This is a genomic window from Stutzerimonas tianxiuensis, from assembly GCF_053470365.1.
The window spans coordinates 1-55,292 of the sequence record NZ_JBPVWS010000022.1; the positions used below are offsets into that span (position 1 = coordinate 1).

General features: G+C 60.2%; 57 protein-coding genes (1 of these 57 running past the window's edge). 16 read left to right on the forward strand and 41 right to left on the reverse strand.

The annotated features are described in order from the left end of the window. Window positions 1-103 precede the first annotated feature (103 nt). Complete coding sequence (locus tag ACSSNI_RS20625; RefSeq protein ID WP_102837096.1) at window positions 104-1,045, forward strand: sodium-dependent bicarbonate transport family permease; 942 nt, start codon at window positions 104-106, stop codon at window positions 1,043-1,045. A 1-nt stretch (window position 1,046) separates the two neighbouring features. Beyond that, window positions 1,047-1,349, forward strand: a complete 303-nt coding sequence (locus tag ACSSNI_RS20630; RefSeq protein WP_102837095.1) for a P-II family nitrogen regulator — start codon at window positions 1,047-1,049, stop codon at window positions 1,347-1,349. Between the two features lie 82 nt (window positions 1,350-1,431). On the opposite strand, the gene ACSSNI_RS20635 is transcribed toward ACSSNI_RS20630, so the two are convergent. From ACSSNI_RS20635 to ACSSNI_RS20645, 3 genes are all read right to left on the reverse strand, one after another. Continuing rightward, window positions 1,432-1,827 (reverse strand): hypothetical protein, encoded by a 396-nt coding sequence (locus tag ACSSNI_RS20635; RefSeq protein WP_159969319.1) that lies wholly within the window; start codon window positions 1,825-1,827, stop codon window positions 1,432-1,434. 161 nt (window positions 1,828-1,988) lie between these two features. Next, window positions 1,989-2,435, reverse strand: coding sequence for a GNAT family N-acetyltransferase (locus tag ACSSNI_RS20640; RefSeq protein WP_200640551.1), 447 nt, complete (start codon window positions 2,433-2,435; stop codon window positions 1,989-1,991). 23 nt (window positions 2,436-2,458) lie between these two features. Then, window positions 2,459-3,091, reverse strand: a complete 633-nt coding sequence (locus tag ACSSNI_RS20645) for an FMN-binding negative transcriptional regulator (RefSeq protein ID WP_102837092.1) — start codon at window positions 3,089-3,091, stop codon at window positions 2,459-2,461. Between the two features lie 124 nt (window positions 3,092-3,215). Between ACSSNI_RS20645 and pdxR the strand changes: the two genes are divergently transcribed. From pdxR to ACSSNI_RS20660, 3 genes are all read left to right on the forward strand, one after another. Further along, window positions 3,216-4,673 carry a MocR-like pyridoxine biosynthesis transcription factor PdxR gene (pdxR, locus tag ACSSNI_RS20650; protein ID WP_200640552.1) on the forward strand — a complete coding sequence of 486 codons (1,458 nt, stop codon included), beginning with the start codon at window positions 3,216-3,218 and terminating at the stop codon, window positions 4,671-4,673. A gap of 125 nt (window positions 4,674-4,798) precedes the next feature. Next, on the forward strand, window positions 4,799-5,707 hold the full coding sequence (gene glsB / locus ACSSNI_RS20655) for a glutaminase B (RefSeq protein ID WP_200640553.1): 909 nt from the start codon (window positions 4,799-4,801) through the stop codon (window positions 5,705-5,707). Window positions 5,708-5,819: 112 nt separating this feature from the next. Continuing rightward, window positions 5,820-6,515 (forward strand): carbonic anhydrase, encoded by a 696-nt coding sequence (locus ACSSNI_RS20660; protein WP_102837089.1) that lies wholly within the window; start codon window positions 5,820-5,822, stop codon window positions 6,513-6,515. Window positions 6,516-6,536: 21 nt separating this feature from the next. Here the strand turns inward: ACSSNI_RS20660 and ACSSNI_RS20665 are convergent, their stop codons facing one another. The 3 genes from ACSSNI_RS20665 to ACSSNI_RS20675 form a co-directional block, all read right to left on the reverse strand. After that, on the reverse strand, window positions 6,537-7,325 hold the full coding sequence (locus tag ACSSNI_RS20665) for a substrate-binding periplasmic protein (RefSeq protein WP_200640555.1): 789 nt from the start codon (window positions 7,323-7,325) through the stop codon (window positions 6,537-6,539). Between the two features lie 247 nt (window positions 7,326-7,572). Beyond that, a complete protein-coding gene (locus ACSSNI_RS20670) occupies window positions 7,573-8,025 on the reverse strand; it encodes a thioesterase domain-containing protein (protein WP_200640557.1) in 453 nt (150 codons plus the stop codon). Window positions 8,026-8,156: 131 nt separating this feature from the next. Next, a complete protein-coding gene (locus ACSSNI_RS20675) occupies window positions 8,157-8,561 on the reverse strand; it encodes a YkgJ family cysteine cluster protein (RefSeq protein WP_102837086.1) in 405 nt (134 codons plus the stop codon). A 203-nt stretch (window positions 8,562-8,764) separates the two neighbouring features. Between ACSSNI_RS20675 and ACSSNI_RS20680 the strand changes: the two genes are divergently transcribed. From ACSSNI_RS20680 to ACSSNI_RS20700, 5 genes are all read left to right on the forward strand, one after another. Continuing rightward, window positions 8,765-11,224: a glycogen/starch/alpha-glucan phosphorylase gene (locus tag ACSSNI_RS20680; protein ID WP_200640559.1), complete on the forward strand. Its 2,460-nt coding sequence runs from the start codon at window positions 8,765-8,767 to the stop codon at window positions 11,222-11,224. A 208-nt stretch (window positions 11,225-11,432) separates the two neighbouring features. Continuing rightward, a complete protein-coding gene (locus ACSSNI_RS20685) occupies window positions 11,433-12,443 on the forward strand; it encodes a class 1 fructose-bisphosphatase (protein ID WP_200640560.1) in 1,011 nt (336 codons plus the stop codon). Between the two features lie 3 nt (window positions 12,444-12,446). Further along, window positions 12,447-13,049 carry a DUF924 family protein gene (locus ACSSNI_RS20690; protein ID WP_200640561.1) on the forward strand — a complete coding sequence of 201 codons (603 nt, stop codon included), beginning with the start codon at window positions 12,447-12,449 and terminating at the stop codon, window positions 13,047-13,049. A 99-nt stretch (window positions 13,050-13,148) separates the two neighbouring features. Further along, entirely contained in the window at window positions 13,149-13,403 is a 255-nt protein-coding gene (gene bamE / locus ACSSNI_RS20695) for an outer membrane protein assembly factor BamE domain-containing protein (protein ID WP_102837083.1), read from the forward strand. Window positions 13,404-13,412: 9 nt separating this feature from the next. Next, on the forward strand, window positions 13,413-13,958 hold the full coding sequence (locus ACSSNI_RS20700) for a lipocalin family protein (protein WP_200640562.1): 546 nt from the start codon (window positions 13,413-13,415) through the stop codon (window positions 13,956-13,958). 50 nt (window positions 13,959-14,008) lie between these two features. Here the strand turns inward: ACSSNI_RS20700 and ACSSNI_RS20705 are convergent, their stop codons facing one another. After that, entirely contained in the window at window positions 14,009-14,440 is a 432-nt protein-coding gene (locus ACSSNI_RS20705) for a hypothetical protein (RefSeq protein ID WP_200640563.1), read from the reverse strand. 79 nt (window positions 14,441-14,519) lie between these two features. Here ACSSNI_RS20705 and pip point away from each other — a divergent pair, with 79 nt between their 5' ends. Next, a complete protein-coding gene (gene pip, locus ACSSNI_RS20710; RefSeq protein WP_200640564.1) occupies window positions 14,520-15,491 on the forward strand; it encodes a prolyl aminopeptidase in 972 nt (323 codons plus the stop codon). Beyond that, the gene (gene dtd / locus ACSSNI_RS20715) at window positions 15,491-15,928 is read left to right on the forward strand and encodes a D-aminoacyl-tRNA deacylase (protein WP_200640565.1); all 438 of its coding nucleotides are present in this window, start codon (window positions 15,491-15,493) and stop codon (window positions 15,926-15,928) included. Before pip ends, dtd begins: the two co-directional genes overlap by 1 nt. Window positions 15,929-15,948: 20 nt before the next feature. Here the strand turns inward: dtd and ACSSNI_RS20720 are convergent, their stop codons facing one another. From ACSSNI_RS20720 to ubiE, 10 genes are all read right to left on the reverse strand, one after another. Beyond that, on the reverse strand, window positions 15,949-16,368 hold the full coding sequence (locus ACSSNI_RS20720) for a UPF0158 family protein (RefSeq protein WP_102837078.1): 420 nt from the start codon (window positions 16,366-16,368) through the stop codon (window positions 15,949-15,951). 101 nt (window positions 16,369-16,469) lie between these two features. Then, window positions 16,470-17,177 (reverse strand): 16S rRNA (uracil(1498)-N(3))-methyltransferase, encoded by a 708-nt coding sequence (locus tag ACSSNI_RS20725; protein ID WP_200640566.1) that lies wholly within the window; start codon window positions 17,175-17,177, stop codon window positions 16,470-16,472. Continuing rightward, a complete protein-coding gene (gene tatC, locus ACSSNI_RS20730; RefSeq protein WP_200640575.1) occupies window positions 17,174-17,977 on the reverse strand; it encodes a twin-arginine translocase subunit TatC in 804 nt (267 codons plus the stop codon). Before tatC ends, ACSSNI_RS20725 begins: the two co-directional genes overlap by 4 nt. Continuing rightward, window positions 17,974-18,363, reverse strand: a complete 390-nt coding sequence (gene tatB, locus ACSSNI_RS20735) for a Sec-independent protein translocase protein TatB (protein ID WP_200640576.1) — start codon at window positions 18,361-18,363, stop codon at window positions 17,974-17,976. The genes tatC and tatB overlap by 4 nt, the downstream gene beginning before the upstream one ends. Before the next feature lie 6 nt (window positions 18,364-18,369). Further along, window positions 18,370-18,600, reverse strand: coding sequence for a twin-arginine translocase TatA/TatE family subunit (gene tatA, locus ACSSNI_RS20740; protein WP_200640577.1), 231 nt, complete (start codon window positions 18,598-18,600; stop codon window positions 18,370-18,372). Between the two features lie 24 nt (window positions 18,601-18,624). Continuing rightward, entirely contained in the window at window positions 18,625-18,957 is a 333-nt protein-coding gene (locus ACSSNI_RS20745; RefSeq protein WP_019340500.1) for a phosphoribosyl-ATP diphosphatase, read from the reverse strand. After that, on the reverse strand, window positions 18,950-19,345 hold the full coding sequence (gene hisI, locus ACSSNI_RS20750) for a phosphoribosyl-AMP cyclohydrolase (protein ID WP_200640581.1): 396 nt from the start codon (window positions 19,343-19,345) through the stop codon (window positions 18,950-18,952). The genes ACSSNI_RS20745 and hisI overlap by 8 nt, the downstream gene beginning before the upstream one ends. A gap of 49 nt (window positions 19,346-19,394) precedes the next feature. Further along, window positions 19,395-21,005 carry a ubiquinone biosynthesis regulatory protein kinase UbiB gene (gene ubiB, locus ACSSNI_RS20755; RefSeq protein ID WP_200640585.1) on the reverse strand — a complete coding sequence of 537 codons (1,611 nt, stop codon included), beginning with the start codon at window positions 21,003-21,005 and terminating at the stop codon, window positions 19,395-19,397. Next, on the reverse strand, window positions 21,002-21,625 hold the full coding sequence (locus ACSSNI_RS20760; RefSeq protein WP_200640593.1) for a ubiquinone biosynthesis accessory factor UbiJ: 624 nt from the start codon (window positions 21,623-21,625) through the stop codon (window positions 21,002-21,004). The genes ubiB and ACSSNI_RS20760 overlap by 4 nt, the downstream gene beginning before the upstream one ends. After that, a complete protein-coding gene (ubiE, locus tag ACSSNI_RS20765; protein WP_045422518.1) occupies window positions 21,625-22,395 on the reverse strand; it encodes a bifunctional demethylmenaquinone methyltransferase/2-methoxy-6-polyprenyl-1,4-benzoquinol methylase UbiE in 771 nt (256 codons plus the stop codon). The genes ACSSNI_RS20760 and ubiE overlap by 1 nt, the downstream gene beginning before the upstream one ends. A gap of 165 nt (window positions 22,396-22,560) precedes the next feature. Here ubiE and ACSSNI_RS20770 point away from each other — a divergent pair, with 165 nt between their 5' ends. Beyond that, the gene (locus ACSSNI_RS20770; RefSeq protein WP_102837069.1) at window positions 22,561-22,839 is read left to right on the forward strand and encodes a polyhydroxyalkanoic acid system family protein; all 279 of its coding nucleotides are present in this window, start codon (window positions 22,561-22,563) and stop codon (window positions 22,837-22,839) included. Between the two features lie 101 nt (window positions 22,840-22,940). Here ACSSNI_RS20770 and ACSSNI_RS20775 read toward each other — a convergent pair whose 3' ends face one another. From ACSSNI_RS20775 to trmL, 4 genes are all read right to left on the reverse strand, one after another. Beyond that, a complete protein-coding gene (locus ACSSNI_RS20775) occupies window positions 22,941-23,315 on the reverse strand; it encodes a gamma-butyrobetaine hydroxylase family protein (RefSeq protein WP_200640595.1) in 375 nt (124 codons plus the stop codon). 60 nt (window positions 23,316-23,375) lie between these two features. After that, complete coding sequence (gene hslU, locus ACSSNI_RS20780) at window positions 23,376-24,722, reverse strand: ATP-dependent protease ATPase subunit HslU (protein WP_102838238.1); 1,347 nt, start codon at window positions 24,720-24,722, stop codon at window positions 23,376-23,378. Window positions 24,723-24,750: 28 nt separating this feature from the next. Continuing rightward, window positions 24,751-25,287 carry an ATP-dependent protease subunit HslV gene (gene hslV / locus ACSSNI_RS20785; RefSeq protein ID WP_045431382.1) on the reverse strand — a complete coding sequence of 179 codons (537 nt, stop codon included), beginning with the start codon at window positions 25,285-25,287 and terminating at the stop codon, window positions 24,751-24,753. Window positions 25,288-25,483: 196 nt separating this feature from the next. After that, window positions 25,484-25,945 (reverse strand): tRNA (uridine(34)/cytosine(34)/5-carboxymethylaminomethyluridine(34)-2'-O)-methyltransferase TrmL, encoded by a 462-nt coding sequence (gene trmL, locus ACSSNI_RS20790; RefSeq protein WP_102838239.1) that lies wholly within the window; start codon window positions 25,943-25,945, stop codon window positions 25,484-25,486. Between trmL and ACSSNI_RS20795 the strand changes: the two genes are divergently transcribed. After that, window positions 25,944-26,399, forward strand: coding sequence for a hypothetical protein (locus ACSSNI_RS20795; protein WP_159969112.1), 456 nt, complete (start codon window positions 25,944-25,946; stop codon window positions 26,397-26,399). The genes trmL and ACSSNI_RS20795 overlap by 2 nt on opposite strands. A gap of 29 nt (window positions 26,400-26,428) precedes the next feature. On the opposite strand, the gene ntrC is transcribed toward ACSSNI_RS20795, so the two are convergent. From ntrC to glnA, 5 genes are all read right to left on the reverse strand, one after another. Further along, entirely contained in the window at window positions 26,429-27,865 is a 1,437-nt protein-coding gene (gene ntrC / locus ACSSNI_RS20800) for a nitrogen regulation protein NR(I) (protein ID WP_200640597.1), read from the reverse strand. Next, window positions 27,862-28,944, reverse strand: coding sequence for a nitrogen regulation protein NR(II) (glnL, locus tag ACSSNI_RS20805; protein WP_102838242.1), 1,083 nt, complete (start codon window positions 28,942-28,944; stop codon window positions 27,862-27,864). The genes ntrC and glnL overlap by 4 nt, the downstream gene beginning before the upstream one ends. Window positions 28,945-29,111: 167 nt before the next feature. Next, window positions 29,112-29,744, reverse strand: coding sequence for a DUF4124 domain-containing protein (locus tag ACSSNI_RS20810; protein ID WP_200640604.1), 633 nt, complete (start codon window positions 29,742-29,744; stop codon window positions 29,112-29,114). Further along, entirely contained in the window at window positions 29,741-30,268 is a 528-nt protein-coding gene (locus ACSSNI_RS20815; RefSeq protein WP_200640605.1) for a DUF4124 domain-containing protein, read from the reverse strand. Before ACSSNI_RS20815 ends, ACSSNI_RS20810 begins: the two co-directional genes overlap by 4 nt. A gap of 185 nt (window positions 30,269-30,453) precedes the next feature. Then, a complete protein-coding gene (gene glnA / locus ACSSNI_RS20820; RefSeq protein WP_102838245.1) occupies window positions 30,454-31,860 on the reverse strand; it encodes a glutamate--ammonia ligase in 1,407 nt (468 codons plus the stop codon). A 347-nt stretch (window positions 31,861-32,207) separates the two neighbouring features. Between glnA and thiI the strand changes: the two genes are divergently transcribed. Together thiI and typA are read left to right on the forward strand one after the other, a co-directional pair. Then, window positions 32,208-33,662, forward strand: a complete 1,455-nt coding sequence (thiI, locus tag ACSSNI_RS20825) for a tRNA uracil 4-sulfurtransferase ThiI (RefSeq protein ID WP_200640606.1) — start codon at window positions 32,208-32,210, stop codon at window positions 33,660-33,662. A 166-nt stretch (window positions 33,663-33,828) separates the two neighbouring features. Beyond that, a complete protein-coding gene (typA, locus tag ACSSNI_RS20830) occupies window positions 33,829-35,649 on the forward strand; it encodes a translational GTPase TypA (RefSeq protein WP_102838247.1) in 1,821 nt (606 codons plus the stop codon). Between the two features lie 281 nt (window positions 35,650-35,930). On the opposite strand, the gene ACSSNI_RS20835 is transcribed toward typA, so the two are convergent. From ACSSNI_RS20835 to ACSSNI_RS20905, 15 genes are all read right to left on the reverse strand, one after another. Beyond that, a complete protein-coding gene (locus ACSSNI_RS20835) occupies window positions 35,931-36,347 on the reverse strand; it encodes a lysozyme inhibitor LprI family protein (RefSeq protein WP_448260169.1) in 417 nt (138 codons plus the stop codon). 10 nt (window positions 36,348-36,357) lie between these two features. Continuing rightward, window positions 36,358-38,661 carry a hypothetical protein gene (locus ACSSNI_RS20840; RefSeq protein WP_234484698.1) on the reverse strand — a complete coding sequence of 768 codons (2,304 nt, stop codon included), beginning with the start codon at window positions 38,659-38,661 and terminating at the stop codon, window positions 36,358-36,360. A 52-nt stretch (window positions 38,662-38,713) separates the two neighbouring features. After that, the gene (locus tag ACSSNI_RS20845; RefSeq protein WP_200640608.1) at window positions 38,714-40,765 is read right to left on the reverse strand and encodes a type VI secretion system Vgr family protein; all 2,052 of its coding nucleotides are present in this window, start codon (window positions 40,763-40,765) and stop codon (window positions 38,714-38,716) included. 20 nt (window positions 40,766-40,785) lie between these two features. Then, window positions 40,786-41,775, reverse strand: coding sequence for a serine/threonine-protein kinase (locus ACSSNI_RS20850; RefSeq protein WP_200640609.1), 990 nt, complete (start codon window positions 41,773-41,775; stop codon window positions 40,786-40,788). After that, entirely contained in the window at window positions 41,772-42,509 is a 738-nt protein-coding gene (locus tag ACSSNI_RS20855) for a PP2C family protein-serine/threonine phosphatase (RefSeq protein WP_200640611.1), read from the reverse strand. The genes ACSSNI_RS20850 and ACSSNI_RS20855 overlap by 4 nt, the downstream gene beginning before the upstream one ends. After that, window positions 42,509-46,048, reverse strand: a complete 3,540-nt coding sequence (tssM, locus tag ACSSNI_RS20860; RefSeq protein WP_200640619.1) for a type VI secretion system membrane subunit TssM — start codon at window positions 46,046-46,048, stop codon at window positions 42,509-42,511. Before tssM ends, ACSSNI_RS20855 begins: the two co-directional genes overlap by 1 nt. A gap of 15 nt (window positions 46,049-46,063) precedes the next feature. After that, window positions 46,064-46,936: a type IVB secretion system protein IcmH/DotU gene (gene icmH / locus ACSSNI_RS20865; protein WP_200640627.1), complete on the reverse strand. Its 873-nt coding sequence runs from the start codon at window positions 46,934-46,936 to the stop codon at window positions 46,064-46,066. A 5-nt stretch (window positions 46,937-46,941) separates the two neighbouring features. Continuing rightward, window positions 46,942-48,273, reverse strand: coding sequence for a type VI secretion system baseplate subunit TssK (tssK, locus tag ACSSNI_RS20870; protein WP_200640630.1), 1,332 nt, complete (start codon window positions 48,271-48,273; stop codon window positions 46,942-46,944). A 3-nt stretch (window positions 48,274-48,276) separates the two neighbouring features. Further along, window positions 48,277-48,756: a type VI secretion system lipoprotein TssJ gene (tssJ, locus tag ACSSNI_RS20875; protein WP_200640639.1), complete on the reverse strand. Its 480-nt coding sequence runs from the start codon at window positions 48,754-48,756 to the stop codon at window positions 48,277-48,279. Window positions 48,757-48,761: 5 nt separating this feature from the next. Next, entirely contained in the window at window positions 48,762-49,955 is a 1,194-nt protein-coding gene (gene tagH, locus ACSSNI_RS20880; protein WP_200640649.1) for a type VI secretion system-associated FHA domain protein TagH, read from the reverse strand. 20 nt (window positions 49,956-49,975) lie between these two features. Continuing rightward, entirely contained in the window at window positions 49,976-50,110 is a 135-nt protein-coding gene (locus ACSSNI_RS20885) for a type VI secretion protein (protein ID WP_148925929.1), read from the reverse strand. Window positions 50,111-50,301: 191 nt separating this feature from the next. Continuing rightward, the gene (locus ACSSNI_RS20890; protein WP_234484699.1) at window positions 50,302-52,443 is read right to left on the reverse strand and encodes a lipase family protein; all 2,142 of its coding nucleotides are present in this window, start codon (window positions 52,441-52,443) and stop codon (window positions 50,302-50,304) included. Between the two features lie 6 nt (window positions 52,444-52,449). Continuing rightward, entirely contained in the window at window positions 52,450-53,202 is a 753-nt protein-coding gene (locus ACSSNI_RS20895; protein ID WP_234484700.1) for a hypothetical protein, read from the reverse strand. Between the two features lie 4 nt (window positions 53,203-53,206). Further along, window positions 53,207-54,052 carry a DUF4123 domain-containing protein gene (locus ACSSNI_RS20900; RefSeq protein WP_200640651.1) on the reverse strand — a complete coding sequence of 282 codons (846 nt, stop codon included), beginning with the start codon at window positions 54,050-54,052 and terminating at the stop codon, window positions 53,207-53,209. Beyond that, window positions 54,049-55,292: the 3' portion of a type VI secretion system Vgr family protein gene (locus tag ACSSNI_RS20905; RefSeq protein ID WP_200640653.1), read on the reverse strand. The gene runs 832 nt beyond the window's last position; the window shows 1,244 of its 2,076 coding nt (coding positions 833-2,076); the start codon falls outside the window, past its right edge; it ends in the stop codon at window positions 54,049-54,051. Before ACSSNI_RS20905 ends, ACSSNI_RS20900 begins: the two co-directional genes overlap by 4 nt.

Here is a 55,292-nt window from a genome sequence, read left to right on the forward strand (position 1 = left end):
CCTGAACCGCCGTATACGGAACCGTACGTACGGTGGTGTGAGAGGACGGCGGATGTGAATCCGCCTCCTACTCGATCCTGTTTAACGCATCCGGGAGGTATCGATGGGGCTCGACCCAGTAGTGCTGTTCTTCCTGTTCGGCCTGTTCGCCGGGTTGGTGAAGAGTGAGTTGAAACTGCCACCGGCGTTGTACGAAACGCTGTCCATCCTGCTGCTGCTGGCCATCGGTCTGCACGGCGGCGTCGAGCTGGCCGAGCAGGCCAGTGCGGCACTGCTGGGCCAATCGGCGTTGGTCCTGCTGCTTGGCTGTATGCTGCCGCTGCTGGCGTTTCCGTTGCTGCGCCTGCTGGGCTTTTCTCGCGTCGACTCAGCCAGCGTCGCGGCGCACTACGGGTCGGTCAGTGCCGGTACCTTCGCCGTGGTGGTCGCCTTTCTGCTGGCCAACAAGATTGCCTTTGAGAGCTACATGCCATTGTTCGTAGCGATCCTTGAGATCCCGGCGATCCTGATCGGCATCATCCTCGCCAAGGGCATCAGCCGCGATACCCATTGGAAGGAACTGGGGCGCGAGATCTTCCTGGGCAAGAGCATCATGCTGCTATTGGGCGGTTTGATCATTGGCGCCATCGCGGGCAAGGAAGGCATCAAGCCGCTTGAACCGTTCTACACCAGCATGTTCAAGCCGGTGCTGGCGCTTTTTCTGTTGGAGATGGGGCTTATCGCCTCCGGCCAGATGGGCTCATTGAAGCGCTATGGCCTGCGTCTGGCGGTGTTCGGTCTGGGCATGCCGCTGATTGGCGCGGTGATCGGTGCATTGCTGGCGCGGCTGATGGGCCTGTCGCTCGGTGGCACTGCGATGCTCGCTACGCTGGCGGCAAGTGCGTCCTACATCGCCGTGCCCGCGGCCATGCGCTTGGCATTGCCGGAAGCCAATCCCTCGCTCTCGCTAACGGCGTCGCTGGGGATTACCTTTCCGTTCAACATCCTGATTGGTATTCCGCTGTATCTCGCGCTGGCTGAAACCTTGATCGCCTGGGGACTTTGACATGACGACCGCGACCCGAACGCTGCTTACCGTGATCTGCGAAGCAGCACTGGAAAAGAAACTGGTGGCCGATCTCGACCACCTCGGCGCACCGGGCTGGACCCTGTCCGAAGCGCGCGGCCGCGGCAGTCGCGGCGTGCGCAGTGCCGAGTGGGACACCGAGAGCAATATCCGGTTGGAGATCATCTGCAACCGCGAACTCGCCGAGCGCATCGCCGAGCACCTGCAGGTTCGCTACTACGATAACTTCGCCATGGTCTGCTACCTGGCTGAGGTCGAAGTGCTGCGGCCGGAAAAGTTTTAGACGATTTGATGCGCGTGTTCGCGGGTCGACGGCTGGATCGAGCACCGCCCCGGTGTGTGTCGGGGCGATGCGTCGCCGAAGCCTAGCGGTCGAGACGGCGCTGACTTCGAAGATCTTTCAGGTCGCCCTGAGTGCAGCTGAGCGGCGCGGCGCCGGTCAGGTCATAGCAGCGCTGACCGAAGCCCATCGGCCAATAGATGATGCCGCCCGGTGGCCAGAAAATGGAGGCGACACGGAAGCGCGCACGCAGTTTGCCTTGCTGCAGTAGCTCTCCATTTTCGCTGCTGAGTTTGTAGGGAATGCCGCCAGCGGCGGTCCAGAAGAACGGACGCGTCTTGACCAGTCCTTGAGGGTACTGCTGAGGCCGCTCATAGACAGAGACTTTGCTGTTCTCGGGCAGCTTGAAGTAAGTCGCGGTAGAGCAGCCGCTGACTGCGATCGCGAGCGCCAGCAGGCCCGCCGAACGTTTCAGTTTCATCTGTTTTCTTTCCTTGTCGTGATGCCCGAGGCACAGGCCGTGCCCCGTGAAGCGGGCGGCAATATACCTGAGCCCATCGCAAGGGGGCGAATAGCCGTCGTCCGATTACCGATCGTAATGATGTCTGACGCCTGTGCCAGGAAGACGTCTGGCAATGTCGGCTAGAGCATGCGGCGGTACTGAACGAAGCCCGACCGCTCAGCGACCCGCTCGTAAAGCTGCATGGCCGTCGCGTTGTGTTCCTGGGTCAGCCAGTGCACCCGCGAGGCGCCAGCTACATGCGCCGCGGTATAGACGTGTTCGATCAGTGCGCGACCGACGCCTGTACGACGAAGTGCATCATCGACGAACAGGTCCTGCAGGTAGCAATAATCAGCCGTCGTCCAGCATGAGCGGTGATAGATAAAATGCACGAGCCCAACGGCCTGCGTGCCGCGCCACGCCAGGGCGGCGTGCATGGGCTCGTCAGGATCTAGAAAGCGTTGCCAGGTGACCTGGCTGATCTGCGCTGCGATTTCGGTTTCATAGAAGCGTTGGTAGCTCTGCCAGAGTGACAGCCAGGCGCTGTAGTCGGCCTGGGTGACGGGGCGCAGTTCCAGATTCGGCATTGGTGCAAATCCGACGATAAGTTTCAGGACAGGGTGTTCATCAGGCGCGCCACTTCGTGGTCGCTGACGGCCGGGTTGGATGCCAGAGCATCCCTCACGCCGCTGCGGTTTTCCGCGGTCTGGTTCTGGCTCAGCTTCCATTTGCCTTCGATGCGTTCGATCGGCAGGGAAAAGCCGACAACTGCTCGAAGCATGCCGCTCAGATAGTCGGCGGGTGCGTCGTCCAGCGACCAGGGTTTTGGCTGGTTGCGTTCGTGATGCTCGCTCTGGGCGCGGACCAGCTCGATCAGGCGCGCCGGGTCGTCGAAGACCTCGGCGCGACCGCGGACATGCACGGCCGTGTAGTTCCAGGTTGGTACGACTTTAGGGTCGCGCGCCTTGCTCGGGTAATAGCCAGGGCTGACGTATGCAGAGGGGCCTGTGAACACGACCAGCACCTCGGCGCCATTAGCCAGCTCGCGCCATTGCGGGTTGGCTCTGGCGAAATGACCATGCAGCGTGCCACGGTTCCCACGGTGCTGCTCCAGCAACAGCGGCAAGTGACTGGCAAGCAGCCCCTGTTCGCCAGCAGTCACTACAACAGCCAGTGGCGACTCTTCGATAAATCCATGCAGCTCGGCTAGGTCATCGATACGGAAGGTGGCAGGGCTATACATGGCGAGATTCTCTGGATGAATACCGCGATGCTATGCCGCTAAATGGTCCTGTGTAAGATCCATTTATAGCCTTTTTGAAGGGGCCAATTTAGGCTGTTACATCGCTGCTGTTCAGGCCATCAAAGTGACCACCAAGCCGTCGTTGCCCCTCGATCCCGCTGGATTCAAGCTCGACCCACACCAGGGGTTGGCCCGCCAGCTGTACCAGGCCCTACGTGAGCGCATCCTCGACGGCCGCATGGCCTGCCGGATGCGACTGCCGGCCAGTCGTGAGCTGGCCGAAACGCTCGGCGTGTCGCGTAATACCGTGGTGCGTGCCTACGACCAGCTTTACGCCGAGGGTTACATCGAAGGCCGTACAGGCGACGGTACTTATGTAGCTGAACTGGGCGGCGGGATGCCTGCAGCGATGCCGTCCGCGCTAGAGGTTCAGATTCCCCACGCCTTGCAGGCTCGGCTACAAGCCTACGGTCCCGGTGCGCCACGCGAGGGGCCGCCCCGCGCGTTTCGCCTGGGCCTGCCGGCGCTCGACTTGTTTCCCTTCGATGTCTGGTCTCGTTTGCAGGCGCAGTTCTGGCGCGCCCCGCCGCTGGAGCAGCTCGGTTACGGCGAGGCTGCAGGTGATCGTCGTTTGCGAGAGATGATCGCGGCCTATCTGCGTAACGGTCGTGGCCTGCGCTGCACACCCGAGCAGATCGTGGTCACCAGTGGTGCGCAGCAGGCCATCAGCCTTTGCACTCAATTGTTATTGCAGCCAGGCGACAGCGTGGCGCTGGAGAACCCGTGCTATCGCGCGGCTGCCCAGACCTTTGCGGTCGCTGGGGCGCGGCTGCGTGGTGTTGCTGTCGATAGAGATGGCCTGGATACGCGACAGCTCGCGGCGTTGCATGATTGCCGATTGGCCTATGTCACACCTTCGCACCAGTACCCCAGCGGCGTGACCCTCTCGTTGGCCCGGCGCCTGGAGCTGCTTGAGTGGGCAGAGCGCACGCAGGCCTGGATCATCGAGGACGACTACGACGGCGAGTACCGCTACAGCGGTACGCCATTGGCGACTTTGGCGTCGCTGGATCGGCAGGGTCGTGTGCTCTATGTCGGTACCTTTTCCAAGGTATTGTTTCCGGCGTTGAGGCTCGGCTACCTCGTAGTACCGCCCGCGCTGGTCGAGCCGCTGACGCAGCTGCGAACCCTGGGTATGCGCCATTCGGAGATTGGTACCCAGGCGGTGCTTGCCGAATTTATTGCTGCAGGGCACTTCCAGCGCCATATCCGACGAATGCGCCGTGCTGCACGTTCGCGGCGTGATGTCTTGATGCGTGACTGGCCCACGGTCGAAGCAGGGGTAGCGCTGCCTCCGATTGAAGCTGGCCTGCACGTCTGTGTTCCCTTGGCGAGCCTGGCGCGAGAACGAGAGCTCTTGAACAAGGCGGCTGCGGTTGGCGTCGAACTCAGTGCCCTGAGCGAATATTGCCTGGCCGAGCCGGGGCAGGGCCCGCTTGCCGGCCTGGTGTTGGGCTTTGCCGGGGTCGATGAACATGAGATAGCCCAGGCGCTGGAAAAATTACGCCATGCCTGGCGTTAGCTGTGATGACCACGGTTCGGCTGGCGTCTGTTAGCCGATGGGTGACTGCGAGCTCAACCCGACCCAGCAGCTCCGCTGTAGTTGGCCTGGCAGGCACTTTCGCGTTTTATCCAGATGAGACCCGCATGCAAAGCCTATTGCGAGAAATCCTCGACGAAGTTCGACCGCTGCTTGGTCAAGGCAAGGTGGCTGACTATATTCCAGCGCTGGCACACGTGCCGGCTGATCAGCTGGGGATCGCGGTGTACAGCGCCGACGGTGAGCTCTATCACGCTGGCGATGCGAAAACGCCGTTTTCCATCCAGAGTATTTCGAAGGTCTTCAGCCTGGTGCAGGCGATTCAGCATGGTGGTGAGTCGTTGTGGGAGCGGCTGGGGCACGAGCCATCCGGGCAACCGTTCAATTCGCTGGTGCAGCTGGAGTTCGAACGCGGCAAGCCACGTAACCCTTTTATCAATGCCGGGGCTCTTGTGATCTGCGACATCAACCAGTCGCGCTTCGCCGTACCCGCCTTGTCCATGCGCGACTTAGTTCGGCATCTGTCGGGCAATCCGCTGATTGTGTCCGACTCGGTAGTGGCTGATTCGGAGTACCAGCACCGTGCGCGTAACGCCGCGATGGCGTATCTGATGCAGGCATTCGGCAATTTCCATAACGATGTCGAGGCGGTGTTGCGCAGCTACTTCCACCATTGCGCGCTGCGCATGAGCTGCGTCGACCTGGCTCGCGCGTTTGGCTTTCTGGCCCGCGACGGGGCGTGCCTGGCGGGCGGCGAGCCGGTGCTGACGCCGCGTCAAGCGAAGCAGGTCAATGCCATCATGGCCACCAGTGGCCTTTATGACGAAGCCGGCAACTTCGCTTATCGCGTCGGGTTGCCCGGCAAGAGCGGCGTAGGCGGTGGCATCGTGGCGGTCGTGCCGGGGCGCTTCACGGTCTGCGTCTGGTCGCCGGAGCTGAACCAGGCTGGCAATTCGCTGATTGGCATGGCGGCACTTGAGAAGCTCTCGCAGCGCATTGGCTGGTCTATCTTCTAATTCATCACGCCGGACCAGGCTCCGGCGTTCGTTACGGTCTGTCACATCTGTGCAGTGTCCGGCCTTGAACGTGCAACGTCGTACCTAACCAAACCATAAGAGAGATCGTGTTATGAGTCTCGATGAGAAGACGACCGAAACAGCGCAGGAGGCGCTCGACAACCTGATCGCAGGGGTTATTCAGTTCCGCGAAGATATCTATCCGGAGCAGCGCGAGCTGTTCAACAAGCTTGCCCACGAGCAGACGCCGCGGGCGATGTTCATCACCTGTGCAGACTCGCGCATCCTGCCCGAGTTGATCACCCAGAGCTCGCCGGGCGACCTGTTCGTGACCCGCAATGTCGGCAATATCGTGCCGCCCTACGGAATCATGAACGGCGGCGTGTCGACCGCCATCGAGTTCGCGGTGATGGCGCTCGGTGTGCATCACATCATTGTCTGCGGGCATTCCGATTGCGGCGCGATGAAAGCGGTGCTGAACCCTTCGAGCCTCGACGGCATGCCAACCGTACGCAGCTGGCTGCGTCACGCTGAAGTGGCCCGCACCGTTGTCGAAGAAAATTGCGGCTGCGCCGACCACAACACACTGGGCGTGCTGACCGAGGAAAACGTCCTTGCGCAGCTTGATCACCTGCGCACACACCCTTCGGTTGCGGCGCGGTTGGCCAGTGGGCAGCTGTTCATTCATGGCTGGGTCTACAACATCGGCACCAGCGAAATTCGCGCCTACGATGCGTCCAAGGGCGAGTTCCGTCTGATCGGCGACGGCCCGTTGCCCATGGCTACGCCCAAGTCGCGCTATGTGTGAGTTTGTCGCGACCCGTTGCGGTCACGGCACCTTGCGGTCACGGATCAGGTAGCAGAGGTCAGGGGTCTTGCTGCAGCCGGCATACCCCTCACCGATCACCTCATTGAGCGCGCCCTGCAAACGCTCGACGGCTTCGTCGGGCGTGTCCTTATGCAGCGCCAGGTACAGGTCTTCAGCGCGAAAACTCAGCACCGGCGTGAGGCCTTCTACTCCCTGCTCCTTGGCGTGATAACGCCAGACTGGATCGGCCGTGGCCCATAGATCGAGGCGGCCACTGAGCAATTTGCGCAGGTTTTCCTCTTCGCTGAGACTGTCGGTCGGCCGTAAGCCCTGGCTCTCCAGATACTGGCTCACACCGCTGCTTTTCTGTGCGCCGATCTGCAACCCCTTGGCCTGCGTCAGGGTGCTCAGGTCGATGCGCTTGTCTGCGGCCGCAAGCAGTACGCTTTCATAGCGGGCGAGGGGGCCTACCCATTTGAACTGCCCATCGTTCTGCGGCGTGCGGGCGACGGAAAACAATCCGTGACCGCTGTCTGTGAGGGTCTGGGTGTAAATGCGGTCCCAAGGGGAGCGCAGCGTCAGGCTGTAGCCGATGCCGGCGCGTTTGAAGATTTCCCGAACGGTGTCGGTGGCGATGCCTTGAACCTCATCACCACGGGCGAAGTTCTTGTGGCTGGGCCCCATGTTGAAGGGTGGGAAGTTGTCGGTCTGCAGGATGATCTGATAGTTCTTCGGTAACTCGGCATGCGCCTCACCGCTGATGGCGAGCAGAATACTGAGCAATAGGATGGCTATACGGGGCAGGCCCATGGCATCGGCTCCTTGACGCTGTTTTTTTATTGTTGGCGGTTGCAGCGTAGTCTGCTGGGAGCCTGCATGCCAGTCGGAGGAGGGTGCTGGCGCGGTGGCCAATGCGGAGGCGAGACGCGTGTACCGGCGGCGATCACGCGTCGACTCAAGCTGTTGCAGTGGCGCCTGAGGATTCAGCGATGCCGGAACGTCCGCGCGCTTAAATAGCTGCGCGCACCCCGGCAGTGCAGATGGAACGACTGGGCGATTACTTATGCAGCACGAACTGACCGGTGAAGCGCACCGCATCCCGGCCATCTGAAGCGAGAATGCGGCTGTGCAGGGTCAGGCGTGAGCGGCCACGGCGACGGTAAATCGTCTCGAATCGCTCCCAGGCACCCTCGTCCGGCGCCGAGCAGATAGCAGTGGCGTCATCCACCACTGGCAGCGGATAGTCGATCTGACCTTCCTGGATGACGATATGACCATCGTCGATCCCGGCCTCGCGCAGGCGCAGGTGCAGCCAGCCCCAGCCAGCCAGTACGGAGGCGCAGTAAAGACTGCCGCCGAACATGCTGCTTTTGTGGTTGATGTTCGCTTGCAGCGGCACCTTTACACGCAGCTCATGGTTTTCCCAATGCTCGACGCGCAGGCCCATCGCCCGGGTCAGTGGGATGTCGTGGTGCAGAATGGCTTCCAGGTAGCGGCTATCGCGGCTCATGCCGGGTGGATTCCTAACGTGTGCGGATACAGGCAGACGTCAAGCATGACTGCTGAGTCACGATATTGCCAGTTTCCGCAACGCTTTTTGGCGACCTCGAGTCGCCGTTCCGGATGACCCGCAAGCTGCCATCAGCGCGCCGCGGTTTTCTGCTGATAGGCACAGTAGCCGGGCCGTGGACCGACATGCGGGTGGTTGCGGCAAGTGTCCGGGCGCTTGGCATAGACCGTGCACAAGCGAGTCTTGCGATCGAGGTAGAGACAGTCCCCGTTGGCCAGTCGCGTGAGGGTGAAAATGCCGTGCTTCTGATTGAAGTGTTCGATGAGGCCTTCCTTGCTCAGGCGTTTGGCAACACTCTTCAGCGGCTCGTCACGCTCGAAGGCATCGACCACCTCGAGGCGGATCAGGTCATCAATGCGTACTTCGACCGGCAAGGTGCAACACGTGGCGTGGCAATCTCGGCACAGGCCGTTGCTGTAGCGCGCCCAGGTTTCCAGGCGTTCGGGGTCGGCAGAGGCGATCAAACGTGTCTTCACGGCGGGGGCATCGGTAATGGCGGCGCGCGATCATAGCGACACGGGGTGGAATTTCCAGTGAAACCGACGAGTCGAACGCCGGACAGACGGTCGCCCGGATGCTGCAGAAACCTGCAAACCTGTCTGTAGTGCGGTTTTTCCGAGGTGGCTTGGCGCTGCCATGAATCCTTCATATCCCTTCACCCGCTGCATGAGGTCTGTCCATGACGCAAGAAACGACTGCTCCCAACGCTGACGAGGTCGCCGCTTTTCGGGAAAACGTGATCAGCAAGCTGACCTACTCGATCGGCAAGGACCCCGAGCATGCCTCCGACCATGACTGGTTCGAGGCGGTGGCGCTGGCCACGCGTGACCGCATGATCGACCAGTGGATGGACCGTACTCGGCAGGGTTACCGTGAGGGTAAGAAGCGGGTCTATTACCTCTCGCTGGAATTTCTCATCGGCCGCCTGCTTACCGACAGTCTCAGCAATCTGGGCCTGCTCGATGTGGCGCGCGAGGCGCTGGCCGGCGTAGATATCGACTTCGAGCGCATCCGTACATTGGAACCTGATGCTGCACTGGGCAATGGTGGGTTGGGTCGGCTTGCGGCTTGCTTCATGGAAAGCATGGCGACCCTTGGTGTGGCTGCGCATGGCTACGGCATCCGCTACGACCATGGCCTGTTCCGCCAGGCGATCGTCGACGGCTGGCAACACGAGCAGACCGAAACCTGGCTGAACTTCGGCAATCCATGGGAATTCGAGCGCCCTGAAGTCAGCTATCTGATCGGCTTTGGCGGCAGCGTGGCGGCGATGCCCTCCGATGGCAGCAACAGCGATCAACCCAAGCATTTCTGGCATTGGGCCGAAGGGGTTCGCGCGATTGCCTATGACACGCCCGTGGTGGGGTGGCGCGGTGCTAGCGTCAACACGCTGCGCCTCTGGCGTGCGCGGGCGGAGGCTGACTTCCATCTGGAGCGCTTCAACGCCGGCGATCACATCGGTGCGGTCGCCGAGGAAGCACGCGCCGAGAGTATTTCCCGTGTGCTGTACCCCGCCGATAGCACCGAAGCAGGGCAGGAGTTGCGCCTGCGGCAGGAGTATTTCTTCGTTGCGGCGTCCTTGCAGGACCTCTTGCGCCGGCATCTGGACCAGCGCGGCACACTGATGAACCTGCCCGAATTCGCTTCGATCCAGCTCAACGACACGCACCCGGCCATTGCCGTTGCCGAGTTGATGCGCCTGCTGGTGGATGTGCACGACATCCCGTGGCGAAAGGCCTGGGAGCTGACAGTCGGCACCCTGTCCTACACCAACCACACGCTGCTGCCCGAGGCACTGGAAACCTGGCCCGTCGGGCTGATGGAGCGCCTGCTGCCGCGGCACATGCAGATCATCTATCTGATCAACGCCCAGCATCTCGATGCCTTGCGTGAGCGCGGCATCCATGACGTCAACCTCCTGCGCTCGGTCTCGCTAATCGAAGAAGGCCACGGCCGGCGCGTACGCATGGGCAACCTGGCGTTTCTCGGTTCGCATTGCGTCAACGGTGTATCAGCGCTGCACACCGGCCTGATGCGCGAAACGGTGTTCACCGATCTGCATTCGTTGTACCCCAAGCGGATCAGCAACAAGACCAACGGCATCACCTTCCGCCGCTGGCTGTATCAGGCCAACCCTCAGCTGACCCGTCTGCTGGTCGATCATATTGGCGAGGAACTCCTCGACTCGCCGGAAACATTGCTGCGCCAGCTGGAGCCCTACGCCGACCAACCGGATTTCCGCGCCCGCTTCGCCGCCCAGCGCCTGGGCAACAAGAAGTTGCTGGCGCGCATGATTCAGGAGCGGCTGGGGATCACCGTTGACCCAAATGCGCTGTTCGATGTGCACGTCAAACGCATCCACGAGTACAAGCGTCAGCTGCTGAACCTGCTGCATACCGTCGCGTTGTATCAGGCGATTCGCTCGGATCCGGGCGGCCATTGGGTGCCGCGCGTGAAGATCTTCGCCGGCAAGGCGGCGGCCAGTTATCACACGGCCAAACTGATCATCAAACTGACCAACGATATCGCACGGACCATCAACGATGATCCGACCGTGCGTGGTCTGCTGAAGGTCGTGTTCCTGCCGAACTACAACGTCAGTCTGGCCGAGCGCATCATCCCCGCCGCGGATCTGTCCGAGCAGATCTCCACCGCCGGACTCGAGGCGTCGGGGACCAGTAACATGAAGTTCGCCCTCAACGGCGCGCTGACCATCGGGACGCTGGATGGCGCCAACGTCGAGATGTGCGAGCAGATTGGTGCCGACCACATGTTCATCTTTGGCATGACCGCGCAGGAGGTCGAGGCGCGCAAACAGGCCAACGAGTACAACGCCGAAGCCACCATCATCGGTTCGCCGCGGCTTAACGAAGTCCTGATGGCGATCCGCAACGGCGCCTTCTCGGCTGAAGACCCAGGTCGTTATACCGCCTTGATTGACGGCTTGAAATGGCACGACACCTTCATGGTGTGTGCCGACTTCGAAGCCTACTGGGCGGCGCAGCTGGAGGTTGAAGCGCGCTGGCGCGACGCCGACAGCTGGTGGCGCTCGGCAGTGCTCAATACGGCGCGTACTGGCTGGTTCTCGTCGGACCGTACTATCCGTGAGTACGCTCAGGAGATCTGGAAGGTGCTCTGACGGGCGATGTGGGGCGGCTTGTCGGCATGGCTGCTTGGGCCGATGCCGCGTCCATGTAAGGGGGAGTGGCTCCAGATTGGCGAAAGGGTGCCTGCAGGCACTTTGCCGCTTCGCTGAACTCTGGGGCCTGTCGGACGGTCTGAGGGAGGGTTAGTTTCCCCCCGGCCTGCTAAACTGCGCGGGCTTATCCATCCTCCGGAGCCATTCCATGTCACGCGTAACCCTGAGTCGCTACTTGATTGAGCAGACCCGCAGCAACAACACCCCTGCAGATCTGCGCTTCCTTATCGAAGTAGTGGCTCGAGCGTGCAAGGAGATCAGCTACGCCGTTTCCAAGGGCGCGCTGGGCGGTGTTCTCGGCGCGACCGAAACCGAGAACATTCAGGGCGAAGTTCAAAAGAAACTCGACGTCCTCTCTAACGAGATCCTGCTCGAAGCCAACGAATGGGGCGGCCACCTGGCCGGCATGGCGTCCGAAGAGATGGACAACGCTTACCAGATTCCTGGCAAGTACCCGAAGGGCGCCTACCTGTTGGTCTTCGATCCGCTGGACGGCTCCAGCAACATCGACGTCAACGTCTCGGTCGGCACCATCTTCTCCGTGCTGCGCTGCCCCGGTGAATGCTTCACGCAGAACGATGCGCTCGGTGAGGAAGCGTTCCTGCAGCCGGGCACCAAGCAGGTCGCTGCGGGTTATGCGATCTACGGGCCGCAAACCATGCTGATGCTGACGTTGGGCAACGGCGTCATGGGCTTTACCCTCGACCGCGAACTGGGCAGCTTCGTGCTGACCCATGAGAACATCCGCGTTCCGGAAAGCACCGCTGAATTCGCTATCAACATGTCCAATCAGCGCCACTGGGAAGAACCGGTTCAGCGCTACGTGGGTGAATTGTTGGCCGGCAACGAAGGCCCGTTAAACAAAAACTACAACATGCGCTGGATCGCCTCGATGGTGGCCGACGTGCATCGCATCCTGACCCGCGGCGGCATGTTCATGTATCCGAAGGACTCTCGCGAGCCGGGCAAGGCTGGCAAGCTGCGCCTGATGTATGAAGCCAACCCGATGTCCTTCATCATCGAACAGGCCGGTGGCGCAGCAACCACCGGCACTCAGCGTATCCTCGACGTTCAGCCCGAGTCGCTGCACCAGCGTGTGCCGGTGTTCCTGGGTTCGAAGGAAGAAGTCGAGCGCGTCACTGCCTACCACAAGGCCTGACAGGTGAGCTTGCCCTCGCAGGACCTGCTGGACTGGTGGTTCGGCGAGGGCGCCACCGCTCGTGAAACAGCGGACGCAAACAATGGTCTCTGGTTCGGTTACAAGCCCGAACAGGATGCCGAAGCCCGCGAGCGTTTCGGTGATCTGACTGAGCGCGCGCTTGCAGGCGAATTGAGTGAGTGGGCCGAGTCGCCGCATGGCTGGCTCGCGCTCGTTCTTCTTCTTGATCAGCTCCCACGCATGATCTATCGCGGCACACCGACGGCCTATGCCGGCGATGAACGAGCGCTGCAGCTCGTGCGGGAGGGCATGGCTCATGGCGGCGATGTCCTGCTGGCGCCGCTCCAGCGAGTATTCATCTATCTGGTGCTAGAACACGCTGAAAACCTCAGCGTGCAGGATCAGGCCGTGCAGCAGTTCGAGCAGCTTCTGGGCATTGTCGATGCCGATGAGCAAAACCTTTTTGCCGGCTTTCTCGACTTCGCTGAGCGCCACCGGCAAGTCATTGCGCGTTTCGGCCGTTTCCCCCATCGCAATGCGATTCTTGGGCGCAGCTCTAGCGAGGCTGAACGGGCTTTTCTCGCTGAGCCTGGCTCCCGCTTCTAGCTTTGCCGAGGAACCTTCCTGGGCGGCTTGTTTTCTATCTGTTACCGCAAGGCAAGGCCAAGCAAGGCCCGCCGCTGACTCGGAATAAAGGAATCTGCCATGTCGTTGCGTTATCTATCGCTGATCGTTGCTGTCGTGCTATTGGCTGCGTGTAGCCCGGTCACACAGGAAAACTTCGCCAAATTGCAGGCGGGAATGTCCCGTGCCGAGGTCGAAAAATTGCTAGGCAAACCGGGCGAGTGCGCTGGCGCGCTAGGCATGTCGAGCTGTACCTGGGGGCAGAAAAACCGTTTTATCAGCATCCAGTTCGCTGGTGACAAAGTCATGATGTTTTCGGGCCAAGGCCTGAAATAAGGAGTCCCTATGCGTCTGGGCGTTGCGCTTTTTTCTGCACTGCTGATCACCGGATGCGCCGGTGCCGGTAGCAGTGCGGACGGGCCGGAAACCGCTGGCAAGGTCAATCTGGAACGCTATCAAGGCACTTGGTACGAGCAGGCGCGCCTGCCGATGTTCTTTCAGCGCAATTGTGTGCGTTCGCAGGCGAATTACCGCCTGCAGGACGACGGCAGTGTGGCGGTGACCAATCGTTGCGAAACCGAAGACGGTGAGCAGCAAGAGGCGCGCGGTGAGGCCGTGCCGCAGCAGCAAGGCAAGACAGACAAGCTCTGGGTTCGCTTCGACAACTGGTTCAGCAATATTTTTCCAGGCCTGACCAAGGGACACTATTGGATCCTATATCTGGCCGACGACTACAGCGTCGCGCTGGTCGGCAGCCCGGACCGAGACAACCTCTGGCTACTGTCGCGAGACAAAGAAATCGACGCCAATACGCGCGACAAGCTGCTCGACGAAGCGCGTAAGCGGGGCTATGACACCAGCGAGCTGATCTGGCGTGGCGAGGCGGGCTGAGATTGTCGCTCATGTGTTGGCTTCACCGCGCTCCCGAGTCTGCGGTCCAACTATTCCCAGTCCAAACGCGCCAGTTTCCAATCCCCGTCCGTAAGCCACCACTCGAGGCGCACGTCGTAGTGCCCGAGGCGCTGCGGTAGCCAGCCCTCAGCGCCGGTCAGTGCAACCTGCGCCTCGCTGTAGCCTTTGTCCGGGTAGGTTGGATCTAGCCAACTTCGGCTATTAAGCGCGATGACGCCCACGTTGCGGTGACGCAGGAACATCAAGGCAGCCGTGCGTCGAGCCCAGTCCCGGTCCAACTCTCGGTTGGCGCTGAACTCGTCGTGGATGAGATCCATCAGTTCGGAGGTGTCCTTGTTTTCGATGCTTTCCTGCAGCGATTCAACCGCCGCCAGCAGCGCAGCTTCTGGATCATCGCGACCACATCCGACCAGCATTATCATTACTGCCACGAACGCGGCAGCTAATTTCCATACGGGCATGCCTAACCTCTCGAACCTCGTTATGATGCCGGAAACGTCAGGCGGGTTCGCGACCCGCGCACCGACCATGGAGTGTGCCATGCAGACCTTGTATCCGGAGATCAAACCCTACGCCCGGCATGAGCTGGCGGTCGAAGCGCCGCATGTGCTTTACGTCGACGAGAGTGGGTCGCCGGAAGGCTTGCCTGTGTTGTTCGTGCACGGTGGACCTGGTGGCGGATGTGATGCATTGAGTCGTCGCTTCTTCGACCCCAACCTTTACCGCATTGTCACATTCGATCAGCGTGGTTGCGGTCGCTCGACCCCCCACGCCAGCCTGGAAAATAACACCACGGCACACCTGATCGCCGACATGGAGCGCATCCGCGAATTCCTGGGTGTTGATAAGTGGGTGCTGTTCGGCGGTTCCTGGGGGTCAACCCTTTCACTTGCTTACGCCCAGGCTTTTCCAGAACACGTGCATGCGCTGATCCTTCGGGGCATCTTTCTCTGCCGGCCGAAGGACTTCGAGTGGTTCTATCAGGATGGTGCCAGCCGACTGTTCCCGGACTATTGGCAGGATTTCATTGCGCCGATTCCACCGGAGGAGCGCGGTGACCTGATGCAGGCGTACCACAAGCGCCTGACTGGGACCGACCAGATCGCCCAGATGCATGCGGCCAAAGCCTGGTCATGCTGGGAGGGGCGTACCGCCACCTTGCGGCCTAACACCCAGGTTGTCGACCGCTTCTCCGATACACATCGTGCACTCGCCATGGCACGTATCGAATGTCATTACTTCGTCAACCAGGCTTTTCTGGAGCCCGATCAGCTCTTGCGCGACATGCACAAGATCGCGCACCTGCCAGGCATCATTGTGCATGGCCGCTACGACGTCATCTGCCCGCTGGACAATGCCTGGGCGCTCCACGAGGCGTGGACGAACAGCGAGCTGCAGATCATCCGTGAAGCGGGGCACTCGGCTTCCGAGTCGGGCATCTGCGATGCGCTGGTCCGTGCTGCCGCCGATATAGCGCAACGACTGCTCGACCTTCCCCCTGAGGAAGCCTGATGAAGGCATTGATCCAGCGCGTGCGACAGGCGCGGGTCGAGGTGGCGGACGAGGTGGTCGGCTCGATTGATCAGGGGCTGCTGGTGTTGGTCGGCGTAGAGCGGGAAGATGATCGGGCACGTGCCGATAAGCTCTTGCACAAACTACTGCGATACCGGGTCTTCAGCGATGAAAACGGCAAGATGAACCGCTCGCTGTCAGACGTCAGTGGTGGTTTGTTGCTGGTGTCTCAGTTCACCTTGGCGGCAGACACAGGCAGTGGTCTGAGGCCGAGCTTCTCGACCGCCGCCCTTCCGGCACTTGGCGAAGAACTCTACGATTATCTGGTCGCTCAGGCGCGCCTGCAGCACGCGAAAGTCGCCTGCGGCCGATTCGGTGCCGATATGCAGGTGTATCTGCAGAACGACGGGCCGGTGACCTTCCTGCTTGAGGCCTGAGGTTACGACGCTAGGGGCGGTCAGCGGCTTGAGGGTTCGAGGCCGTTATCGTGCAACCAGGTGATGGCGTACTCGCGTAGCTGGACGGTCTGGTAGTCCAGCCAGGCCTGGCGAACATCCGGGAAGTCTTCCAGCTTGAAATCGAAGGTTCGCAGCGGCTTGCGCCCTTGCAGAGCATGAGCGAGGACGGTGTGGGCGTTGGGGTCGTGCTGGGTGAACAGGAACGCCTCACGCATCGCAATCGACTGGGGCAGCCCGAGTGGCTCGATATGCAGGTAGCGATCCTCCTGCACGTCATATTTTTCGTCGGCCCCCGGGACGGTTTCTCCCGGGAAAACCGCCTGAATCTGGCCGGACTCCAGGTCCAGATAATGCTCACTGGCATCACGGTTTTCCAGCGCGTACTCCAAGCGGTGAAGATCTATGGTCAAAGGTCGCATGGCTACAACTATGATTGAGGGGTTCACAGCTTCTGACCTGTGTGCACCGCTTGCGTGCGCTACGTTCATCGGTACTGCGTCGCATCTCGGCTAGCGACTCTTCAGAACAGGCGCGCCAGCAAGGCGCTGACAGCGGTCTCAACGCGAAGAATGCGATCGCCAAGCTGCACGGGCTGAAGCCCTGCTTCGGTCAGCTTCTCAATTTCATAGGGTATCCAGCCGCCTTCGGGACCGATGGCGAGTGTCACCGGTTCGCTCAGTGCGCGCGGGCAGGGAGGGTATTCACCTGGGTGACCCACCAGGCCCAGAGTGCCGGCGACCAGCTGTGGCAGACGGTCCTCGACGAAAGGTTTGAAGCGCTTCTCGATGATGACCTCAGGCAACAGGGTATCGCGGGCTTGCTCCAAACCCAGCAGCAGCTGTTCGCGGATGGCCTGGGGCTCAAGAAACGGGGTCTGCCAAAAGCTCTTTTCCACGCGATAGCTGTTGAGCAGTACAAGCCGGGGCACGCCCATGCTGGCGACTGTCTGTAGCACGCGGCGCAGCATCTTTGGTCGAGGCAAGGCCAACAGCAGCGTTACGGGCAACTTGGCGGGTGGTGCCTGCTGCAGCTGGACCTCAAGTTCCGCTTCCTGGGCATCCAGACGTAGCAGGTGCCCCCGGCCCATCTGCCCGCCTAACAGCCCGACCCGCAGGGATTCGCCCGCCTCCGCGCGGTGAACTTCCTGGAGGTGCTTCAGGCGCCGGTCACGCAGGATTACCCGATCGGCGGCAACGAAGTCGGCCGCCTCTAGCAGCAACAGGTTCACGGACGTGAAGGGGGCGGCTGGTCGCCGGGGTGAGGCTCGCTGCTATCGGCGTCGCCGCGAAATTCCTCTTCGCGCTTCTTCACCATGCTGCCGCAGATCAGACCGGCCTCGAACAGTATCCACATGGGCACGGCGAGCAATGCCTGTGAGAACACGTCAGGTGGCGTCAACACCATGCCGACGACAAAGCAGCCGACCACAACGTAGGGACGGCTCTTGCGCAAGGTCGCGACATCGACGATTCCTACCCAGATCAGCAGAAAGGTCGCCACCGGAATCTCGAAGGCCACACCAAAGGCGAAGAACAACGTCAGGACGAAATCCAGGTACTGACCAATGTCGGTCATCATCGCCACACCTTCAGGTGTCACGCTGGCAAAGAAGCCAAACATGATGGGGAACACCACGAAGTAGGCGAAGGCCATGCCGCCGTAGAACAGAAAGATGCTGGAGATCAGCAAGGGCACCGCTACGCGTTTTTCATGCTTGTACAGACCGGGGGCAATGAAGCTCCAGATCTGATGCAGGATGACCGGCATCGACAGGAACAGAGCGACCATCATGGTCAGCTTGAACGGCGTCAGGAACGGCGAGGCCACGCCCGTGGCGATCATCGTTGCGCCTTCCGGCAGGTAGGCGCGAAGCGGTGCAGCCACCAACGCATAAATCTGCTGCGAGAAGTAGAACAACCCGCCAAACAGCAACAGGATGGCCACCACACAACGCAGCAGGCGCTTGCGCAATTCTGTCAGGTGGGCAACCAGCGGCATTTCCTGGTCATCAGTCGAAGTATTGCTCATGGCTCAGGCGATTTGTCCGGGCGAGGTTCGGGCGCCGTGTCGGCGAGTTTGGCTTCAGCGGGCGCTGCGTCTTCGAGATGGCTGGCATCCGGTGGCGGTGTGGCTGATTGCGGGGACGGCGTGCTGTTGGTGCTGGGCGAACTGGGCATGATGCTCTGCTTCATTTCGCGCTCGAGGTCGAGGATGCGTTCGTTATGCAGCTGGCGACGAATCTCGTCGGCGCCAATCTCGCGCTCGACCTCTGACTTGATGTTGGCAAAGCTGCGCTTGGCCCGGCCGATCCACAGGCCAGCGGTACGCACGGCACCGGGAAGCCGCTCCGGGCCAAGTACGAATAGCGCAACCAAGCCGATCAGCAGCAGTTCGGTGAAACCGATATCGAACATGGCGCCTCAGTTCTTCTTCGTCGGATCTTCGACCTTGCGGGCCTCGGCATCGATGGTGTGGTTTTGTTTCTCATCAACACCGGGTTTTTCCTCGTCGGTGCCCATGGACTTGCGGAACCCCTTGATCGCATCGCCTAGATCCGAGCCCATGCCCTTAAGGCGCTTGGTGCCAAAAAGCATGACCACGATGAGCAGAACGATCAGGAGTTGCCAGACGCTGATTCCACCAAAACCCATGCTGAAGTACTCCGAAAGTTGTTTTCAGGATTGCGGGCGAGCGGCTTTTTCCGCATGCCCAGAGAGACCGAATCGCCGGTCGAGTTCGTCCAGAACCGCCTGTGGGTGCTGATCCAGCGCAGCCAGCATCACCAGGCTGTGAAACCAGAGGTCGGCGGTTTCGTAGATCAGGTCGCTGGCGTCACCGCTGGCTGCAGCATCCTTTGCCGCCAGTATGGTTTCGACCGACTCTTCGCCGACCTTTTCGAGAATCTTGTTGAGTCCCTTATGGTAGAGGCTGGCCACATAGGAGCTATCTGCCGCGGCGCCTTTGCGGGCTTCCAGCACCTCAGCCAGACGGGAAAAGGTATCACTCATGTGTGAGCTCCGCGTATATCGCCTGCGGGTCTTTAAGGACCGGTTCGACGGTTTTCCAATCGCCATTCTCGAAGACGCGGTAGAAGCAGCTCTCGCGTCCGGTATGACAGGCGATGCCGCCCACCTGCTCGACCATCAGCACGATGACATCAGCGTCGCAGTCCAGACGCAGCTCGTGCAGCTTTTGCACATGACCGGATTCCTCGCCCTTGCGCCACAGCTTGCCACGCGAACGTGACCAATAGATGGCGCGGTTCTCCAAGGCCGTCAGCTCCAGCGCTTCGCGGTTCATCCAGGCCATCATCAGGATGCGCCCGGTCTGATGGTCCTGGGCAATCGCCGGTACCAGCCCGTCTTCGTTCCAGTTGATTTGGTCCAGCCAGTTCATCGGATTCTCCCCTCTGTACGCGCAGTGTGCCAGCCTGCCCGACCGCTGGCTATCGGCGCACCACGATGTAGATGCCGGCCGCCAGCATCAACCAAGCAGGCCAGGTGGCCAGCGCGGAAAGGCTTTCAGCGGCTGCGGCCAGCGTGGCGCCCCCGGCTAGCAGGGCAGCGCCGACCAGACGCAATGGCCAGTGGTGATGGTGCTCACGCCAGGGCGGCGGCAAGTTGTTCGCATGGGGCCCTGACATGCGCTCGAGCAGCTCGCGGGTCATGCCGGCCAGGTGCGGCAGCTGCTCGATCTGCGCCTGGGCATTCTGCAGCAGCTGCTTGGGGCTCATCCGTTCGCGCATCCAGCGCTCAAGGTATGGCTGGCCCGTAGCCCACAGATCCAGTTCCGGATAGAGCTCGCGACCCAGCCCTTCGATGTTCAGCAGCGTCTTCTGTAGCAGCACCAGCTGCGGCTGGACCTCCATGTTGAAGCGCCGAGCGACCTGGAACAGGCGCACCAGCAACTGGCCGAAGGAAATATCCTTCAAGGGTTTTTCGAAGATCGGCTCGCAGACCGTACGGATCGCCGCCTCGAATTCATTGACCTTGGTCTCTGCCGGGACCCAGCCTGAATCGATGTGCAGCTGCGCCACCTTGCGGTAGTCGCGCCGGAAGAACGCCATCAGGTTGCGCGCCAGGTAGTCCTGATCTTCTGGAGTAAGGCTGCCGACGATGCCGAAGTCCACCGCGATGTACTGCGGGTTCCAAGGCTGGTGCGTGCTGACGAAGATGTTGCCGGGGTGCATGTCGGCATGGAAGAAGCTGTCGCGGAAGACCTGGGTGAAGAAGATCTCCACGCCGCGCTCGGCCAGCTGTTTCATGTCGGTGCGCTGCTCGGCCAGGCGCTTCATGTCGGTCACCGGCACGCCGTAGATGCGCTCCATTACCAGCACCTGCGGGCGGCAGTAATCCCAATAAACCTGCGGGACGTAGAGCAGCGGCGAACCCTGGAAGTTGCGCTTGAGCTGGCTGGCGTTGGCCGCCTCGCGCAACAGATCGAGTTCGTCGTAGATGGTCTTAGCGTAGTCGTCGACCACTTCAACCAGGTGCAGGCGGCGCGCCTCGTTCGACGCACGCTCGGCGGTTTTCGCCAGCAGGAACAGCCAGGCAATGTCCTGGCTGATGATCGGGCGCAGGTTCGGCCGCACCACTTTCACCACCACCTCTTCGCCGCTGCGCAGTTTGGCCGCATGCACTTGGGCGACGGAGGCGGACGCCAATGGCTTGCTGTCGAATCGGGCGAACACCTCGCCCACCGGAGCGCCCAGCTCCCGCTCGATGAGCGCTGTGGCGACTGCCGAGTCGAATGGCGGTACCCGATCCTGAAGCATGGCCAGCTCTTCGGCGATGTCGAGCGGCAGGAGATCGCGTCGGGTCGAAAGAATCTGGCCGAACTTGATGAAGATTGGCCCCAGACCCTCCAGTGCCAGGCGCAGGCGAGCGCCTCGAGAGAGCTCGGTGCGCCGGCGTGGCAGCCAGCGCCATGGCAGCAGGTAACTGGTCGCGCGCAGCCACCACGGCATCGGCAGGTCAAGAATGATGTCGTCCAGGCGGTAGCGGATCACCACCAGCAGGATGCGGAACAGGCGGCGGGCCGCGGCGAACAGCTTCATTCGGATCGGTCTGGTTTCTGGAAGTGGGTGAGCCGCTCGATGCGGGCGTCGAGACGGTCGAGGCCGAGCTTGAGGCGGTCGAGTTCAGCGAAGCGCGTTTCAGCTTCGGCTGTGCCGACCAGCGCGCGTGATTCTTCGCTGAGGTATTCAGCCAGGTTCTGCTGCAGGCTGTCAGCGCTTTGTCGCAACCATTCGGATTGACGCCGAACGCTGGAGCCGAGCAGATGCGCACCGACCGGACCCAGCCAGCGCGACACCTCGTACTCCCAGTCCAGCTCGAGATCCTGCAGCACTTCGGCGAGGCTCATCAGCACGCCGCTGTCGCCGTCAATTTCGACATCCGGACCATGCAGGATCGCTGTCTTGTTGCGGCTTGTCGCCAGGCGCAGCAGATCCGTGGCGGAAGCGCGCAGGCGGCAATCCGGTTCGCTGCCCCATTGCGTTGGCAACCGCAGCCCATCGGCATCGGCCAGGATGAAGACCTTCCACGCCGGTGCCGTGCAGTCGATTTCTATGATTCGACCGCTGAGCTTGGCCAGCCGCGGCAAGGCGGTCGGGTCCAGGCGCAACACGCCATTGAGGCCGCGCTCGGCGCCGGCCAGCAGGGCAGCGCGCAACATCAGGGCTTGATGCCGCGGTGCAGAGCGACGATGCCGCCGGTCATGTTGTGGTAAGTGACGCGCTCGAATCCGGCGTCGGCCATCATGCCTTTAAGGGTTTCCTGATCCGGATGCATGCGGATCGACTCGGCCAGGTAGCGATAGCTCTCGGAGTCGTTGGTAATCAGCTTGCCCATCATCGGCAGAAGGCTGAACGAGTAGGCGTCGTAGGCTTTGGAAAACAGCTGGTTGGTCGGTTTGGAAAACTCCAGAACCAGCAGGCGACCGCCGGGCTTCAGCACGCGCAGCATGGAGGCGATGGCGTCTTCCTTGTGCGTCACGTTGCGCAGGCCGAAGGCGATGGTGACCACATCGAAATGGTTGTCCGGGAACGGTAGCTTCTCGGCATCGGCCTGGACGAACTTGACGTTGTCGGCCACGCCCTTGTCCAGCAGACGGTCACGGCCGACCTTGAGCATCGAGGCGTTGATATCGGCAAGCACCACTTCGCCAGTCGGGCCGACGATGCGCGAGAACTGGCGTGCCAGGTCGCCGGTGCCGCCGGCGATATCCAGCACGCGATTGCCGTGGCGGACACCGGACAGCTCGATGGTGAAGCGCTTCCAGAGGCGATGCACGCCACCGGACATCAGGTCGTTCATCAGGTCGTATTTGGCGGCTACAGAATGGAATACCTCGGCCACCTTTTGCGCTTTTTCGCTCTCCGGTACGTTCTTGTAGCCGAAGTGGGTGGTGGCTTCTGCGTCACGCTCTTTGCGGGGATCGGTCATGTCACTGTCACCGGAAGAATGTGCTCGCATTCTAAACCTAAAAGCATCGTCGAGCGCCAAGCCGCGAGCGGCAAGTCAGCGCAGCCTATGGCTGACCGGAGGCAGGCTGGCAGCTGGGCAGCTGCTATAGTGCGCGCCTTTTTTAAGTAGCAGTCAGGAGTCGCCATGGCCCGCATCATCGTCGAGCGCAACCACAGCCTTGGCCGGGACGCCGCCCGTGTAAAGGCCGAGCAGCTGGCGGCGAAGCTGGAACGCGATTTCGGCGTGCGCTGCGAGTGGCAAGGTGACGTACTGGAAGTGCGCCGCAGCGGCGCGGACGGCCGCATCGAGGTCGAGGAAGACCGTGTGCGCGTGTTGCTCAACCTCGGCCTGCTGATGTCGGCCATGGGCGCCAGTGTTCAGGCGCAGATCGAGCGTGCGCTGGACAAGGCGCTGCAGGCCTGAGGTAGCGTAGGGTGTATGTCGCTGTTTACATCCACCGCTCTGCTTGGTTTGTACCAGTGTTGGTGGATCGGTGAAGCGTGATCCACGCTACGGCCCAGCCGTTACAGCATCAGCTTGACCGGTGAGATGTCCGGGTCCCGGGACTTCCCAGCGGCTGCAAGTGCCTCGAGGTAATCCGCCCATATCTGCTCTTGATTGGTCGCCAACCGATAGAGGTAGTCCCAGCTGTACAGGCCGCTGTCATGGCCATCGCTAAAGGTCAGCTTCAACGCGTACTGTCCGGCCGGCTCGATGCCATCGAGTGCAACGTTGATCTTGCCTGTCTGCAGGATCGGATTACCGTGGCCCTGGACTTCGGCAGACGGCGAGTGCACCCGCAAAAACTCCGCCGGCAGTACGTATCGCTGCTCGGGTCCGTACTGCAGTTCCAGCGTTTTCGATGTCTTGTGTAGTTGGATCGCGGTGGGGATGCGCATCGAGTGCTCCAGACAAAGGCGCCGGGTCGCGTCCAGCGAACCCCGGCGCAATCGCTTGCGTTAGAGAATGTAGCGCGACAGGTCTTCGTCTTCGGCCAGCTCACCGAGGTGACTGTTGACGTAGGCTGTGTCGATGCGGATCGGCTCGCCGTTCTGCTGTCCGGCCAGATCGCCGGCGCTGAACGAGACCTCTTCCAACAGCCGCTCGAGCAGCGTGTGCAAGCGTCGAGCGCCAATGTTCTCGGTTTTCTCGTTGACCTGCCAGGCGATCTCCGCCAGGCGCTTGATACCATCCGCGGCGAATTCGATCCCTAGTCCTTCGGTCTTCAGCAGCTCGCGGTACTGTTCGGTCAGCGAGGCGTGCGGTTCGGTGAGGATGCGCTCGAAGTCTTCCGGCGACAGCGCCTTGAGCTCGACGCGAATCGGCAGGCGACCCTGCAACTCGGGCACCAGATCACTGGGCTTGGACAGGTGGAACGCGCCCGAGGCGATGAACAGGATATGGTCGGTCTTGACCATGCCCAGCTTGGTGTTGACCGTGCTGCCTTCAATCAGTGGCAGCAGATCGCGCTGAACGCCCTCGCGGGAAACGTCGGCACCGCTGGTGTTGCCGCGCTTGGCAACCTTGTCGATCTCGTCGATGAAAACGATGCCGTGTTGCTCCACGGCTTCCAGGGCGCGGGCTTTGAGCTCTTCCTCATTGACCAGACGCGCGGCTTCTTCATCGCGGACCAGTTTGAGCGCGTCCTTGATCTTCAGCTTGCGACTCTTCGTCTTGCCTTTGCCCATATTGGAGAAGAGGCTCTGTAGCTGATTGGTCATTTCCTCCATGCCCGGCGGGGCCATGATCTCGACGCCGGCCGGGCTCTCGGCTACATCAATATCGATTTCCTTGTCGTCCAGCTGGCCTTCTCGCAGGCGCTTGCGAAATAGCTGGCGCGTATTGGAATCGGTGCTCTGCGCGGGCTGATCTTCGTTAAAGCCAGCCGGCCGGGCCTGGGGCAGCAGCGCGTCGAGGATGCGATCTTCGGCAGCATCCTCGGCGCGATGACGCATCTTCACGACTTCCTGCTCACGCAGCATCTTCAGTGCGGCGTCGGCGAGGTCACGGATGATTGACTCGACGTCACGCCCGACATAACCGACCTCGGTGAACTTGGTCGCTTCAACCTTGATGAATGGCGCGTTGGCGAGCTTGGCCAGGCGCCGAGCGATCTCGGTCTTGCCCACGCCGGTGGGGCCGATCATCAGGATGTTTTTCGGGGTGACTTCGGGGCGCAGCTCAGCGGAGAGCTGCATCCGCCGCCAGCGGTTGCGCAGGGCAATGGCGACGGCACGCTTGGCGTCGTCCTGGCCGATGATATGGCGATTGAGTTCGTGGACGATCTCGCGGGGCGTCATGGACATGGTGCGGTACTCCGGGGCTCGAGGGCGATCAGATCGCGCTGTCGAGCTCCTCGATGGTGAGATTCTGATTGGTAAAGACGCAGATGGTGCCGGCAATGTTCAACGCGGTTTCGGTGATGTCTTGTGCGGACATGCTCTGATCACCTTTCTGCATTAGCGCCATTGCGGCGGCTTGGGCGAACCCGCCACCGGAGCCCATGGCGATCAGGTCGTTTTCCGGCTGCACCACATCGCCGTTACCGGTGATGATCAGCGAGGCGTCTTTGTTGGCCACTGCCAGCATGGCTTCCAGGCGGCTCAGCGAACGGTCGGTCCGCCAGTCCTTGGCCAGCTCAACGGCCGCGCGCACAAGATGGCCCTGGTGTTTTTCCAGCTGACCTTCGAATCGCTCGAACAGGGTGAAGGCGTCAGCGGTGGCGCCAGCGAAGCCCGCCAGGACCTGGCCGTGATAGAGGCGCCGAACCTTCTTGGCGTTGCCTTTCATGACGGTATTGCCGAGGGAAACCTGGCCGTCGCCGCCCATGACGACTTTGCCGTTGCGGCGTACTGAAACGATGGTGGTCAAAGGAAAAATCTCCACGCAGCGGGGCGATGAATGCCCGAATGCGCTTGATATGGGGGACGCTGCCGCGCATTTCAACCGATGCGAGGGAATCACGTCCCGACCCCTTATGAGCCCGTCGAGTGAGGCGAGGCAGCTTGCCGTGCAAGCAAAGCTGAGCGCGATTGGGCGCGAGCAACACACGCCTGGCGGGGCGGCGCTATTGCAATGCGAAATCCAGCTGTCGCCAAGCCTCGTAGACGGCGACGGCTACGGTGTTTGACAGATTCAGGCTGCGGCTGTCGGGACGCATTGGCAAACGCAGGCGCTGCTCGTTGGGCAGTGCGTCGCGGATCTCCGGCGGCAAGCCGCGACTTTCCGGGCCGAACAGGAAGGCATCGCCGCGCTGGAATCTGACCTCATGAAACGGCTGCGAACCTTTGGTGGTGAAGGCAAACAGGCGAGGGTGACCGAGGCTTTCGAGACAGCTGTCGAGGTCGGCGTGTCGCTTGAGCGGCGCATACTCGTGATAATCCAGCCCGGCGCGGCGCAGCCGCTTGTCATCCAGTTCGAAGCCCAAGGGCTCGATCAGATGCAGGCTGCAGCCGGCGTTGGCGCAGAGCCTGATAATGTTGCCGGTATTCGGCGGAATTTCCGGTTGAAAAAGGATTACATGAAACATGCGCGGCACCGACTCTGAAAACGACCGGCATTCTACTGCGGCAGGCGGCCCTGCGGCTGACGACCCGCTACCGCGCATTCGCCGGCGCTTTTTTGGCTCGCTGGTGCTGCTCGGGCTGTTGTTCGGCTCGTTTCTCGGCCACGTCTTTCGCCCGGGCCCGGTTGAGTTGTTGCGTATCGAGCCTGTCGCGAGGGGCTTGCAGTTATGGTTCAGCCGCGAGCCGGAGCTCTACAGCCAGGATGTTGATGGAGCGGTCGGGATGCTCTTCCAGTCCAAGGGCAATGCAGATGCCGGGCGCGTGGAAATCGAGGGCGGCAGTGCGGGCTGGCGCGTGCAATCAACCGAGAAGGGGTTGTTACTGCATTTCGTGGCGACCCGACCGCTGATAGCCAGCTGGTCGGGTGAAAAAACCGATGGCGAGTGGCGCTTGCTGATCGAGGTCAAACCGCGCTGAAGCGAACCCGCCTATCCGCCGTTGCCGACTCAGGCCTCGTCTCCCTCGTCCTCGTCAGCGCTGTCCCCGCCCATGCCCAGCTCCTTGATCTTGCGCGTCAGCGTATTTCGGCCCCAGCCCAGCAGCAGGGCCGCATCGCGGCGGCGACCGGCGGTGTGCTTGAGTGCTGTCTCGATCATGATGCGCTCGAATGCCGGTACCGCCTCGTCGAGCAGATTCGACTGGCCGCGAGCAAGCGCCAGGTCCGCCCAATGGCGCAGCGCCTGCTCCCAGTTGTTCGACGGCATGGCATCGGCCGGCTGACTCAGCAGTTCCGGGGGCAGGTCGTCAACGTGTACTTCGCGCCCGGATGCCATCACCGTGATCCAGCGGCAGGTGTTCTCAAGCTGGCGCACGTTGCCTGGCCACGGCAGGTTTTGCAGGTATTCCTCGGTTTCCTGCTTGAGCAGCTTGGTCTCGACTGCCAACTCGGTAGCCGCACTGGCGAGGAAGTGTGAGGCCAGCGTCGGGATGTCTTCGCGGCGGTCGGACAGCCGCGGGATATGGATGCGAATGACGTTCAGCCGATGGAACAAGTCTTCGCGAAATTTACCGGCCTGGACCAGGGTTTCCAGGTCCTGGTGGGTCGCGGCAATGATGCGCACGTCGACTTTGACCGGTGTATGACCGCCGACCCGATAGAACTCGCCGTCAGCCAATACGCGCAAGAGGCGGGTCTGGGTGTCGGCGGGCATGTCGCCGATTTCGTCGAGGAACAAGGTGCCGCCATCGGCTTGCTCGAAGCGGCCGCGACGCTGGTTGGCGGCGCCGGTGAAGGCGCCTTTTTCGTGTCCGAACAGCTCCGACTCCATCAGGTCCTTGGGAATCGCGGCCATGTTAAGCGCGATGAAGGGAGAGGCCGAGCGCGGACTGTGCCGGTGCAGGGCGTGGGCGACCAGCTCTTTACCGGTGCCGGACTCGCCATTGATCAGGACGGTGATGTTGGAGTGGGAGAGGCGTCCGATTGCGCGGAAAACCTCCTGCATTGCCGGCGCTTCGCCGATGATCTCCGTCGTTTGGCGTTGATCGGCAGGCGCTTTGAGGCCTTGTTGCTCTTTCGCGTGCTGATTGGCGCGCTTGACCAGGGACACCGCTTCATCAACGTCGAAGGGCTTGGGCAAGTATTCAAACGCACCGCCCTGGTAGGAAGCCACCGCGCTGTCGAGGTCCGAGTGCGCGGTCATGATAATCACCGGCAGGCGCGGATAAAGGTCACGAATCTGCGCCAGCATGTCGAGACCGCTGACACCGGGCATGCGGATGTCGGAAATGATTACATCCGGCTGCTGCCGAGCAAGTTTCGCCAGTACGCCATCGGCGCTTTCGAAGCTCTGAGTGGTCATGCCCTCCTGCTGCAGGGCTTTCTCCAAAACCCAGCGGATGGAGCGGTCATCGTCGACAATCCAGACAGTTTCGCTGCGGCTCATGCGGTTGGTGCTCCTTGTTCCAGCGGCAGGAAGATCGAGAACGCGGTATGCCCGGGATGGCTTTCGCATTCGATCAGACCCTGATGCTGACTGATGATGTTCTGGGTAATGGCCAAGCCGAGCCCGGTGCCGTCTGGGCGGCCGCTGACCATTGGGTAGAAAAGGGTGTTCTGCAGTTCGGCAGGGATGCCTGGCCCGTTGTCGATGATTTCGATCCGCGCGACCAGACGATGGCGGATGTGGCCGATGGTGAATTGGCGCAGCGAACGAGTGCGTAGGGTCAACCGGCCCAGGCCCAATTCGGATTGCCCGGCAAGCGCCTGCATGGCGTTGCGCATGATATTGAGCACGGCCTGAATCATCTGTGCGCGGTCCATCAGGACCTCGGGAATGCTTGGGTCGTAGTCGCGCACCAAAATGAGGCTGCCCTGACACTCGGCTTCTATCAGGCTGGCGACATGCTCGAGGACTTCGTGAATGTTGGTCATCGCCAGTGAGGGGAGCTTGTTCGAACCGAGCATGCGGTCGACCAGGTTTCGCAGGCGGTCAGCCTCCTCGATGATGACCTCGGTGTAGTCCTTGAGGTGCTCTTCGGGCAGCTCGCGGGCCAGCAGCTGAGCGGCTCCGCGTATGCCACCGAGCGGATTCTTGATCTCATGGGCGAGGCCGCGAACCAGCATCTTGGTGGTTTCCTGCTTTGACAGCTGTGCCTCTTCCTTGGTGATGCGCAGCAGTCGGTCACGCGGTAGCACTTCCAGCAGCAGCATGGTCTCCTGCTTCGTCAGTACCGGCGTCACCGCGTAGTCCACGGTTAGCGTCTGTCCGCTGGCGGAGGTCAGCGTCGCTTCGCGCTTGGTGAAGGGGTGCGCTTCTTCCACAGCCAGCCGCAATGCAGCCAGGGCCTCGGAGGATTCAGTAAAGAGCTCGCTGATGAATTGTCCGTGACTGCGCTGGCCGCTGACTGCCAGCAGCATCTCGGCAGCCGGGTTCATATATTCCAGGCGCAACCGCGAATTCAGCAAAAGGGTGGCGGTGGTGAGATTCTCGATCAGCAGGCGCTGTAGGGCTTCGTTGATCATGGCAGTCTGCATCCGGGGTGTGAGTCAGGAAATGCAAGAAGCAAACCAATGCGCTCCTTTTCGGCGCGGCACCGCTGGCACTGGCGCTCCAGCGCGGGGCATCGATCGAGAAGGGCGGCGCTAAACCAGATGGCTGAATCAGTGCACCAGTAAGGTGCGTAGAGTGGTCACAGAAAGGGCACGAAGGGAATATCTTTCTTTTCCTTGGGCTTATCCTTCAGCGGACACTCCGGGCGGACACCGTAATCCGCCTTCCTGCATGGGTTGACCATTCGGCGTTGCGCAAGAGAGGTGCGCATCATGTGGAACGCGCGTGGCTCGCTGGACTGTACGCTTTCGCCCTGACTGTCGATCACTTCGACCACCAGCTGGTGGCTGCCTCGGTCGATATTGTGCAAAGTCAGAACAGGACTCTCACCGGGTGCGCTTGCGGGCGCACCGTCGAGTAGCAATCGATACTGATGGCCCGGATGAAGAGGCGGCTGACTGGTTATGCTGACTGCCAGCTCGCCGGCGTTGTTGCGGATGGTGGCGTCGGGAGCTGGTTGCACGATATCGAGCAAGATATAGCTGGGCGCGGTGGCTTTGAGGACCTTAACCGCTTGCTTCGGGGGTGGTAGGGGCTGGGCGGCCATCGTATTGGCGGGTTTGGTCTCTACCTGTTCGACCGCACGACCGTCGGGGCGGTCGGTGAAGACCCGATTGCCTTCGGCGTCGATATAGCTGTAGATCGCCGCGCTCGCAGGTAGCGCAGACGCCAGTAACAGTCCGACCAATCCAAGCCGCGAGAGGCGCTTCATCGACGCGCAGGGCTGGAGGTGTGGACGCGCTGCACGGTGAATTGCTCTTCGGCTTGTTGCACGACCTGCCCACCGCTGAGCACCTGGATTTCCAGCAGATGAGTTCCGCGATCGACGTTTACCAGCTGAAGTGCGGTCGTGCTGCTGGGTTCTGCCTGGGGGACGCCGTCGAGCAGGAAGCGGATCTGGTGCCCTTGCTTTAGCGGCGGATCGAGCTGGGCGTTGACCACAAAGGTGCCGCTGTTGGCGCGCAACGCCTGCTCGTCCGGGATACCGCCAATCGCGAGGCTTCGATAGGGCTGCTGTTGACCCTCGCTGCTTTGCTCGTTGGCTAGCGGCGGCGGGGCGTCGGGCGTTTTGATGTTCACGGTGTTGGCGGGTGGGAGATCGACAGCGTTAGCCTCGACGCCCTCCGGAGGTTGATTGGTAAAGACGGTGTTGCCCTTGTCGTCAGTGTATTTGTAGATCTGCGCCATGGCGGGAGCCATGAGGACGAGTAGCAGGCTGAACAATGCAATGCGCATGGGAAGCTCCGCGGTAGGGATGACTGGAAGCCTTGCACCGCGCAGGCGGCGAGGCAAGTGCGACCTTTGGGATTTGAGATCGACGCCACTTCGGTCGCTTGTCGCAACGTCGGTGTCACTGGCTAGTGACATCGCAGAAACGAAAAAGCCTCCCGAAGGAGGCCTTTTCTGTCACGCGGACTGGCTTAGACGCTGTAGTACAGGTCGTATTCCAGCGGGTGAACGAAGGTACGGACCTTGATTTCTTCCTCGCTCTTCAGCTCGAGGTAGGCGTCGATGAAGTCATCGGAGAACACGCCGCCCTTGGTCAGGAACGCACGGCCCTTGTCGAGTTCTTCCAGGGCTTCCTTCAGGCTGCCGCAAACCTGCGGGATCAGCTTGCCTTCTTCCGGCGGCAGATCGTAGAGGTTCTTGTCAGCGGCATCGCCAGGGTGAATCTTGTTCTGGATGCCGTCCAGGCCAGCCATCAGCAGTGCGGCGAAGCACAGGTAAGGGTTGGCAGCCGGATCCGGGAAGCGCGCTTCGATACGGCGGGCTTTCGGGCTGGAAACGTACGGGATACGGATCGAGGCGGAACGGTTACGAGCCGAGTAGGCCAGCATGACCGGCGCTTCGAAGCCCGGAACCAGACGCTTGTACGAGTTGGTCGACGGGTTGGTGAAGCCGTTCAGAGCCTTGCCATGCTTGATGATGCCGCCGATGAAGTACAGAGCGGTCTCGGACAGGCCGGCATAGCCTTCACCTGCGAAGGTGTTTTTGCCGTCTTTGGAGATCGACATGTGCACGTGCATGCCCGATCCGTTGTCGCCATACAGCGGCTTCGGCATGAAGGTAGCGGTCTTGCCGTAGACATCAGCCACGTTGTGCACGCAGTACTTCAGGGTCTGAACTTCATCAGCCTTGTTGACCAGCGTGTTGAACTTGACGCCGATTTCGTTCTGACCAGCGGTCGCCACTTCGTGGTGATGCACTTCGACGACCAGGCCCATCTCTTCCATCGCGTTGCACATGGCAGTACGGATTTCGTGGTCGTGGTCGCACGGCGGAACGGGGAAGTAACCGCCCTTGACGGCTGGCCGATGGCCCTTGTTGCCGCCTTCGACGTCCTGGTCGGTCATCCAGGAACCCTGTTCAGAGTAGATCTTGAACATGGAGCCGGAGATGTCGGACTTGAATTTGACCTGGTCGAAGATGAAGAACTCAGGCTCCGGGCCAACGAATACTGTGTCGCCGATACCGGTGGACTTGAGGAACTCCTCGGCGCGCTTGGCGATGGAGCGCGGGTCGCGGTCGTAGCCCTGCATAGTGCTCGGCTCGACGATGTCGCAGACCAGAATCAGGGTCGGCTCTTCGGTGAACGGATCCAGAACGGCAGTTTCATCGACCGGCATCAGGATCATGTCGGAGGCTTCGATGCCCTTCCAGCCATGGATGGACGAGCCGTCGAACATCTTGCCGTGCTCGAAGAAGTCTTCGTCGTGGGCGTCGCGCGCCGGAACGGTCACGTGATGCTGCTTGCCCTTGGTGTCGGTGAAGCGCAGATCAATCCACTTCACATCGTAATCTTTGATCAGTTGAAGCGACTTCGACATGGTGCTCTCCAAGTGGTGGAAGCGTTGACAGATAAGCTTCCGGAATCTAGGGGGTGAAGCCGAGCGGGCGATACTCCGTCAAGGCGACCTGCCTCACAAGGGAGCAAATTGCATGCCAGTGCTCCGAGATGGTTCCGGTTGGGCTTGCAGCGGCCGTTTGGCGTGCTTGCTGCCATTTGTCGGCGCTGCGCTCCGGTGTTTATGCGCTAAAGTGGTGCGGATACTTGCGCCAGTGGTCCATTTGGGTGCAAAGCTAGGCTGTCCGATAAAACTGACTAAAGCTTGATCAAATTCCGATATACTCCGCCCCCCTCTTTTCACGCCATGCTGGCGCTGCGCTGTTTTCCATGAAGCTGATCGTCAAGGTTTTCCCCGAAATCACCATCAAGAGCCCGCCGGTACGTAAGGGCTTCATTCGTCAATTGGCGAAGAACATCCGTACCGTGCTGCGCGACCTCGATCCCGAATTGCGGGTGGAAGGGGTGTGGGACAACGTTGAGGTTGAAACCGCGCTCAGCGACGCGAAAACTTTGCAGCAGATGATTGAGCGCCTGCGTTGCACGCCGGGCATCGCGCATTGCCTGGAGGTACATGAGTACCCGCTGGGCGATCTGGACGACATCCTCGCCAAGTGCAAGGCGCACTATGCTGACCGTCTCCCGGGCAAGATCTTCGCCGTGCGCTGCAAGCGAGCTGGAAAGCACCCATTCAGCTCGATGGATGTGGAGCGATATGTTGGCAGCGAGCTTCGCCAACAGTGCGACGCTGCGGGCATCTCGCTCAAAACACCGGAAGTCGAAGTGCGGATGGAAATCCGCGACCAGCGCCTGTTTGTCGTGCATGCGCAGCATGACGGCATTGGCGGCTACCCGCTGGGCGCGTTGGAGCAGACCCTAGTGCTGATGTCCGGCGGTTTCGATTCCACCGTAGCGGCCTATCAGATGATGCGCCGCGGGCTGATGACTCATTTCTGCTTCTTCAATCTGGGTGGCCGCGCCCATGAGCTGGGTGTGATGGAAGTTGCCCACTATTTATGGAAGAAGTACGGCAGTTCGCACCGGGTACTGTTTATCAGTGTGCCCTTCGAGGAAGTCGTCGGTGAGATCCTTGAGAAAGTCGACGATAGCCAAATGGGCGTCGTGCTCAAGCGCATGATGCTGCGGGTGTCGACCCAGATTGCTGAGCGGCTGCACATCGACGCCCTGGTCACTGGCGAGGCCATTTCCCAGGTTTCCAGCCAGACTCTGCCGAACTTGTCGGTGATCGATTCAGCTACCGACATGCTGGTGCTGCGGCCCCTGATCGCCAGCCACAAGCAGGACATCATCGACACCGCCTTCGAGATAGGCACCGCCGAGTTCGCCAAGAACATGCCCGAGTATTGTGGCGTGATTTCGAAGCATCCGACGACCAAGGCCAAGCGCTACCGCATCGAACATGAAGAAAAACAGTTCGACATGGCGGTGCTCGAGCGAGCCATGGCGAACACGCGTCAGGTGGCCATTGATCGAGTGATCGACGAGCTGGGCCAGGATTTGCAAGTTGAAGAAGTCATCGAGGCGAGCGCCGGGCAGGTAGTGCTAGACATCCGCCACCCTGACCTCGCCGAGGACGAACCTCTGCAACTGCAGGGCATCGAAGTGCATACGCTGCCGTTCTATGCGCTGAACAACCGCTTCAAGGAGCTGGATGAGAACCGCCAGTACCTGCTGTATTGCGATAAAGGTGTCATGAGCCGCCTGCATGCTCATCATTTGTTGAGCGAGGGGCATGTCAATGTGCGCGTTTATCGTCCGAGCTAAACAGCCCGGCCTGCTGGGCGGCAGTATCCGCCACCGCCCTCCCGACCCGCTTCGCGGCTGAATTGCTGCGACACGTCGTAACGAACCTTCATCTTCATCCAATTTTTCGCGTTGGGCCGCTCGATGCATTTGCCGAGCAGCCCGACCCAACTACGAGACCACTACTGTGATCGATAATCTACGCAACATCGCCATCATTGCTCACGTTGACCATGGCAAAACTACCCTGGTCGACAAGCTCCTGCGCCAGTCCGGCACCCTGGAGCGCGGTGAGCTCAACGACGAGCGCGTGATGGACTCCAACGACCAGGAAAAGGAACGCGGCATCACCATCCTGGCCAAGAACACCGCTATCAAGTGGAACGACTACCGCATCAACATCGTCGACACCCCCGGCCACGCCGACTTCGGCGGTGAAGTCGAGCGCGTGATGTCGATGGTCGACTCCGTACTGCTGCTGGTCGATGCTCAAGACGGCCCGATGCCGCAAACCCGCTTCGTGACCAAGAAGGCCTTCGAAGCCGGCCTGCGCCCGATCGTCGTGATCAACAAGGTCGACCGTCCGGGCGCGCGTCCTGACTGGGTTCTGGACCAGATCTTCGACCTGTTCGACAACCTCGGCGCCACCGAAGAGCAGCTGGACTTCCAGGTCGTCTACGCGTCGGCCCTGAACGGCATCGCTGGTCTGGACCACACCGACATGGCCGAAGACATGACCCCGCTCTACCAGGCGATTGTTGACCACGTACCCGCTCCGAAGGTCGACATCGACGGCCCGTTCCAGATGCAGATTTCAGCTCTGGACTACAACAGCTTCCTCGGCATTATCGGCGTAGGCCGTATCGCCCGTGGTCGCGTCAAGCCCAACACTCCCGTCACTGCCATCGACATGCATGGCAAGAAGCGTAACGGCCGTATCCTCAAGCTCATGGGTCACCACGGTCTGCACCGTGTTGACGTCGAAGAAGCTACTGCCGGCGACATCGTCTGCATCAGCGGTATGGACGAACTGTTCATCTCCGACACCCTGTGCGACCAGAACAACGTCGAAGCGATGAAGCCGCTGACCGTTGACGAGCCGACCGTTTCCATGACCTTCCAGGTCAACGATTCACCGTTCTGCGGCAAGGAAGGCAAGTTCGTCACCAGCCGTAACATCAAGGACCGTCTGGACAAAGAGCTGCTGTACAACGTGGCGCTGCGCGTTGAAGAAGGCGACTCGGCTGACAAGTTCAAGGTTTCTGGCCGTGGTGAGCTGCACCTGTCGGTACTGATCGAGAACATGCGCCGCGAAGGCTTCGAGATGGGCGTAGGCCGTCCTGAAGTGATCATTCGTGAAGTCGATGGCGCCAAGCACGAGCCGTTCGAGAACGTCACCATTGACATCCCTGAAGAAGCGCAGGGCAAGGTCATGGAAGAGATGGGCCTGCGTAAGGGCGATCTGAGCAACATGGTGCCGGATGGCAAAGGCCGTGTTCGACTGGAATACAACATCCCGGCTCGTGGTCTGATCGGTTTCCGTAACCAGTTCCTGACCATCACCAACGGCGCCGGCATCCTGACCTCGATCTTCGACCGTTACGACGTGATGAAGTCTGGCCACATGTCCGGCCGCCAGAACGGCGTACTGGTATCGATCGATACCGGCAAGGCGCTGACCTACTCCCTGGAAACCTTGCAGGCGCGCGGCAAGCTGTTCGTCGAGCACGGCCAGGAAATCTACAACGGTCAGATCGTCGGCCTGAACAGCCGTGACAACGATATGGGTGTTAATCCAACCAAGGGCAAGAAGCTCGACAACATGCGCGCTTCGGGCAAGGACGAAACCATCGCCCTGGTTCCGCCAGTCCGCTTCACCCTCGAGCAGGCACTGGAATTCATCCAGGACGACGAGCTGTGCGAAGTGACCCCGAAGTCGATTCGTCTTCGCAAGAAGATCCTCGACGAAGGCGAGCGTAATCGCGCTGCGAAGAAAGCCAAGGCTTGATCTAAGCCTAGCTGACTAAAAAGCCCCCGCCGGCGAGAGCCGACGGGGGCTTTTTCGTTGCCGCAACTCAGGCGCGCAGCCTGTTAGCCTTTCATCGGTTGATGCGGCGCTGGCGGTGCCGACCAGCTTCAGCTAATCGATCACCCCGGCGCCGCCCACGCGAGCCATATGGTTACTGGCGGCCGCTCCGCCCATAGCTATATACGCTATTAGCAAAAGCGCCAGAATAATAAAGGTGTTTCTCAGTTGTTAGCAGCAAATAGTAATGACAGGGAATCATTTTAAAAGGTGTGAATTGTACATATATCTGGAGCGATACCGTCCAAATAGTCAGCCCTATTGTTACTCATCCTCGAAATGCAATTATCAGTCGTTACCTGATGCGCTTCTGTGGTTTCTTCTATTTCGAAAGCTTCCATCTTGCAGTCGGCATCTCGCAGTTTGATCCAGTGCTGTTGCGCTTCTTTAACAACGGAGATGTATTGATCCGCCAGTGAGGGCATTCTTTCGAACTGCTGCCGGATACGTCCCAAAGTTGCCTTATACGAAGTGTTCAAGAGCTCATCTGAAAGATCTTTTCTATATGCTGCACACTGCGCGACTTGCTGGGACAGCTCAATGTTTTCACACGGATTTGACAGGGTATCGCTGAACGCAGGAGGCACAAGAAATAAAAACATAAACGAAAATTTTTTCATATTGTATGCCCTAGTTATTCCTGAGGTAGCGAGCTCTGTTTCGCCCTGGCTCGTACTGGCTGATCGCAGGCGTATTTTCTATATAGCGTATCAACTGATCCTTGTCATTTCTCATCCCGGCTTTCATTGGATTTGGCCCTTTTGTGAAGCCTTGATACACGAAGTCTACCAGCACATCTCTAATGACCTGATCTAGGGAGCTCCAGTCTGTTCGTTCAGGCTCGCTCTCTGTCCAGCGATCATAATTGACAATGGCCCGTTCTATGTAGTCTGGATAGATCTCATTAAAGAGATTGATTTCTTGCTCGGAGCTAATTTCGCCAATCATCGTCTTGTTACTGACTACGAACTGCTGCGCAGCAGTTCCTTTCTTGCCATAGGCCCGAGCAATCTTTGTCGCCTGATCGTGCGCGATTCCAGCATTTTTCATATGATCATGAATTTCTGACTCAGTTCTGAAACCCATGTCGTAGCCACGCCCCAACGTAACTCCTGAAAGCTCGTTCCCTGGCCAGTGGATAACACGACTGAAAAACGGAGATGAAGGAATATTATTCCCTTCAGCATCAAATGTGATCCGCCCTTCTCTGATAGTAGGTTCAACTCTAGCCGCTGTATTGAAAGTTCCAATGAGAGTTAGCGGCTGCAGGTGCCATGCTGCCCCGTCCGCGTTAACGTAAGCCTTGTCGGCGACATCTTCCCACCAGCTTAACTTCTCAATTCGCTGCTTCTCCGCCTCCCAAACCAGGTTGGGCTGTTCGAGTTCCTCCGCCAAGAGAGAATCAAGCTCGTCCCACTTGCCTTTGCTCCAGAACCACTCGCTTTCGTAGCGGGTGATCAACTGACCGAAGAGTTGCGCCTGCCAGGGTTTTGCTAGGGCCGCGCGAATTTCCCTACTGGTCAGTACGCCATCCCTGTCTGTCTCTACTATCTCGTGCAACCGAGCCAGCGTCAGAATAGGACCGCCGTCTGCCGTGTTGATTTGGGCGCGGTAGTTTTCCTGTTCGTCTGGGCTTAGCAGGCCTTTGGCGTTGAAGGCGTAGGCGAGCTTTTCGACGGGCGTTCCGGTTTCCTCGATGCATTGGAAACCTTCCCACTCCCATGGGCTGTGGCGGGTGGTGATCAACTCCTGCTCGGCGAGCCAGCCGTCGATGGGGTTGCCATTAGCGTCGGCGAACAGATCGTCCAGCCGCCACCAGTGCATAGTGTTGTCAGCACCATCCTTGACCTGGATCTTTCTCGAAGCGGGGAGCCCATCCAGCAAGGACTGCGGAATGATCAGGTCGACGCCGATCTGCGTGCCATCGTCGTCCAATTTGGGCGGGTTCTCGACGTTGATGTCGTCCCGGTGCGCGATCAGCTTGCTTGCGCCTTTATAGACCTTGAGCAGGGTTTTCTGATCGTCCGGCAAGCGGCTGGCCCAGGCGCGGCTTTGGGCGATGAACGCGGGCACATCGTCGCAGCTGAACAGTTCGACATGGACCATGTGCTGAGCAGCGCTGTCGTGGTTCTGGTACAGGCCCGGATGGCCTATCAGTTCACCGGCCTTGATCGGCAACCCGTTCTCAAGGAGTACGACTTTTCCGTATTCCGCTGGCTCGCTCTGCGGTTTGAGCAGACTGGTGAATACATAACCGGGCAGTTGCCCCTCATCGTCTGCTGCCAAGGCGGGGTGTGCCGTCCCGCTGACGATGCTGACCAGCTTGCTGAATTCACCTTCTGCCGTGCCGATGGTGATCTCGGCGCCTTTGGGCAACTGGGACAGCCGGGTGGCGTTCTTGCTCGGACCTGCGCGGACGCTCAGGCCGCCGCTCTCCGTGTTCACGGTATGGCGCTTGGCTTCCCAGAATGCGGGACGCTGCAGGTCCGGTTGCGTTTGGTAGCCTGCCCAATCTTGCAGATGCATGTACAGGCTATAGAGGTTCAGGCTTGGAGGAGTCTGGCCTTCGGCGATGGTGCCATCTGCATTGCGCAGCGGTGGCGGCTGAAGCTTATGCTTCACCAGGACGAACCCAGTAGAGAACGGGGCGCGTTTGATCAGAGGTATCTCGTCGATGAATTCACTGACCGGGTAACGCTCGTCGATACGGTAGGCGATCACCTCGCCGTCGGCCATACAGCGCACGCTAGACTGATCGAAAAATGCCGCCGTGCCCTCGTCGAAGTGCACACCACCATGCCACAAACCATTCTCACCGGTCGGGTAGTGGCCGCCCTTCGCATTGGCCATGTGGGTCAGGAGCTGCAAGGGATTACTGTTCGGCTCCTTGCTCGGGAAGGGAAGAGCCCAGTTGATCGGTCTGCTTTCGGCCATGTTTCGATACGTCCTGTTCATAGGGCTGCCGGTAGGCAAGCCTGTCCTTGTCTTAGCCGGAAAAGTTGAGTGAGCGCTTGCGCCGACGCGGCTCGGCAGGCTGGTCTCCGGGCTGCGCCTGCTCCAACAAACTCCCCGCCTTGTCGCTATCCGCCTCGCCCGGCAGCACTGGCGGTTTGATCTTGATGCCCGATCCCTTACCCGGCGCACCGCCTGCGTTGATCTTCACCAGCGGGCCAGAAACTGTGATGCCGCCCGGATCAAGCTTGATGAAGCTACCGCCGGCCTTGAGGGTCAGTTCGATGCCGGCTTCGATAACCATTTTCTGGCCGGACTTGAGGTGTATTTCGCGGCCGGCTTTGGTCAGTAGAGCAGTGCCGAGCTTGATGTGCTGGCTCTGGCCGACGGTGAGATGGTCATCAGGTTTGACCTCGACCTTACGGTCGCTAGTGATGGTCAGGTGTTCTTCGGCTCGGAATTCGTTGTAGCTGTTGGCTTCCACCGTATCGTGGCGTTCGTGGCCGACGCGGATCTTCTGGTCGTGCTCGATGTTCTCGTCCCAGTCCCGCTGGGCGTGGATGTATATCTGCTCAGCGCCATTGCGATCCTCGATGCGTAGTTCGTTGTAGCCACCGCCACCGGGGCTCGACAGTGTCTTGAAGGCGCTACGGGTCTTGTCTGCCGGCAGGTCGTAGGGGACCTGATGTTCTGCATGGTAGAGGCAGCCAGTCACCAAGGGTTGGTCGGGGTCAGCTTCGAGAAAGGTAACCAGTACTTCCATGCCGACGCGCGGGATCGCGATACCGCCATAGCGGTCACCGGCCCAGCTGGAGCTGACGCGGAGCCAGCAGCTTGTCTTGTCATCGGCTTGGCCGTGGCGATCCCAGAAGAACTGGACCTTTACCCGACCGTATTCATCGCAGTGGATTTCTTCGCCCGCAGGGCCTGTGACCACGGCGCTCTGGCTGCCAAGCGCGCGAGGCTTTGGGTGATTCAGGGCCGGGCGGTAAGGGACGTCCCACGGGGTGGCAGTAAAGTGGTTGCGGTAGCCCTGGGTGAAACCGTCTCGTACATCAGTGTCGCTTGTTACGGACTCCTCTAGCACCTGCGGCTGTCTGCCTTCATGGAGCACCTCGGTCAGCAGCCAGAGGTCATTCCATTCCTGGCGCGGATGGTCAGATATTTCCAGCAGGTGCCCGCTAACCAGTCGTGGCTGGTCGCTCCGACCTTCAGCCAGGCGGTAGTCAGCGCGGTGGCGCTCCAGTGAGCGCTGGGACAGGTGCTTGCCTCGGGCTCGATCGGTGAAGCGACCCGGGTAGTCATAGTCTTCGAGGTCTGGCTCAGACGATCTCTGTCCGTCACCCGCTTGGCCTTTCTGTGCGGCCTCCATCACCAGGCGAGGCTGTTCAAAGTGGTAATCGCGTCGGCTCACCCGGTTGGTACGAGTCTCCAGGCGCACGGAGAAGCGCTTGATCACAGGCTCGTCGGCTACCAGCCCGCTGTCCTGCAGGTACGCGGTGGGCTGGCCAAGTTTGGGAAAGCTCGTCTGGTCATCACCGAACACCAGTACATGACCCTGCGGGCTATGCTCGAAGTGATAGTGGATGCCTTCTTCTTCGCATAGGCGCTGGACAAAGTGCAGGTCGGTTTCGTCGTACTGGGTGCAATAGTCGCGCTCGGGATAGACCACCGGACCGAGCTGAAAGCGATAGGCGTTCGCCTGGATACCGTGACCCTCCAGCACCTGGGCAATGATTTGCGGCACGGTCAGGTGCTGAAAAATGCGCTGATCGGTACGGTGCGCGAGGTAGGCAAGCTGCGGAACGAGGGTCACCTGGTAGCGGGTCAGCCGTTTGCCTAACTCAGCTTGTGCGACGCGATGAATCAATCCGTGGATGCCATCACCGGCAGGTGAGAACGACAGATATGCTGATTTGTGCAGCAGGCTTTGCAGGGCGAGATCGGGACGCTCGCTGACCAGCTCAAGATCGATACGATAGGGTTGGCTGATGGCTTCGCGCCCGGTAAACGCGAGAATCTGCAGGTCGTGCTCGACGCCATCGATAGCGAGGCTGAAATGGGTGTCATTAGCGGCGTTGAACATGACGCTTCCTTGTTTTGTTGTCATCCATGGGCGCGTCCGAACCAGCGCTGCAGGCGACTGGGTGCGGGACGGCGGAATATATCCAACAGCTGGGTCACGCTGGCTTTGCGCTGAGCCGCATCAAATGCCAGCGCAGATCGCAAGGTAAACCAGCCACAGGCCAGGTTCTGCGGCCGTACCAATTCCTTGTCGAGCCCCATCGCTTTTGCTTGCTTGGCGTTTAGCCGGCGGAAAGGAGGGCTGCCGCTGGCCATTTCATAAAGCAGGCAACCGAGTGCATACACGTCGCTGGCTTCCGATGGTTCGGCGCCGTCGAGAAGTTCAGGGGCTGCGTAGCGCGTGGTCCATGCCTTGAATCGGTTCCGAGACAGGCGTGGCAGATTTTTCAGACCGCCTTCGAGCGGCTGCCCGAGACCGTAGTCGAACAAGCGAAGCCCGTCTTCGGCCAATATCACGTTGCTGGGTTTGATGTCACCGTGGATGACGCCGCGACTGTGTGAATAGGCCAACGCTTCTATCAGGGGCACGGCAATTTCGCGTAGCTCGTCCCACGTGAGGCCTTCCGGGCGTTCGCTGAGCACCTGATCGAGGGTTGGTCCCTTGAGTAGCTCGAGAGTGATGAACGCGCGTTGGCTGACAGCGTCCACGTCGAAACCGAATAGCCGCACAACGTGGCGATGGCTTAGGCGAGCGGTAAGAGCGAACTCGGTATAGAGCAGCGTGTGAGCATCGGGATACTCAGCGAATTCATCGCTCAATGTTTTAAGTGCGATGTACGGCTCCGGGTCACCAAACTGCTCACGCAAAAGATCTCGGGCGCGGTAAACGGCGCCCATGCCACCGACGCCGAGCAGTCGTTCGATCAGATAGCGGCCTGCCAATACTTCTGGCAAATCACTCGCGACGATGGCAGCGGCCGATGTTGCCAGGCTCGCTGGCGCGGCAGCCGAGGCCGCAAAGGCGAAGTAGGTAAGGTCCGACGCCGGCTCGGCGCGCAGGGGCTCGCTCATTGCCGTATCACCACTGCGCTCAGGTTGTCTCGACACGGCCCGTCCATGGCCTCCTCAAACAGCCTTTGCAGAGCCAGGCCAGTCGATGGCGCATTGAGCGATGCTCCCAAGCTGTCCGGTGACAGGCTTTGGTAGAGCCCGTCGCTGCATAGCAGTAGGGTGTCGCCTGGATAAACATCGAACTCGAGGATATCCAGTGTCAGTTGTTCGCTGGCGCCGATGGCGCGGGTTAGGGCGTTTGCGGCTGGGTGACGCGCGGCCTCCTGCGGGCTCAGGCTCTGTTCGTCGATCAGCTGTTGTAACAGCGAATGGTCGCGCGAGAGCTGATAAAGCCGTCCCCGGCGCCACAGGTAGCAGCGGCTGTCGCCAGCCCATACGCAGGCGGCACGGTCGGCCTCCATCAGCAGCGCGACCACGGTACTGCCAATCACGGGATCGGGTCGATCTGCCGTGACCGTCAGTTCTTGCCCAAGTCTGCGGTTGAGGTCATGCAAACAGCGGCGCAGAGCGACCAAGCGCTCCGCCATGCTGCCCTCAGGCAACGCGGCGAGCTGCTCGACGATCAGGCGGCTGGCTAGCGCGCCGTTGTGGTGGCCGCCCATTCCATCGGCCACGACCCAGAGGCCTTGCTCGGGGAGGTCGAGAAAGGCGTCTTCATTGCGTGCGCGGACTTTGCCGGTATCGGTCCGCGCGGCGCTGCGCCAGCTGTACGCCAGGTTCGCAGTGGCTGACATTAAAGTGTCGCCGGAAGTTTGAAGTCGCGCAGCAGGGCGATGTCGAACGGGTTCGGCGAACGCTGGCTGTGTAACAGGTAGTTGGCGTTGCGGCCGCCCAGATTGGCCTTGAGCATCAGCACGTCGCGACCGCTGTGGTAATCGACCTGCATCAGGTCCAGCAGGCGGAAGAGCGACCAGGGGCCGGTGTTCTTCTCGATACCGACACGACGCCCGCCAAGTTCCTCGACGACCAGGCTGGTGCGGCCATCCTCTGCGTCGGTTGGCCAGCTGAAGGCGGTCTGCACGATCGGGCCGTGGCGGTATTCCATCTGCTGATTGCCAAAGCGGAAGTCAGCGCGACCCAGACTCGAGTCGAGCGAGTAGGGCTCTAGCTTGAAGCGGATCTGCGGCTCGTTCGGGTTTTCTGCAAAGAAACTGCGGCGGATGGTTTGTGCGTTGCTCATCTGCGACAGGAATTCGCGTGACAGGGGCAAGCCACGGCCGTCGACTCGACGAAGCTGATATTGGCCAGCGCTCCCGCTGACGAACGCCTTCAGGTAGCGGTCAAAGAACCCGTCAGCAACGCCTTGCGCCTTGAAGAACTCCCGGAAGTCAGCAATGGCGACGTCGCTCTCGCTGTGTGCGCTGAACGGATAGCGCTGGCGTAGCGAACCTTTGTAAAACGCATACAGTTCGCTCTGGTAGCGCTGGTTGAGGTAGTGGTAGGCGTCGTTCAGGACCAGCGTCCAGCTGTCTTCGGCGAGCAGGCCGAGCCAGTTGCCGATCGGTTGTGGTAGCCGTGCTGCGCTGGCTCTCAGCTGGTTGATGGCATCACGCTGACCAGCCATGCGCGCCTTGGCGAGTTCGAAAGCTGCCTGATCAGGCGCACTGGCATGGGCCAGACTTGCCAGTTGCAATTGAAGCGCATCGAGGGCCTGTAGGGTGGGAACAAGCTCGGCGCTGGCGCCTGCGTTGTCGTCGAGCAGGCGATGCAGCGGCTCGAAGCGGCGTTCGAGTGTTTTGCGCGCCGTGTCAGGCACGTTCTTGGCCAGTGCGGCCTGGGCCTGCTCGGCAGCGGCTGATGCGAGCTTGGCGGCTTTGCCCAGCTTGTCGTTGGCGCTTTTGAGAGCATCGGCTGCGTCCACCGCGTCGCCGGCGGTATCGACCACGCCGGCAAAGCGGGTGTTGTCACGGACTTCGACAAGCAGTTGTAACAGCGGCGAATTAGCCGCGGACAACCCACTAAGCAGCACCGAGCCCTGGCCAGCACCGGCGATAGGCTCCGGCGTCAGCTGGGCGACCGCTTCGCTCCAATAGTTGGCGTAATCCCGGAAATAGAGCTGCTCCATCTCGACCATCAAGCGACCGAGATCTTTCATGCTTAAGTTATCGCCTTCGCCAAGTACCCAGTTGTCACGCAGAATCTCGCGCACCAGTTCGCTGCCCTGCGCGACGTAGAATTTCTGATAGCCATTCTGGGTATAAAAGCCAGGGATGGTGTAGTCGCTACCGCTGAACAGGGCGCCTTGCGGTCCGAGATGCTGACTGAACCGGTAATCAGGCAGGCTGCGAGCCTGATCGCGCAACATGCGGTAGACGACAGTGGCCAACGATTCGCTGCGCAACACCTGACGTGCCTCAGCGACGAGTTGGTCGTTGAGCGCGTGAGGCGCGAAGCCATCACCGAGCAGCCGCTCAAAATGGGTGTTGAGACCGTTCTGTGCGACGGCATTGCCGGCGTAACGCAGCGACCAATCGGCGGCTACCCAGTCCTTCAGAAAGCCGTCGTCGCGACGCTCTTCCAGGCTAAGCATAAGGTAGGCGCGCAGGCTACCAAGCAGGCGCTCTCGATCAGTCAGGTTGGCACGTATCTGGGCTTCGAGCTGATGTGCAACGCGAGGCAGTAGTAAAGTCTCCAGCTCAAGGCGGTAGGCCTGGTGGACGGTGGGATCGACTACCTCACCTTGGTATAGCCCGCCGCGCTGCAAATAGGACACGTCAGCCTTATCCGGAAACACCTGAGTAGCCGCATAGCTCGTATCTAGCGCCTTGAGCGTGCGCAGTGCGTCGTCTTGAGACGTGATGCCCTGATGCTCGCGGCCCAGCTGATCAGCGAGGCCGCGTAACTGCTCAAGCCGTTCATGGTTGTTGGAGAAGCCATTGGCCCAAAAGGCGCCGAACAGCGCCAGGCAGGCGAAACTCGCGGCATACAGGGCGCGCTGGCCCCAATCGATGCGGCGTACTTCCTTCTGATCGAGACCGGCGAGGTCGGCTTCGGGGAAGATCACGCGGCTGAGCAAATGATTGATGAAGCGAGCACGGCCGCTGCGGAATGTCGGCAACACGCTGCTCGGCAGGCCGAGGTTGCGGCCGATGCCGCTGGTGAGCGGATCGAGTGCACCTTGGAGTTGCGGGGCACTGGTGAGGTAGAAACCGCGCAGCTGGCTGGCACGCTGGTAGCGGTTGCCTGAGAACGCCAGCTCGACGAACAGGCATAAACGTTCGCCAATCTGGCCAAGCTGGTGCGGGAAATCAAGGATGCGACCCCTGCGCTGGGTATCGCGCTCTTGGTGCATGCGCAGGATGACCTGGCTGTTGAGCCGGCGCAGCAGCTCCTCGAATTCGCTCCGAACAACGTTGACGTCGGTACCGTCCTGTTCCTTGCGGAAGCTCGCGCCGAGCACCTGATCGCTTTCCTCGCGCGAGAGCTGATCGAAGAACTCGTCGAAGCCAAGCACCTTATCCGCTTTGCTCAGCACCAGATAAACCGGTACGTCGGCACCCAGGCGCTGATGGATTTCATGCAGACGCTGACGGCTCTGGCGCGCCAGCGTTTCGAGCTCCAGTTCGCTCGAGTGCAGCAGCTGCTCGACCGGGATGTTGATCAGTACGCCATTAAGCGGGCGTGCACGGCGGCGGCGCAGCAGGCCGAGTAGTGTTTCCCAGGCCTTGCCATCGACACCCGAGTCGGGCTGAGTCAGGTAGCGGCCGGCCGTATCGATCAGCACGGCATGGTCGGCGAAGTACCAGTCTGCGTAGCGGGTGCCTGAGACATCCTTGGTCAGTCGCTGGTTTTCACCGCGGTTGAGCGGAAAGTCCAGGCCGGAAAAGTCCAGCAATGAGGTTTTGCCGCTGCCTTGAGGACCGAGCAGCAAATACCAGGGCAGCTCGTTGCGCCATTTCTCGCTGCGGCCGCGGTACAGGCTCGAGCTCTTGAGCGTACGAACGGCGTCGCGGTAGCGCTGGCTCAGGATGCCTTGCTCTTCGCTGACCAAGCCTTCACGGCGAAGCCGCTCCTGAACCTCTTCGTCGCTGGCTTCGGCCTGCTTGCGACGAGTGCTATGCCAACTGGCGAACACGATGAACAGGCCCCAGACCAGGCAGAGGCCGGCAATGGTCAGCAGACGGCTGGTCGAGGATTCCCAGAACTTATAGTCGTTTACCGCCAGCAGTGGCCCAACGAGCCACACAAGGAGGCCCAACACCATCAAGACGCACAGGCTCCATACCCAGGTCTTGCGGAAAAACGCGGCAAGCTTGCCGAAAAAAACCTTCATGGCAGTACGTCCTTGTTACGGCTTAGGCTCGACCTGAACGGTCGGATCGACGGGTTGATACGGTTGCAGTACGGCATCGCGTTGTTCACCCAGCACCCAGGCGAAGCCCGCATACAGCGTTACCAAACAGATCATTGTGAACATCGCGACCAGCCACCAAGGCACGATACGCACCAGGCGCCGACGCGTATCGCGCAGCCCCTGCCAGTGCGGCGATACCTCGCGTGGCACGTCGCCGCGCAGCTGGCGGATCTGCCGGTAAAGGCTGTCGCGTACTGCTTCGAGCTCAAGCATGCCACGTGGCATCACTCTGTACTTGCCTTCGAAACCCAGCGACAAGCACAGATACATCAGTTCCAGCATCGGCAGGTGCTTGACCGGGTTGCGCGAGAGGCGCTCGAGCAACTGAAAGAACTTTTCACCGCCGAAGGTCTCGTTGTGAAAGCTCGATAGCAGACTCATCTGTGACCATTCGCTCTCGTTACCCCAGGGTGTGGTAACGACCGCTTCGTCGATAGCGGTGCATAGCACGTAGCGAGCAGCCATCACCTGACTGCTCTCGGCACCGTCGTGCAGGGCGCGGTGCTCGAACAGCTTGAGCTCACCAGACAAGCGCTGGTTGAGGGCGTGCAGGTCTTCGCCTTGATAGCTGTGCTTGAGCCGCACGACTTCTGAGAGCAATGAAGATGCTGCCGCGACGAGCGGATTGAGGCTGATATTGAAAGTTTCGGCCGGACGCAGCCGCGCGGCATAGATCATCCGCTCTTCAAGCTGCTCGAATTTGGGCGGGGTGCTGAAGTCAGTCAGCGGGCTCTGTGCCGGGGCGTCGCCGTGGCGATTGAGGATGACTGTCTTGTCGTCCTGTGCGTAGTCCATTTCTCTGATCATGTTGGTCAGTTCCTGATCGCCCAGAATTTCAGCTCAAGCCCGGTAAATTCACCGGACACATGGAAGGCGAAGCCGCCAGAACGCTCCAGTTGCGCCAGCTCCTCGGAGCTGAGTTCCAAAGCAAAGTAGGTCTTGCCGGAATGGAACGGGATCTGCCGTGGCGCGACGGGCAGTGGCTTGACCTTGATTCCCGGCAGATGGAGGTTGACCAGCTGGCGAATACGCTCAACCGGACCGACCTTTAGGTGAGCCGGCAGGCGGGTGCGCAGCTCTTCGGAGTCGCATTGGGCGCTGGCTGCGAGCACGAACGAGGCGCTGCCGAGCAGCTTATGGTCGTGCAACGGCGAGACCTGAATGCCGTATTGACGCTGTTGCAGAAGCAGCTCGATGGCGTGCTGCTCGAGCACCATCGACAGCACTTGGCGAATCGCATCCATCAGCTTGCGGAACGACAGTCCCTGGTCGTTGTGCAGGTAACGGCCGTCCAGGCGAGGTCGCTTGGTCTCGCTGGAGAAGGTCGCCAGTTCGCCCAGCAATCCCAGCAGCTCACGGTAGATGTGTTCGGGATGGATCCGGTCGATGCCCATGTAATGGCGTAGCACGGGTTCGTAGCGGTTGATCAGTTGCAGCATCATGAAATCGCCGACTTCCGCTCCGCCGACTTTACCGGTGGCACGAATACGCTCTGCCAGGATGTCGCCGCGATGGCCGAGCATGCTGATCACTTCTTTCAGGCACGACAGCAGGTAGCTGGACGCCTGGAAGTCGATAAAGGTAGGGATGTACTCAGGGTCGAGGCTGATCACGCCGTCCGGCGTGGTGTCGAGGATGTCGCAAAGCTTGAGCTTGACGTAAGCCTGATCGCTCTGTTGCTCGCCCAGCAGCAACCGAAAGTCCGGACGGCCGGTGCTGACTTGGCTGCTGCTGCTATCGCCGGCGTTGGAGTCAGTGACCTCTTCGGCGAACGCGGTGTAGCGCGCCAATACGTCCTTCTGCTCAGGGCGGCGACTCTCGATGTGGTTACCGGTGACGAGCGGTAAAGCCAGATACACCGGCGTGTTGCCGGTGTTGGGCGGCACGTCCAGGGCCAGCGGCTCACGCTCAGCACCGATCTCGAAGAGGCTGCCGTCTGGAAGCAGCCCACTTGCCTGGCTAAGCACGAGCTTGCCCATGTTAAGGAACTGACGGTCGATCTCCAGCCCAAAAAAACCCCAGGCGTAATGACCCAACTTCTGGGTCCGCTGCTTTAGCTGCGCGTCGTAATAGCGGTCGCTTTGCTGGAAGTGCTGCGGACGCAGCAGCATGCCTTCCTGCCATATGACTTTGTTCGTGCTCATCAATCAGTCTCCTTTCACGAGCGGATCGATGGGCTTGATTCCGTGTTCGTCGAGCCTTAGCTCGATTCGGTTCTGCGCTTTGTGTTGAAGAGGAATGACGAAGCGCCAGCTTGATTCGGGCAGATCGCGATAGGCGGCCAAGACGCCGACGTAGCGGCTGCCATCCTGAACAAACAGTTTGAGGTCGCGCTGCTCGCCCGGGCGCAGTTCCAGCTCTTCCTGAATGACGAGGTCCGGGGACAGCGCTTCCTTGGGACGCTGGTAGAGCGAAAAGAAGTCGGCATTCTCGAAGGCCACCGGGTGCTTGAGTTCCAGGAGGCGAATCACGACAGGCGAAGGGCGGCCGTTAAGGTCGGGGTTGAGCTGGTCGCTGCCCTGCAGTGACAAGTCCAGCTTGGTCAAGTCAGAGTTGGGCGAGAGGGCAGAACAGCCACTCAGAACGGCAAGCACCGCGAGCGCCGCGGCAGGGAGAAAGCGAGACATGAATATCATCCTTGAAGGTCTGTATTGAGCGTGGCGATCAGACGGGCCTGCTCCTCGTAAGCCTGGGCGAAGTCACGAGCGAACAACCGTTCGCTCCAATCGTCGTCGCGTTGCATCGCAGAATGCAGCCGTTTGAAGGCACGCCAGCGGCTACCGGCAGTGGACATAAGCGGCTTGTTATCACGCTCGAAGCGCAGCGCCAGCTGATCCGGTGAAAGCTGCTCAAGGATGCCTTTGACCGCGGCGCGACTGGCAGCCAGCATGGCTACCTGATGCGCCTGAAGATCACGGTAAGCGCGCCCCATGGCCTGTTCGGCAGGCAGCTGCCCCGACTTTCCACCGCGCAGCAGAAGGGTCAGCGCCTCCCCGCTGTCGATGCTGTGCTTAAGTGGGTTGTTGCCGGCACTCTGCACGGTGGTCAACGACAGGCGCATCTCGTTTTTCAACTCGCCACGGGTACGTAGTGCCTGTTGCAAACCGCCAACGCTTTGCTTGAGCAAGGCCGCAGCTTTCAGTGCCAGGGCTTGCCGACCCTCCTCATCCAGATCTGATAGATCCACTCCCAACGCCGTGCTGAAGCGCGTCCAGAAGTCGGGCGGTAGGCGTTCAGGTTCGAGCGTGGCCTTTGGCTGAGTGGCTGGTGCTGGCATCACCAGCTCGGGGACCTGCAAGTTCTCTTCATCGATCTGTGCATAATCGCGCTGCTGGGCTTGCACCCTTGATGGCGCTAGCACTGCGGTCAGATCGTCGGTTTTGGCGTAAGCATGTTCTTGCTGGTCTAGGGCTGTAAGCGGGTCTAGATCGAGAAATGCGTCGTCTGGAATGATGCTGCCAGCGGGCTGCGGTCGGCCGATATTTTCTTCGAAGGAGGCCGGGTCCTGGATCAGGCGAGCCCGGATTTCAAAGTCGCCCAGGCAATACACGCTGCCATGTTCGATTCGCTGCGCCCGGCCTTTGTCCAGGCTGGCGCCTGTGTCCTTGAACTGGATGCCATTGCTGCTGGTGTCGGTAAGGAAAAACGCCCCGTCCCGGTAGCTCACCTCGGCGTGGCGACTGGATACTACACGCTTGCGGTCCGGGATGACCCAGTCGCACTCTTCCGCACGACCAATGATGCCGCCGGCCTGCTTGAACGTCTTGCTGCTGATCAGGCCTGGCGCAAATTGCTGAGCACTGACCATATCGAAAACCAGTTCCATGGTTCCTTTCTCCTGATGGATCAGTTGCTGCGGGCAGGCGCCTGCGGATCGCCCAATGGGCGATATTCGTCGTCGTTGAACTTATAGTTGCCGGAGCAACCGGCGAGGGCGAGGGATGCGGCGAATAAAACGAGGGCGCAATAGCGGGCTAGCACGCGATTTCCTCCTTGAAAGCGTGTGGGCAGACGGCCTCGCTAGCCGAAAACGGCGAAGCGAGACTCAGGCTGAGTATTGAAGTTCACCCGCTTGTTTGCATGGGTGAACGGGGTCACGAAAAAGGGCGGGGCCGGTACCGAAACGAGAGCTACGGCTATAAATGTGGCTCGCCGGGCCGACGCTGCTGCCTCTAGGCGAGGACGTTGGCCGAGTCCCTTTTAACTGCAGCCAGCCGCTCCGCTATCTTGTTATCTTCGATGTCCCGCCATTGTGCTACCAGCTCTGCGAGGTCGGCTCTTTCCGCCTGCTCACCAAACACGCTGCGCCGTGTTACCACGCGCTCCGCCTGCGCCAGCAGACGCTGCTGAGTACGGGTAAGCGCAGGGCTTTGCTCGGCTCGAACGCGCTCGCCTTGTTCCACTGCGTCGGCATAGATGGCGCGCAGTTCCAGGTCGGTCTTGCCGTAAAAACGCATCTCACCCCTGCGCCTGATTTCCCAGCGGAATTCATTGAAGGAGCGCGCCTGCCAGCTTTCCAGCAACTGGGCGGTGCTCAGCAGCTGGGCGTAGATGTCACGGGTTTCAGCTTCGGTGAATAACTTTCCGTTTCGCTCCTCGACGCTGGTATTCCAGCGCAGCAGGTTAGTAAGCGCTGCGCGTGCATAGCCGCGGTCACTCAGATGGTGCGTAGCCGCGAGCGCGAGGCGGTTCGGCATATCACCATCCAGCCCGATTTCCCCGACGTCGCGTGCACAGCTTTGCTCGTCTACCAGCGCACAACCTGGTTGCCATAGCACTGAGGCTTCGCTCCCACCTCCAGGCTTGCGCGGCATAAAATGCCATTGCTCCCCGTGATGCTCGTAGGGGTCGCCTTGAAGGTTGACGATCCCTGCTAGCAGTAACGCAATGCCGGTGATCGGTGAGCTGTACGCCAGAGCTGCTCCGGGAAGCGCCAGCTTCCACTCCGCGTCCATCCACGGCAGTGGAAGGGCTGGGACCGGATCGTTGTGGTTGACGATACGGTGGTGCGTAAGAGACTGAGCCGCCTTGACGAAGGCCGCATCGGCTGCGCGTGGGGCCCCGAAGGTGTAAAGCTGGATATCGCTCGACCATTCCCTGCGCAGCCACTCGGCCAATAATAGGGCAATCGCACCGCCCAGGCTGTGACCGCAGACCACGAGTGTTTGCTCGCCCGTGTAGAACGCGTTGAGATATCGATTTACGAAGGGTTTCGTTGCTTGAAAGGCTTCGTAAAAGCCGCGATGCGCCTGGCCTTCGCCTTCTTCATAGGCTATCTGGCGCGCATCTGCGTCTCGACTGGCGTCTGCCAGAAATTCCTGGGTACCGCGGACGGAGATTAGTATGACCTTGTCGTTATGAGTTATAAAAGCTTGGGTATTAGTATCTGTTTCGTTATCCGTGTCGTGCAGAAAGTGCACATCCTCAGGATAACGCCAGCCTTCAAGCGCTTCTTGTTCATAACGCGACGGATCGTACGGCATGATCTCGAGACGTTTTGAGTACGGCACCTCTTCACAGAGCAGATGATAAGGGGTCGCGGTATTGAATTGTGTGGGTTGAATTCGACGCCCCAATTGGTTCTGAACAACGTAGCCGATGCTTCCCGCCGTGTCATAAGGCGGAGGGGAGGAAGAATAAGGGGTTTTTACGACGCTGAATGGGGCATAAGCGAAGGCGCTAATGATCGCCAGATGATAAGAGTTAAGTGCGCAGAATTCCGGATCCGTCGATAGCAATGGGCTAAGTGCGCGGAGCGCCTTTACCTCGATTAGATGGTGTCCGCTACAGCCAAGTTTCACTCCGGGTCTGGCTCCTGTTAGCTCTTTGCTGCTTTTGTATCTACTTTGCCCAGTCGACCAGGCTTCGTCTATTTCTGGAAGATGAGAGGTGTCTATGACGAAGTTGCGCACTTCGGTCCGCATAAAATAAGCGCCCTCTCGTTCTGCGCGCTCTTTTGCAAGATAAGTTTTGCCATTTGACCCACGAGGCCCACAGCTTGTCTGCTCTGCTGCAATTTGTAGTGCGGTTAGCGGTAGCTTGAAGCGTTTTCTAATTTTTAATTCTTCATACCAGGGGTCTGGATATGTTGTGGCTGCTGCCGATAAATCGAGCAATGTTGCACCGTGACTTATGCCCTTAATCTCTGCAAATCCATCGCAGTCCAGTGATCCTTCGTACACTCGGCTTTGACTATCAGTTAGCCTGTAGCTCAATCCCGTGTATGGCGATCCATCGCCATGCTCATCCACGATTCGAAAGCTGACCGAACTTGTTGCAAGCGGGCAAGCTAGTACCTCGACGGTGGTTGTCATCCTTGATTATTCCGTGCAGTTTGGATAAGCGGTGCATTCTTGGTTGCCGCGTTTGAACGATCTGAAAATAGGAGGATCTTGGCATTGCTGCCATCCCTCTTTGGGTAAACAAGGTTTCCACCCGTTGGAGAATTTTACCCAAGTGTTATCCCGGTAGGGCTCCTCCTCTAAGTCTAGGATAAAGCTGAGTTTAACTACTTTTCCTGCCAACGCCTTGGTCGTTATTTCCGCTCCAGCGCCGTTGCAGCTTAGCAATTTGCTTATTTGATCTTTTCGAGCTTTCGCTTTGCTGATCTGAAACAGCCATGAGCATTTGACTGCTTTAGACAGCGTTCCGTCGGGTTGAAATGCCGGAGCATTAGTTGATAGTTTCTCCACAACCATCAAGCCACCATTATCATAAGTTTCCTGCCAGTCCTGCTTCCCATATCTGGCGTGTATAAACAATCCGACCCTGACCAATCGCAGCTCACAAAGTCCGTCGCGATAACTAACTGGAATCTCGAACTCATACCCATGCGGCACCTTTTCGTAATCTCTTTTGAAACCCTTCACATGGCCGCGGTCACTGCATCCCTCGGACCCGCCGTAATGCGCTTGGGCTTTCAGTGCGAAGTCAGCCGGAAGCTCACCTTTCAAAGTAAAGGTTTCGGCGCCGACAGAGCCGAGCGTGCTGCAGCCGCTGAGCAGAAGGCCGAACAGTGCAGACCATGCGTGAATGGGCCGGAAGCGGCTTCGAGAAAAGGTGTGAGACATCATCTGATCAACCCTGTGCTGAATGGCTTGAAGTCAGCACTGAGCTGACTCTTGAATAGTGGGCTTCTGGTGTTTCCTTTTCAGCCGGCAGCCAGGCTGGATGGTCCGCCAGTGCGGGGTCGAGCTGGTAGCGCAGCAGGAAGTGCAGTTGCGGCTCGCTGTGCCAGTGCCATTCCTTCACTTTGTCGAGTTGACGGTCCAGCCATTCGCTCAGCACTCGAGTCTCTGCGAGCTTGGTGGTCGCATGTGTGTGGTTCTCCCATAGCCACAACTCGAGATTGTGGTGTGCCACAGCGTGCCTTACGTGCTCGGGTTCTGGGATAGACAACCACGGTTTTTCGAAGGGTTCGGGATACTCGCCTGGTTGCTCGTTATCGAACCATTGCCAGTCGTGATCATCCCAGCAGAGCGCGCTTGTCAGCGGACCAAGCAGCAGAGGGCGTTGAGAGGCGTCCAGTTCGGCGAGGTGACGCGCGACTATTCGGTTGTCCTGGAACCGATAGAGCGACCGTTGCCCCTGCTCGTCAGCGAAGATGCGTGATTGCCAGTGCTGCGTGAGCGCCGCCATGTCGGCGTGCTCGACGCTGGCTAGCCAGCCCCAGTTCTGCTCCGGTGCGTCGGTGAGCGACGCTAGCTGCGTGAGGTTCAGCTCGTTCAGCATGATCAGCCAGGGGCCCACGCTGGCCATCTCGGCGACCTCGGTGCCCTGATAGAGATTGGCGTAGCTGTGTACCAGGTCTGCTGAGAACAAGCCTGGCAGCGGATCGGGTTCTGCCAGGCTATCGATAACGAGCAGCAACCGTCGGTTCTGGGCTTGTTGCTCGCTGAGCCAGTGTTCAACCATCTCGCTCATCGACCTGCTCCAATTTCACACATACCCGCGCGGCACGCTTCGCATATTGGGCAGCGACTGGCGCCGATCTGACGAGCTTTGCGCGCCAGCTGCAGCTGGGTATTGGCCAGCGCGAGCCTGGGCGTGGCGCCAGCTTTGTCCTGATCCGCGGCCCAGGGAATCTGCGGAGCAAGAATACTTACGCCAGTGCCTTTGCCGGGCGAGCCACCCGAATTCATCTTGATGGTCGCGCCGTTCAACGTGACGCCGCTGGGGTCTAGTTTGAGGAAGCTGCCGCCGCCTGTGGCGGTGAGTTCCATGCCGGCGTCGATTACGACTTTGCTTCCGGCGTAGTAGTGGATCTCGTCTCCCGCCTCTACGAACTGCCCGGTGCCGATCTTCACGTGTTGGGTGTTGCCCACGGTAAGGTGGTCATTTGAGCGGATTTCCGTCTTACGATCGGCATGGGTGGTGCGGTGTTCTTCGGCTTTGAATTCGCTGTAGCTACTGGCCTCGACGGTGTCGTGGCGTTCGTGCCCGACGCGGATCTTCTGGTCGTGCTCGATGTTTTCGTCCCAGTCGCGCTGGGCGTGAACGTAGATTTGCTCTGCACCTTTGCGGTCTTCGATGCGTAATTCGTTGTAGCCACCACCGCCGGGCGAGCTCAGGGTCTTGAAGACGGTACGGGTCTTGTTAGCCGGCAGGTCGTAAGGGACTACATGTTCCTTGTGGTATAGGCAGCCTGTGACCAGAGGCTGGTCGGGGTCGCCTTCGAGGAATGTCACCAGCACCTCCATGCCTACCCGCGGGATGGCGATGCTGCCGTAGCGGTCGCCGGCCCAGCTTGAGGAAACGCGCAGCCAACAACTGGTTTTGTCGTCGGCCTGGCCTTCGCGATCCCAGTGGAACTGGACTTTCACACGACCGTATTCGTCGCAGTGGATTTCTTCACCGGCAGGGCCAGTGACCACAGCGGTCTGGCTACCGAGCACATTTGGCTTGGGGTGCTTCAGGGCTGGCCGATAGAGAATGTCCCAGGGCGTGGCGGTGAACAGGTTGCGGTAACCCTGGGTGAAACCGTCCCGTGGCAGGCTGTCGCTCGTTACCGACTCCTCCAATACTTGCGGCTGTTTGCCTTCGTGGAGGATTTCGTTGAGCAGCCAGAGTTGGTTCCAGTCACCGCGCGGGTGCTCGCTCATGGCGAGGAAGTGGCCAGTGATCAGCAGCGGTTGGTCGCTCTCGCCCTCAGCCAGCTCATAGT

Excerpts from the sequence above, each read along its gene's own strand:
- ACSSNI_RS20770 (WP_102837069.1), top strand. The coding sequence starts at position 22,561 with ATGGCCCGCATCATCGTCGAGCGCAACCACAGCCTTGGCCGGGACGCC.
- ACSSNI_RS20665 (WP_200640555.1), bottom strand. The coding sequence starts at position 7,325 with ATGGGCCTGCCCCGTATAGCCATCCTATTGCTCAGTATTCTGCTCGCC.
- ACSSNI_RS20670 (WP_200640557.1), bottom strand. The coding sequence starts at position 8,025 with ATGAGCCGCGATAGCCGCTACCTGGAAGCCATTCTGCACCACGACATC.
- tssJ (WP_200640639.1), bottom strand. The coding sequence starts at position 48,756 with ATGTCTCGCTTTCTCCCTGCCGCGGCGCTCGCGGTGCTTGCCGTTCTG.
- ACSSNI_RS20815 (WP_200640605.1), bottom strand. The coding sequence starts at position 30,268 with ATGCGCATTGCATTGTTCAGCCTGCTACTCGTCCTCATGGCTCCCGCC.
- ACSSNI_RS20635 (WP_159969319.1), bottom strand. The coding sequence starts at position 1,827 with ATGAAACTGAAACGTTCGGCGGGCCTGCTGGCGCTCGCGATCGCAGTC.
- ACSSNI_RS20630 (WP_102837095.1), top strand. The coding sequence starts at position 1,047 with ATGACGACCGCGACCCGAACGCTGCTTACCGTGATCTGCGAAGCAGCA.
- ACSSNI_RS20855 (WP_200640611.1), bottom strand. The coding sequence starts at position 42,509 with ATGTCAGCCACTGCGAACCTGGCGTACAGCTGGCGCAGCGCCGCGCGG.
- ACSSNI_RS20795 (WP_159969112.1), top strand. The coding sequence starts at position 25,944 with ATGCGCGGCACCGACTCTGAAAACGACCGGCATTCTACTGCGGCAGGC.
- tssK (WP_200640630.1), bottom strand. The coding sequence starts at position 48,273 with ATGAGCACGAACAAAGTCATATGGCAGGAAGGCATGCTGCTGCGTCCG.
- ACSSNI_RS20890 (WP_234484699.1), bottom strand. The coding sequence starts at position 52,443 with ATGACAACCACCGTCGAGGTACTAGCTTGCCCGCTTGCAACAAGTTCG.
- hisI (WP_200640581.1), bottom strand. The coding sequence starts at position 19,345 with ATGAACTGGCTGGACCAAATCAACTGGAACGAAGACGGGCTGGTACCG.
- ntrC (WP_200640597.1), bottom strand. The coding sequence starts at position 27,865 with ATGAGCCGCAGCGAAACTGTCTGGATTGTCGACGATGACCGCTCCATC.
- glsB (WP_200640553.1), top strand. The coding sequence starts at position 4,799 with ATGCAAAGCCTATTGCGAGAAATCCTCGACGAAGTTCGACCGCTGCTT.
- glnL (WP_102838242.1), bottom strand. The coding sequence starts at position 28,944 with ATGATCAACGAAGCCCTACAGCGCCTGCTGATCGAGAATCTCACCACC.
- hslU (WP_102838238.1), bottom strand. The coding sequence starts at position 24,722 with ATGTCCATGACGCCCCGCGAGATCGTCCACGAACTCAATCGCCATATC.
- ACSSNI_RS20900 (WP_200640651.1), bottom strand. The coding sequence starts at position 54,052 with ATGAGCGAGATGGTTGAACACTGGCTCAGCGAGCAACAAGCCCAGAAC.
- trmL (WP_102838239.1), bottom strand. The coding sequence starts at position 25,945 with ATGTTTCATGTAATCCTTTTTCAACCGGAAATTCCGCCGAATACCGGC.
- ACSSNI_RS20700 (WP_200640562.1), top strand. The coding sequence starts at position 13,413 with ATGCGTCTGGGCGTTGCGCTTTTTTCTGCACTGCTGATCACCGGATGC.
- ACSSNI_RS20775 (WP_200640595.1), bottom strand. The coding sequence starts at position 23,315 with ATGCGCATCCCCACCGCGATCCAACTACACAAGACATCGAAAACGCTG.
- tatA (WP_200640577.1), bottom strand. The coding sequence starts at position 18,600 with ATGGGTTTTGGTGGAATCAGCGTCTGGCAACTCCTGATCGTTCTGCTC.
- ACSSNI_RS20645 (WP_102837092.1), bottom strand. The coding sequence starts at position 3,091 with ATGTATAGCCCTGCCACCTTCCGTATCGATGACCTAGCCGAGCTGCAT.
- ACSSNI_RS20845 (WP_200640608.1), bottom strand. The coding sequence starts at position 40,765 with ATGTTCAACGCCGCTAATGACACCCATTTCAGCCTCGCTATCGATGGC.
- pip (WP_200640564.1), top strand. The coding sequence starts at position 14,520 with ATGCAGACCTTGTATCCGGAGATCAAACCCTACGCCCGGCATGAGCTG.
- ACSSNI_RS20685 (WP_200640560.1), top strand. The coding sequence starts at position 11,433 with ATGTCACGCGTAACCCTGAGTCGCTACTTGATTGAGCAGACCCGCAGC.
- ACSSNI_RS20760 (WP_200640593.1), bottom strand. The coding sequence starts at position 21,625 with ATGTTGCGCGCTGCCCTGCTGGCCGGCGCCGAGCGCGGCCTCAATGGC.
- bamE (WP_102837083.1), top strand. The coding sequence starts at position 13,149 with ATGTCGTTGCGTTATCTATCGCTGATCGTTGCTGTCGTGCTATTGGCT.
- ubiE (WP_045422518.1), bottom strand. The coding sequence starts at position 22,395 with ATGACCGATCCCCGCAAAGAGCGTGACGCAGAAGCCACCACCCACTTC.
- thiI (WP_200640606.1), top strand. The coding sequence starts at position 32,208 with ATGAAGCTGATCGTCAAGGTTTTCCCCGAAATCACCATCAAGAGCCCG.
- ACSSNI_RS20745 (WP_019340500.1), bottom strand. The coding sequence starts at position 18,957 with ATGAGTGATACCTTTTCCCGTCTGGCTGAGGTGCTGGAAGCCCGCAAA.
- ACSSNI_RS20810 (WP_200640604.1), bottom strand. The coding sequence starts at position 29,744 with ATGAAGCGCCTCTCGCGGCTTGGATTGGTCGGACTGTTACTGGCGTCT.
- ubiB (WP_200640585.1), bottom strand. The coding sequence starts at position 21,005 with ATGAAGCTGTTCGCCGCGGCCCGCCGCCTGTTCCGCATCCTGCTGGTG.
- tagH (WP_200640649.1), bottom strand. The coding sequence starts at position 49,955 with ATGGAACTGGTTTTCGATATGGTCAGTGCTCAGCAATTTGCGCCAGGC.
- ACSSNI_RS20625 (WP_102837096.1), top strand. The coding sequence starts at position 104 with ATGGGGCTCGACCCAGTAGTGCTGTTCTTCCTGTTCGGCCTGTTCGCC.
- ACSSNI_RS20835 (WP_448260169.1), bottom strand. The coding sequence starts at position 36,347 with ATGAAAAAATTTTCGTTTATGTTTTTATTTCTTGTGCCTCCTGCGTTC.
- tatB (WP_200640576.1), bottom strand. The coding sequence starts at position 18,363 with ATGTTCGATATCGGTTTCACCGAACTGCTGCTGATCGGCTTGGTTGCG.
- dtd (WP_200640565.1), top strand. The coding sequence starts at position 15,491 with ATGAAGGCATTGATCCAGCGCGTGCGACAGGCGCGGGTCGAGGTGGCG.
- icmH (WP_200640627.1), bottom strand. The coding sequence starts at position 46,936 with ATGATCAGAGAAATGGACTACGCACAGGACGACAAGACAGTCATCCTC.
- tatC (WP_200640575.1), bottom strand. The coding sequence starts at position 17,977 with ATGAGCAATACTTCGACTGATGACCAGGAAATGCCGCTGGTTGCCCAC.
- ACSSNI_RS20705 (WP_200640563.1), bottom strand. The coding sequence starts at position 14,440 with ATGCCCGTATGGAAATTAGCTGCCGCGTTCGTGGCAGTAATGATAATG.
- ACSSNI_RS20640 (WP_200640551.1), bottom strand. The coding sequence starts at position 2,435 with ATGCCGAATCTGGAACTGCGCCCCGTCACCCAGGCCGACTACAGCGCC.
- ACSSNI_RS20680 (WP_200640559.1), top strand. The coding sequence starts at position 8,765 with ATGACGCAAGAAACGACTGCTCCCAACGCTGACGAGGTCGCCGCTTTT.
- ACSSNI_RS20660 (WP_102837089.1), top strand. The coding sequence starts at position 5,820 with ATGAGTCTCGATGAGAAGACGACCGAAACAGCGCAGGAGGCGCTCGAC.
- ACSSNI_RS20840 (WP_234484698.1), bottom strand. The coding sequence starts at position 38,661 with ATGGCCGAAAGCAGACCGATCAACTGGGCTCTTCCCTTCCCGAGCAAG.
- ACSSNI_RS20720 (WP_102837078.1), bottom strand. The coding sequence starts at position 16,368 with ATGCGACCTTTGACCATAGATCTTCACCGCTTGGAGTACGCGCTGGAA.
- tssM (WP_200640619.1), bottom strand. The coding sequence starts at position 46,048 with ATGAAGGTTTTTTTCGGCAAGCTTGCCGCGTTTTTCCGCAAGACCTGG.
- glnA (WP_102838245.1), bottom strand. The coding sequence starts at position 31,860 with ATGTCGAAGTCGCTTCAACTGATCAAAGATTACGATGTGAAGTGGATT.
- ACSSNI_RS20850 (WP_200640609.1), bottom strand. The coding sequence starts at position 41,775 with ATGAGCGAGCCCCTGCGCGCCGAGCCGGCGTCGGACCTTACCTACTTC.
- ACSSNI_RS20895 (WP_234484700.1), bottom strand. The coding sequence starts at position 53,202 with ATGATGTCTCACACCTTTTCTCGAAGCCGCTTCCGGCCCATTCACGCA.